We start from the raw sequence: 52,703 nt of genomic DNA on the forward strand, positions 1-52,703 counted from the left end.
TTCATTTTTACTGTACTATTTATCTCTTTTTAGCACAACAACTTCGGTAGACCCCTTTTATCAAGATTTAAAGGCTTAACTGCTCTAAATTCATATTCTAGAAAAAATGGAATACAAGGTTATAGAGCATTAGTAAATCTTGATTTATTGTCAGTATTAATTCGGCGACTTTCTTTTGTCCAAAATATTTATTGTATTGTTACCTGTGAAGATCGATCATATTCCTTTATTAAGGATTGCGAACACGAGCTTGGTTTCGTCTTTAACTCTGCCATTATAGAAGGTAAATTAATCATTTGTGCTATCCCACACTTCACGTTAATTGAGCTTTCAGATATTGTGGCTCGTCGTTCAAAAAATAGAATAGATACAAAAGAAAAACTGCAATTAATGTTAAATGGTTTACTTAATAAGTATGCTGGCTCAAAAGAGTTCAAAGTTGCAGAGGAAGCACTTAAATCCCAGAACACGACATCACACCTATCTCACGACATTCATTATTATAAAGCAAAGTTTTTTCCTCGGCTTGTCCGTTCAAATTTAAATATTTGTAGTCAACGTTTGGGAGGAGAAAATCACCAAGTAATTGATTGCTTCTCTGGTAGTGGAACTACTCTTTTAGAAGCATCAATATTAGGTATGATAAGTATTGGAATTGATATTGATCCTTTGTCTACATTGATCGCACAAAGTAAAATTGACATCCTTCAATTTCAAAGTTCGTTTCTTAGTGATGAAGTGTACATTATATTAGATATATTAGAAAATTATAAAGCAAAGCAACTCAGCCTATTTACTAAAAATCAACCTCTATCAATTGTCGATCCTATTATTTTTCCAAGATGGTTAATGAAAAATCGAAAAATGTCTTCAGCAAGAGCCGATGAGCTTATCTCAGAAATTCAAAAAATTAGATCTATTATCGCCATATCTAATCCAGATCTTACAAATTTTTTTAAAGTTCTTTTGTCCGATTCAATAGCAAGAAAGATTAAAATGCGCTTTCTGGGTACTGGTGTTGGCCGATTTTCCCTTTCTTTTACTCAAAAAAGTATTTCTGATAGTTTTAAAGACTCAGCCAAAAAATATATTCGCACTGTGGCGGCTGTTGAATGGCTTAAGGAAACAATTAATCTAACTTTTGTTAAAGCACGCTCTTTCAATGCCGATGCGCGTAATCTTGGGAATAATTTGGGGATTTTTGATATCGTTTTAACTTCTCCTCCATATTTGCCTGCTGCGAGTGGACGCGAAAGCTATGCTAAAGCTAGAATGCCATCATTACTTGCTCTTGGCATGAAAACTCATGAGAATATTGATTTGCTTGTCGATGATTCTATTGGATCAATGGGTCGTGGATACATTGACAATAATTTACTACTCCCTCAAGAAAAAGATGTTGTAAAATGGCTTGAACAAGATCGACTTAGATCGATTAAATCTTATCCAACTGCTCGTTATTTTTTGGATATGCGCGAATCATTGAAGCAGATGTATAGTTATGTGAGGACGGGGGGATATGCAATTATTGTAAGTGGTAAACAAAGTACATTTTATAAGTTTTCAACAAGAGAAATATTATATATTGTTCACTCTGCTGATATTTTAGCTGAGGAAGCTAAGAAAATTGGTTTTGAAGTTACTGATATGTATGACGTGCAGTTACAAAAGGCAAATAAAAATGCTCGCCCTAGATCTTTAGATGATTATTATGAAACCTTAATATATCTCCGAAAATCCTAAAACATAATAGTTTGATGAATTAGCTGTTAAATTGCTACAATTTTCTGTTTTCTATCTTCTCGCTCCATAACTTGACCAATACAAACACTCTGGGAATATCCGGCTGCTTGTAATTGTTGCAAGCAAGAGTTTAAATTCTGAGCAGGAATTGCAGCTAATAATCCTCCAGAAGTTTGCGGATCGAACAATAAAGAATAGAGAGGAGAAGATTGAAATTGTTCTGTACTCTCAATGAATGCAGAAGCACGAACATTTTGCCTGTGGAGAGAGCTAATAATTCCTTGTTGTATTGTCGCGATCGCACCGTCTAAAACTGGAATCGCTTCTAGGTTCAATTCTACGGCAATTGGCGTTCCTTGGACCATTTCCAGTAAATGTCCTGCTAACCCAAACCCTGTTATATCAGTACAAGCACTCACTCCACAGTTTTTAAAAACCCGTGCGGCTGTTTGATTGGAGAGTAACATGGAAGCGATCGCATTTTCAATCCATCTTCCTTTTGCTTGATAACGCATATCCGCAGCAAATAATGTTCCCGTCCCGATCGCTTTGGTTAAGATTAAAACTTCTCCTAGTTTCATACCATTTTTGCGTAAAATTTGTTCTGGATCGATAGTCCCGTTACAAGCTAAACCAAAAGCCAGTTCTCGATCTTCAATCGTATGTCCTCCAACGAGAGAAGTTTCAGCTTCGTCTAATACCAATACTGCTCCAGAAAGAAGTTGATATAAGGTTTCCTCGACTTTATTTGCTGTCCCAAAAGGAATATTGACCATTGCTAAAGCACTCTGTGGAGTTGCTCCCATTGCCAAAAGATCGTTTAAACAATGATGCGTAGTAATTTGACCAAAAATAAAAGGATCGTTAACTAAACTGCGAAAATGATCGAGAGTTTGGACGAGATATTTATTTTCTGGACTGCGAAGAATTGCCGCATCATCAGGCTCGTGTAAGCCAATAACAGTATGAGAATTCTGATTGATTCTCAAGCGGTTTAAGACTCGTTTGAGGGGCGTTGCACCAACCTTTGAACCGCATCCTCCGCAATACATTAGGGGCATATTTTCCGGTAAAATAATTTTATCTCTGCTCTCTCTTGGCTGAGAAGGAGACATGAAAGAAAGTTTATCAAATCGATCCATAAATTCGCGATCGATCCAATCTTTCCAACGCCATAATAAAGGAGATTGCCAACCCCAAAAAGAACGAGATGCGATCGCACTTTTGTCTCCTGTCCCAATTAAAGCTAAATATTGTTGTTGTGGAATAAAAGGTTTTAAAGTTCGCTCGAGAATAATATTGCGTAAATTTTCAGATAAAGGTTTTCCTTGACGGACTGCAAAAACTCCTGCCTTAGGACGAGGATGATTTTTCATCGTGGCAATATCTCCCGTGGCAAAAATATGAGGATGGGAGACAGATTGTAGGGTATCCTCAACTAAAATAAAACCGCGAGAATCGACGGCTAATCCTGATTCTTCGAGCCAAGGTGCTGCTGATGCTTGAGTCGTCCAAAAAATATAATCGCATTCTGTCGTTAAACCAGACTTGCAAATAAGGCGATCGCGTTGAATTTCTGAGACTGTTTCTGATAAATGTAACTGTACGCCACGACTTTTGAGAATTTGCGTTAATCGCTTGCTGACCGAGCGATTATGACCGGTCATTAAACTTTTACCACGATGGAAAAGATGGAATTTAAGATTGTTTAAAGGCAATTGCGATCGCTTAAAAATATTCTCTAATTTTGCTTGAATATTTAACATTAATTCAACGCCTCCTGCACCCCCTCCTACGACGGCTAAAGTATGAGATTGTGAGGGATTTGCTTGAATTTCTTGAATTATCTTTTCCCACTGCTTTAAAAAACGAGGAACGGGTTTAACAGGAATAGCATATTTTGCAGCACCGGGAACAACATTTTTAACAGGAGTGCTACCGATATCAATAGAGAGATAATCAAAGGCAACTGGGGGATGTTTCTGGCAAATAATTTTATTATTTTTTAAATCTAATCCAATGACGCGATCGTGATATAATTGAATATTAGCGAAACGAGAAAGACGCTGTAGATCGATATGGCTTTCATCATAAGAATAAAAACCAGCAATGTGACCCGGTAACATTCCCGAATAGGGGGTATGTAAGGCATCAGAAATTAACGTAATTCTCAATCCCGAGATAGGATTCATTGCCAGTAATTTTAAGGCGATCGCGTGGCTGTGTCCTCCACCAATCAGCACTAAATCAGTTACAATAGGATAATTATCGAGCATTTTTTCTTTTCTGTTAGCTGTCTGCGCTATTCCCTTGTATTCCCGTAGAGAGTAACGAAACCAAGGTATTGCCTCTTATTAATTATGTCATCTTTTCTCGGACACAGTTTAGCTGGAGCTACTATTTTTTTCTGCGATCGCAAACTCGATCGAGATTTATCTGCCAAGAAACGCGATCGCATACTTTGGTTATTCTGGTTAATTATTTTAGCCTGTACTCCCGATTTAGATTATATCGTTCCTTTTTTTCATCCTCGCAATAATCAAGGAATTCGTATTACGCATTCTTTTGCAGGCAGTCTTATTTTACCTTGTCTGACCATTTTAATTCTCTTTTTTACTGTTAAGAAGAAAGACACATTCAAACAATATAGCATTCAAGCCTGCTTTGCAGGATTATCTCATCTTTTACTCGATATTTTAGTTGGTGTGACAGCATTGCCTTTATTTTTTCCTTGGAGTCGGGAAGTTTTTAAACTCCCTTTTGGAATTTTGCCTAGTGCAGGTAAAATATTGCTCACAAACTATTACTTTTATAGAAATCTTTATCTTGAATTGGGTGTGATTATTCCTTTGATCATGGCACTTACTTTATGGATTTGGCGTAAAAGATTCAAAAAACTTATCTTTTTATTACCAATATTTTTATTGATTTCTTTGCGTTTTATGATTATATCTTTTAACTTACCGCGTTAGCATAAAGTTTTGCAATAGGCATGTTTTTTCTAGTTCTAGTCTTAAGCGTTATAATCTGTAGTCTGTGTTTTGAGAAGCTGTATGATAACTGATAACTGATAACTGATAACTGTAAAAAAATGGGTGCGTTACGCTTCGCTAACACACCCTACGAAATATTGAACAATATCACAGAAAAATCAATGAGATTGTTGGTTTAGGTTCGCGAAATTTTATCAGCTTGACTGATAACAATAAGACCGATGACAATAGGAACAACAACAATTAATCCACCAGCAATGAGGCTGAAGAAAAAGTTAGAAAGTGTTGGTGTCATAGTTTTTAAATCCTTTTTTGTAAGTTAAGAACAAGGGGAAATTGACAAAGAGAATCAATCTGAGCAAATGAATCTGACTGGGAAACGGGATAACCTTTATCCGTTGTTCCGAGCCGAGATGCTCTTTCGGTCTATTGTAAAGGTTTTTGACGCTTTATTGCGCTTTTTATCGTTTTAACCCAGTAATATGGCGTACTGTTGTTCGTCAATACGTCCTGCTTCGTAGAGAGTTTGGGTGATTTCCGAGATTCCTAAGACGGAATGAGCGTTGTAACCCCTCTCTCGCAACCGATCCTTGACTCCTCCCTCATGGTCGATCAAAACGACGATATCTTCCACCACTAACCCCGCAGATTGTAATTTACCGGCCCCTTCGATCGCACTTTTGCCGCTAATCAAGATATCATCAACAACGACAACCTTTTCCCCTTGACGAAATTTCCCCTCGATCGCTTTTCTCGTCCCGTGTGCTTTCGTTTCCTTGCGAGGGAAAATCATCGGGTGATGCAGTCGCAAGGATAACCCGGTTGCAGTGGGAAGGGAACCATAGGGAATACCAGCAATGCGATCGAAAGTGAGGTCTTTAAGGATCTTCTCATAGGCACTGAGAACTTTATGGAACACTTGTGGGCGAGAAATAATCGTGCGGAGGTCGATATAATAGGAAAAAGTAGCCCCCGATGCCTGCACGTAGTCCCCAAAAAGGATACAGCCAATATCGAAGAGTTGCAAAATTAAATCTTGTTGGGGATGTTTGTCTAACAAACACACATCAGGCATCCATACCTCACAAGTTGTCCCCGATCTGCTTACCTCCAGAGCAATTAACTCAATTTGATGATTGAGAGATTCAAGGGATTTAACAAGCTCTTCCTCTTCTTGACTTAACCAATCTTGCGGTACGGGTAACAATAATCCTTCTCCATTCTCATTTAATCCCGCTTTGATGAGACTTTCCAGATTTTCCTCTTTCGCCCAAATACTCCGCACCCAGATCGTGCGTTCTGGTGCCAGCGATCGCACGTCTGCCAAGACATCTGGAGAAGTTGTCCCCACTTCTAAGCACAATTGTTCTGGGGTTCCCCATGCCTTTGCTTCCTGCACCACTTGTAGGTAGAGAGGGAAATTTGCGTTAGGGTTGGGGAATTCTTGAATGGGACTTGCGGAAAGGTTGGAAGTGCGACAGAGGATGAAGACGGCGCGATCGGGGTAAACTAAAAAAGGAGCAGCTTGATCCTGTCCAGCGTAAGGGTTGAGGGTGATGGCATCAACTTGCCATTCCTCGAAGGCAGTACGAGCAAAAATGGTGGTAGTATTGAGATCCCCGTGGTTGGCATCGAGGATAATGGGAAGATGAGAGGGGATTTGTGCGAGAATGGTTTCGAGAAGTTCTAAGCCAGAAGCACCAAGGGATTTATAAAAACCAAAACTGAGTTTATACGCACAAATATAATTTTGGGTGTGTTGAATGAGTCTTGTTAACCAGTCCCGAAAAGCGGCGATGTATTGGGACTTATTCTCTGGGATGCCGTAGCGATCGGGGAGCATTTCTGGGTTAGGATCTAAACCTAAAACTAAAATACTATTATTTTTGGCGATCGCGTTACTCAGTTTGGTAGAAAAGTTCATTCGTTGAATGAGTCAAGATTGAATGAGTTGCGTTACAGTCATGGGAAATTTTGCAAGTGGAAGGCTATTCCATTTTATCATTTTTAAAACAGCAAAAATAGATAGGAGGATTTGCGATCGTTCAACCTGCGATCGCTTGGGATAATCTGCAAGCGTGACAAATTCCTCAAAATGTTCATTGTCGCGATCGAGGTTCAGAATATTTGGCAAAGATTGTCAGTGCAGCACTCAAACAAGAATTAAGTCATATTTCTTATTCCGTACTAAATCTTGCTAATAGTTCCTCCCGAGAGAGTTGTAAGAGAAGAGGTGTAAATTCTTCGGAAGGGATGGATGCGATCGCTTCAACAATTGTCGCAAGTCCTGCGTCTACTTCTCCAAAACGAACTTGGAGAAGGTTGGTAATTAAACGAAGCGTAGCTTGTTTTTCTCCTTGTTGAAGTCCTTGTTGAAGTCCTTGTTGAAGTCCTTCTTCCTTGAATTCTTGGCGAAGTTCTTCTTTGAGTTCTTCATACATTTGTGTTAAGGTCACGATTAACTCCTTATCTTCGCGATCTAAATCTTGTTCTTGGTTTTGTCGTCTGGCTAATAGAGAAATTAGTTCTCTTACCAATTCTATGATATTTCCCCGCAAACGGTTCTCACGAGGTAATGCTTCGAGTTCTTGGACGGCTTTTTGTTGTACTCGTCCTTTTCCCAACAACCGTAACCAGAGTGTTTCTGAATTTTGCGGGAGTTGATGAATGACAATAATTGCCGTTTTAAAACCCGTCCCCAAAAAGTAAATTCCTCGTTCCCAGTTGGGTGTGGATGGGAGAGGATGAAAGCGCTGTAACAGATTCGAGGAAGCTGTCGGGGTGAAAATCCACAGTTTAGGGAGTCCCTCGTCATTGAGAAAGTTTTTGTTTCGTTTGGCTTCTCGTTCTAAGTCGGCATGAACTGCAAACAGTTTCATAAGACAAGCACGAATATCTCCCGGGGTGACCGGGTTACGAAAAGGTTCAAACAAAGCAGGAGTTGTGGTCAATCGTCCCAATAAACCTAACTTTTTTCGTTCTTCTATGCTAGAAGAAAAAGGAGTAAAGAAAAGATCGATTTGACGCGCTTCTGAGTGAATTTCTTTACTGGTTTCCACTTTTCCAAGAGGAGACAGAAGTTCGCTGAGATATTGTTTGGCGAATTGGTCATGGATAAATCTCGTCACGGGATGAGAGCTTGGCAAAGAACAAAAGTATTATACCAGAGAGGAGCGATCTCGCTTCGCAAAAATTGAGGGGAATTACTCAAAAACAATTATTTTTCTACTTCAATTTCTGCCTGTAATTTCGCCAACTCTTCCGGAGTCATCTCATCCAAGCGTTTTTGTAAAACCTTATCTTCGTATTCTCGGCGCTGTTGGTGATAGGTCATGTTGTGGGAGAATGCGCGGAAAAAATAAGTTGAAACCCAACCCAATAAACCTCCCACTAAAAGCACCTGACTCCAGATGCCCGCCGAAAAATTATTGAGTCCGGCTCCTCGTAAAATGAGATAAGCAACTCCCCCTGTGAGGAAAATCCCAAACGTAATTGCGATCGCATCAATTCTTCGCATAATCTTTCCTTCTTAAATCGTGCGACGTGAGGGGCGAAAATTCAAAAACGGACTCAACAACAGTAACCCCGGAAAGAAGAAAAATACGCCAAAATACATTAGCGTCCGTTCGATCGAACTGGCTGTATACCAGCGTAAATTCAGGTAAAAGTACATAAACGCCGGTAAAATAACGAGATACAGTGCGCTCAAAGAGAGATACAGGAAGGCAACGAGAAGAGTAGTTTCCATAAATTTTGCTAAGGTGTTGACGATCCCACCGAACAACGCGGCTTGCAATACTTCTGGTTTATCTTACAACCTTTTTGCCCCGTTAGGGAGTAACGAGCCAAGAAGCGATCGCCCATTCCTCAAAATGCCTACTGAAATTTCTCAATTTGCCGATTTCAGCCAAATTCGTTACGCGCAATGTTGGGAAGATGCCGATATTCTCCTCAAGGCACTTGACATTAACGCGAATAGCTGCTGTTTGTCCATTGCCTCGGCTGGAGACAATACCCTCGCTATGCTCTCCAAATCTCCTCAAAAAGCGATCGCGATCGACTTCAACCCCGCACAAATTGCCTGTTTGGAATTGCGCGTGGCTGCTTATCGTACCTTAACCCACTCACAACTCTTAAAACTCATGGGATCTATCTCTGCAATGCCAGAAGAGCGATCGCAACTATACGCCCTCTGTCGTCCCCAACTATCCCCAAAAACCCGCTATTTTTGGGATCGGCGCGATCGCGATATTGCCCGAGGAATTGGCAATAGCGGCAAATTCGAGCGTTATTTAGCCTTATTTCGCCGCTATATCTTACCCCTCATTCACCCGCGCGATCGCATTGCCCAACTTTTCCTCAATGAATCTCCCCGAGAACGAGAAATATTTTATCGCCAACAGTGGAATAATTGGCGCTGGCGCTGCTTATTTCGCCTCTTTTTCTCTCGCTTTCTCTCGGGACAATTGGGACGCGATCGCAACTTTTATCGTTACGTGGAATGCAATATTTCTCAATACTTATTACAAAGAACTGAAAGCGCGATCGTTCATCTGAATCCTAGAGAAAATCCTTATTTACAATGGATTGTTATGGGAGAACATTCTTTGGCTTTACCTTATGCGTTGCGTCCGGAAAACTTCGACGCGATCCGAGATAATTTACATCGTTTGGAATGGCATTGCATGGCACTTGAAGACTTTCTCACGCAGAGGACAGAAAACTGTATTAATTGTTACAACTTAAGCAATATTTTTGAATATATGTCTCCAGAGAATTACGAAAACTTACTCGATCGCATCATTACTCGCAGTCCATCGGGAAGTCGTTTAGCGTATTGGAATTTGTTTGTCAAGCGCCGAGGAGGCGATCGCTTTTCTCAAAAGTTACAACCCCTCTCAAAATTGGCCAATAAACTCTATTTAGAGGATAAAGCCTTCTTTTATCAAGCCTTCGTGATTGAAGAAGTTGTCTAAAAGATGATATTGTTTTCAGCAGATTCCATTCTCTACCGATCGTCGATTCTTAATTGCCCATCACCAATTACCCCTTACCCCTTACCCACAATGAATGAAAATCCCCTCGAGATTCTCATGCCATCTCCCGAAGTTTTGTTAAGTTTTTTGACATTTCCTGTCATTGTTGGAATTGTTACCGTGGAAACCGTTATACGAGAAATACAAGAATCTAGCGCGGCGAGTGAAGAAATCTTTCGCGGCGATCGCCTGCCAATTTTACCCTTTCCCGACCCCAAAGAAATCATCAATAATGAATAAAGCATAACGCTACAAAACTTCAGAGATCGCAAATAACCACCAACAAACAAGAAAAGATTATGAGTTCGCTTCTCCAATCATCCCAGCCAACCGTTCGCGTTCCCTCCACTTCAATGCTGCTGTTACGCCATCGCTTGAAGTTGGTCGAAGATTTGTGGGAATCGGTGTTACGTTCTGAATGCGGTCAAGAGTTAGTTAATTTATTAGGACATTTGCGATCGCTCTGTTCTCCAGAAGGACAAACAACAGATCTCGAGCAATCTGCTGCCCTCGAACTCATCGAAAAACTGGATTTAAATGAAGCCATTCGCGCCGCTCGTGCTTTTGCACTATATTTTCAATTAATCAATATTGTCGAACAACATTACGAACAGCGAGAGCGTCAATTATCCCGCAGTGCTACTTATAAAGCCCAAAGTGAAGCCCTATCCGAATCCCCACAAAATGCGAGGGGAAACAGTGCTGACAATGGCGTTCCGATGGGAGCCAAACAGTTAGAAAAAACTTGGCAAGATGAAAACGAAAGTCCCAAGCCACGAATAGGAACATTTTACTGGTTATTTCCCCATCTTCGCCAGCAAAATATGCCGCCGCGAAAAATTCAACACTTACTGGATAATCTCGATATTCGCCTTGTTTTTACCGCTCACCCAACGGAGATCGTTCGCCATACAATCCGCCGCAAACAGAGACGGATTGCTAATATTTTACACCAATTAGATCGAGCAGAAGAAGCCTATCGCGGTGTGGGTCTGACCACCTCATGGGAAGCAGAAAGTGCCACAGAACAACTTCATGAAGAGATCCGCCTTTGGTGGCGTACCGACGAACTGCACCAGTTTAAACCCACGGTTTTAGATGAAGTCGATTATACCCTTCACTATTTCCAAGAAGTCCTCTTCGATACAGTACCCGAACTTTCCGTGCGCCTCAAACAAGCGCTTAAAAGTGCCTTTCCGAACTTGCGTCCCCCTCACGATCGCTTCTGTTATTTTGGTTCTTGGGTCGGTTCCGATCGCGATGGTAATCCTTCCGTCACCCCAGAAATCACGTGGAAAACCGCTTGCTATCAACGAGATATTGTCTTAGAAAAATACATTCATTCCGTCGATGCGCTGACCAATTTATTGAGTTTATCTTTGCATTGGAGTAATGTCCTGCCGGAATTATTAGACTCTCTAGAACGCGATCGCGCCCATTTGGGAGACGTTTACGATCGCCTCGCCATTCGCTACCGTCAAGAACCCTATCGCCTCAAATTAGCTTATATTCAAAAGCGATTAGAAAACACCCGAGATCGAAATTCTTTACTTTCTAGTGGCGATCCGAGGCAACAACAAATCCTCGAAAAGATCGATCCTAAAACGATTTATCAATCCGGAGAAGAATTTCTCACGGAATTACAACTGATTCAGCGCAATTTAGAGGAAACAGGATTAAATTGTCGAGACTTAGATAAGCTCGTTTGTCAAGTTGAAATTTACGGCTTTCATTTATCTCAATTGGACGTGCGCCAAGACTCTTCTCGTCATTCCGATGCCATTACGGAAATTGCCCAATATATCCAAGCCCTTCCGGAACCTTACGACGATCTTGAAGAAAGCGATCGCCGCCATTGGTTAATTACTGAATTGCCCACCCGCCGTCCTCTCATTCCCGCCGAAGCCCCATTTGCAGAAAAAACCGCCGAAACTATCGAAACTTTTCGCACGATTCAACGCTTGCATAAAGAATTTGGGGCGGAGATTTGCAACACTTATGTCATTAGCATGAGCAATGATGTCAGCGATATTTTAGAAGTGCTTTTGCTGGCACAAGAAGCAGGACTTTACGACCCCGTTACGGGAATTTGCGGGATTAAAATCGTCCCGCTTTTTGAAACTGTAGATGATTTAAAACGAGCGCCGGAAGTCATGCGATCGCTATTTGAATTAGAGTTATATCGGTCAGCATTAGCAGGAGGTTACGAGGCCTTAAGAACTCATAAAGATACCCCTTTAGTAGACGCACCTCATTCTCATATTCCCCATTCTCAGCCTTTACAAGAAATCATGTTGGGCTATTCCGATAGCAACAAAGATTCGGGTTTTCTCAGTAGTAATTGGGAGATTCATAAAGCACAAAAAGCACTGCAAAGTTTAGCCAAAGAATACGGTATCGCCCTGCGATTATTCCACGGTCGCGGCGGTTCCGTCGGACGAGGTGGCGGTCCCGCTTACGAAGCAATTTTAGCGCAACCCAACGCCACGATTAACGGACGGATTAAGATTACCGAACAGGGAGAAGTTTTGGCTTCTAAATATTCTTTACCCGATCTGGCATTGTATCACTTGGAAACCGCTTCGACGGCAGTAATTCAAGCGAGTTTGTTAGGAAGTGGGTTTGATGATATTCAACCGTGGAACGACATTATGGAAGATTTGGCCACGCGATCGCGTCGCGCCTATCGGTCTTTAATTTACGAACAACCCGACTTTATCGATTTCTTTCTTTCCGTCACTCCTATTCCCGAAATCAGTCAATTACAAATTAGTTCTCGTCCGGCGCGACGCAAGAAAGGAAAAAAAGATTTGAGCAGTTTGCGGGCAATTCCTTGGGTATTTAGCTGGACGCAAAGCCGCTTTTTGCTACCCTCTTGGTATGGTGTAGGGACGGCACTGGAAAGTTTTATCGCCGAAGAACCCGAGGAAAATCTTAAATTATTGCGCTATTTTCACGTGAAATGGCCATTCTTTAAAATGGTAACATCTAAAGTGGAAATGACCTTATCAAAAGCAGATTTACGCATGGCGCGGCATTACGTTCACGAACTTTCCCCTCGCGAAGATTTAGAACGATTTGAGGCAGTTCTCGTGCAAATTGAAGCGGAATATTATCGCACGCGGGAGATGATTTTAAGTATTACAGGTCATCAAACTCTGTTAGATAGCGATAAAGATCTTCAGCGATCGGTTCAGTTACGAAATGGCAATATTGTTCCTCTGGGTTTCTTACAGGTAGCATTATTGAAGCGCTTGCGCCAGTATAGCAATGCAACAACTGCCGGACTCATTCACTATCGTTATAGTAAGGAAGAATTATTGCGAGGTGCATTGTTAACCATTAACGGTATTGCTGCAGGAATGCGGAATACTGGCTGATCTTTTCAGTTATCGGTTAAGACTATCGGGTGAGTTAAACTCGCCCGATTTTCGTATTTTAGAGCGCGATCGCGGACAATGAAAGTCGTGGCATAATATGACTAATTTAAGAATTAAGGATGATTGAGAAAGCGATCGCTTACTTCAATTAAAGCACTGCGAATTCCCGGTTCGGTCATTGAATGTCCCGCATCTGAAATAACCATAAATTCGGCTTCCGGCCAAACTTTATGAAGTTCCCAAGCCGTTATCATGGGGCAAACTACGTCATAACGTCCCTGCACGATCTTGGCTGGAATGTGACGAATACGATCGATATGATTTAACAATTGATTCTCCTCAACAAAAAAGCCTTGATTGACAAAATAATGACATTCAATGCGAGCAAAAGAATCGGCAAATCCATCTTCGCTAAATCTTTCTTTGAGATTATCGGAAATGATGAGTTTGCTGGTGCTAGCTTCCCAGACCGACCACGCCTTCGCTGCTTCTTGACGAGTGACGAGATCGTCACTTGTCAAGCGCTGATAATAAGCATTTAATAAATCGTTATGTTCTGCGGGAGGAATGGGTTTGAGGTATTCTTCCCAAGCATCGGGAAAAATATAACTGGCACCTTCTTGATAAAACCAGCGAATCTCTTTTTGACGTAGCAGGAATATACCTCGTAAAATTAATCCCGTACAGCGATCGGGGTGCGTCTGGCTGTAGGCTAAAGAAAGGGTACTACCCCAACTGCCTCCAAAAACAACCCATTTCTCAATCCCTAAATGTTCTCGTAGTTTCTCGATATCCCTGACTAAATCCCAAGTCGTATTTTCCCGCAATTCTGCGTGAGGGGTACTCTGTCCGCAACCACGTTGGTCAAAAATGATAATTCGCCACCCTTGGGGATTAAAATATTGACGATAAATTGTTTCAATTCCTCCACCGGGACCGCCATGAAGAAAAATCACGGGTTTCCCTTGAGGGTTTCCCGATTCTTCATAATGAATCGTATGTAAGTTAGAAACTTTTAATTTACCTTCGTGATAAGGTTCAATGGGAGGATAGAGTTGTCGCATAATGTTAAAATTAGAGGAGAAGTTAGATTAGCATAAAATCGGTATTGTTGTCAGATTTCCGAAACATTGTTTTTGCGATCGCAAAACAACAAAAAAACAATTAAATTATACTGGAGTGAAATTATGGCGAGAATTAATCCTTATACTTTGCGAATGCAAGTAACTCGAATGTTTGAGCAAGGACAATCGATGTTTTGTACTTTAAAAGTCCGCGACTGGCTATTAGAACGTAATGAAGATCCCGACGAATATGAAATTATTTTTCATCAGAAACCCGCACCACCGAGAGCAATTGAAGCGATGACTGTAGAGATTGAACTCAAGCGTAAAGATGGAAAAGAAACCGATTCTTGGTTAGTCGAACAAGTTAATCTTTTTACCTAATTGAACCATATTAAAATGACTGTGACTAAAATAATTACCGATCGCTGATAACTGATAACTGATAACTGAAATGACCTCATCTAATCCTCAAGCTATTCTCTTAGAATTTCTGGAACAAGGAGAATGCGATCGCGCTGCACTCCTCGATGCAATTCGAGCCTTAGAACGGGAAAAATGTAGCATTAAAAATGTATCCAAATTAGATGGAGAATGGCAGTTAATCTGGACGACGGGAACAAAACAATATCAAAAATTGCAGCGTACACAAACGGTCAGTAAAATCCAGAAAACAAAGCAAACGGTTGTGCAAAGAATTGAGAGTGAAGCCAACCAACTTGAGAATGAGGTGATTATCGCGATCGCATCTTTGAATGTAATCGGTTCATTTGCATATATTAACAATAAAATTGAATTTATCTTTACTAAAATTATTGTAAAAGTGGGGATTTTACCCGCGATCGCGATCCCGATGGGAAATTGGGCAAAAGGATGGCTTAAAACAACTTATCTCGATAAAAACTGGCACATTGAGAGAGGCGATCGCGGCGGGATTTCCCTCTATGCTAAAATAAAAAATGAACAATAATTGTAACTTCATTGCTTATTGTTTATTGCTCATTATTCATTGAAATGCAAACCCCTCATAGCGGTTATCATTGGGATGGAATTAGCCGACGCTTTTTTGAAGGTTGGTATTATCGTATTACCTTACCTAAACTCAAGCAAAATTTTGCATTTATGTATTCTTTTGAAGATCCAATCGGAGGAAAATATAGTGGCGGATCGGCACAGATTTTAGGGGTGAATGATGAATATTTATGGCGCAGTTTTCCCAAGGCAAAACTATTTTGGGGAGAAAGCGATCGCTTAGCATTAGGACATTGGCGCAAAACTGATTTAGAGATTTCTCCTCAAGAACTCGCTCCCGCAGAATTCGAGAAAAATATTCAAGAAGGATACCAAGCAACCGATACTCTCAATCAAGGATTTATTCGCGATCCAGCAACACAATTTTACTGTCGCTGGCAATATACCATTAAACCGATTTACGGCTGGGGAAATGCCGATTCTCCCCAACAATCAACCGCCGGTTGGCTGTCTCGTTTCCCTATTTTTGAACCCGGATGGCAAATTTTAATGGCACACGGTTTGGCGACAGGCTGGATCGATTGGAATGAACAAAGATATTATTTTACTGATGCTCCAGCTTACAGTGAAAAAAATTGGGGAAATTCTTTTCCTCAGAAGTGGTTTTGGTTAAACTGTAATGGATTTGAAGAAGATACATATCTTGCTTTAACGGCAGGAGGAGGACGGCGAAAAGTAATGTGGTGGATGGAATCTGTCGGATTAATTGGTATCCACTATCAAGGGAAATTCTATGAGTTTGCGCCTTGGAATTCGCAAATAAAATGGCAGGTCGAACCTTGGGGGAAATGGCAAATGCAGGCGCAAAATGATAGGTTTGAAGTTGAGCTAATTGGCACAACCGATCGCGAAAGAATCCCTCTGAGAGCCCCCACAGAAGAAGGATTGATTTTTTGTTGTTGGGATACCCTGCGAGGCGATTTAAAGCTGGAGTTGCGGCAGCGAAGGGGAGAGGTAATTGTACAAGCAAAAAGTAGAGTTTGTGGATTAGAAATTGGCGGTCAACCTTGGCATGAACCGTGGGAACAATGAACAATAAATATTAGTTGGGCAATATTGAGATAATTCTTTATCGATTCCTTTGTCTGAATTGCGATCGCATCCCTCGAGCATTTAAGATAAAAATCAGAAACTCCATTGTACACCTCAAACTCAAAATGACAGACGCAAAAAACGTACTCGGCACTCCCTTAGAATGTTGCTGTACTTCTCCCATGACAGGATTCTATCGAGATGGATATTGCCATACTGGAGGACAAGATTATGGTTCTCATGTAGTCTGCACCAAAATGACCCCCGCTTTCCTGTCCTTTAGCAAAGCCAGAGGTAATGATCTCACTACTCCCGTACCGATGTATAGTTTCCCCGGACTCAAACCGGGCGATCGCTGGTGTTTATGTGCTGCTCGCTGGCAAGAAGCCTTTGACATCGGTGTGGCCCCCCCCGTGATTCTCTCCGCAACTCATATCAGAGCCTTGGAAGTCATTTCTCTCGAAGATCTCAAAAAACACGCACTGACCTCTGCTTGAAAAAAAAGCGATCGCAATAGATTAATAATCTATAATTAATAATTAATAATTGCTCATTGAAAATGGCTACACTTCAACAGCGGCGATCGCAAAATATTAGCGGTGATTTTTATGTCGATAAAACCTGTATTGATTGCGATACTTGTCGTTGGATGGCTCCGACAGTTTTTAATCGCGCGGAGGAACAATCTGCGGTTTATCATCAGCCAATCGACGAACAAGAACGATTGCAAGCCTTACAAGCATTGCTTGCCTGTCCGACTGCTTCCATCGGTACGGAAAACAAACCCAAAGATATTAAAACAGCACAACAAAGTTTCCCCATTCCTATTTTTGAAAATGTTTATCATTGCGGCTATCATGCCGAAAATTCTTATGGTGCCACCACTTATTTTATTGTCAGACCGGAAGGTAATATCTTAGTAGACTCTCCCCGCTTTTCTCCTCCTTTAGTCAAGCGTTTGGAAGCAATGGGAGGCATTCGCTATTTATATTTAACCCATCGGGATGATGTCGCCGATCATCACAAATTTCAGCAACACTTTCACTGCGATCGCATTCTGCACAAGGATGAGATTAGCAGTAGCACAAAAGAAGTTGAAATTCAACCTGAAGGCAATGAAATATTACAATTAGAATCAGATTTTCTCATTATTCCCGTCCCCGGCCATACGAAAGGGCATACAGTTTTACTGTATCAAAATACTTTTTTATTTAGTGGCGATCATGTTGCGCGATCGCGTCATACCGGAGACTTATATGCCTTTCGTCGCGCTTGTTGGTATTCTTGGCGCGAACAAATTGTCTCAATGGAAAAGTTGGCAAATTATTCCTTTGAGTGGGTGCTTCCCGGTCACGGTCGTCGTTATCATAGCGATCGCGAAACCATGAAACAACAAATGCAAAATTGTATTACTTGGATGAAACAGCAATAGATGAAACAACAATCAAAGAGCCAGAAGTATCAATAACCTCAAAATTATTGAAACCTGAGACAATCAAGAGAAAAATCCTCTCTGTGAACCTCTGTGACTCTGTGGTAAATTTTCTTTTCAAACTGCATATTTTGTATGAGCTTAGAACTTCAAGAGACGATCGCCAAAGCCGCAGAAGCATGCCAACAAAAAGATGCTCACCAATTCGCCGCTCTTTTTACCTCAGAGGGAGAACTGATATTAGCCCGAGGACAAAAAATTAGCGGACGAGAAGCGATCGCTCGAGTCACAGCCGATTATTTTGCCACCTGTAAAGAGATTGACTATACTCACCTGCGATCGCTATTGGAGAAGAAAGATTGGAAAGCAGCCGCGTTGGAAACTCATAACAGGATGCTCGAAGCGCTTGATATTGGTAATTCGCAGGAGGTCGCGAGGGAATCTCTCGATAACTTTCCCTGTAAGGATCTGGGTACGATCGATCGGCTGTGGGTTCGCTATAGTTGCGATCGCTTTGGGTTTTCTGTCCAGAAGAGAATTTGGGTGGAGTGCGGGGGAGGATTGGGACATACGAGCTATTCCAGCACGGTTCGCCCTGAATTTTGCGATCGCGTTGGCTGGAAAAAAGCAGGAGAATGGGCGAAGAGTCAATATAAAATCGTTGCCTCAGAAGGGCATTTTCCGGAGACATGGCGGTTGAATAAAATTTATTAGAATCGTCTCTTTTTTCGCGTGGAAGAGTGCGGTCTTTAGGGCTTTTGCTCTATGACAAGCCTTGATATGAAAAGCGATCGCGTTGGGCAGTGCGATCGCTTTTCTGCGTTTCAATCGGCTCTGTGACGAGCCTTGAGACTCGATATGGCATCCATATCGATTTAATTCAAAACTGCGTTTCAATCGGCTCTGTGACGAGCCTTGAGACTATTCAATCAGATGTTTTTAACAAGCCATTGAACAAAACGAAAGGGAAAGGACAAAACCAGAAAATATCCTCGTATTCTTGAAGATAGCGAGCGGCTTGACGACGATGGCGCTTATTAATTTCTTTCTCAATTGTGGCGGGATAATCCGAGATAACAATGGTTTTCTTGTTGGTTTGCGATCGCTTTTGCTCCAACAACCTTGATATCATTCTTCTCATCTGGCGATCGCGCGATCGCGTCGCAACTTCCATGAAGCGGGATATTCTTGCGAATTGCGTGCGTATCGCGGTTTGGAAACCGAAAGCTCCCAAACCATACAAGGCGTATTGTAGGAATATATCGGTCAATTTGCCCTCAGCGATCGCACCCCCATCAACGCCCTTTCGCAAGCGGGAATTCCCCAGGATGCGATCGTCGCCTTGGGAATCGATACCCCCGAAGAAATTGCTGCCAGATTGCCCCGAGACGAACAAGACGCTCAACACCTCCCCATCGAAGAACTCGGCTTCGCAATGGGAACTTAAGTTCTCTCTCAATCTGTTCTCTTTCAATCGCTTCAAACAAAGCGCGAAAATTTCCCTCACCAAAGCCTCGTGCTTGTTGGCGGCGTTCGATGAGTTCAAAAAAGAAAGTTGGCGCAGAAAAAATAGGTTTAGTGAAAATCTGTAGTAAAAGCGGCTGATTATTTTCTAAAGAGGATTGACAATCAACCAAAACTTTTTCTTGCTCGATTAGATGCCATTCTTGTTCGGATAAAGGCAAATTTTTAAATTGAGAACGAAGCTGGCGATAATAAGTTGACGGAACCTCTAAAAAATGGACTCCCCTCTCTCTTAACTTTGCCGTTGTCGATAAAATTTGTTGGGCTTGTAAAGCAATATGCTGGACTCCCGCCCCCTGATTCTCATTGATAAACTCTTGAATTTGCGAATTGATAGAAGTCGGTTCATTGACCGGAATTTTAATGCCACTATCTGGATGTACCATCACTTGGGAATGCAAACCCGATCGCGCCGTTTGAATATTAAAACTTTGTTGGCATTCAAACCCAAAGATCGACCGATACCAAGCAACGGTTGGGTTTAATTGACCGATTTCTACATTTAAGACAATATGATCGATTTCTGAGAATAATACATCGCGATCGCACAGCCGATTTTCCTGTTCCGCCGTTTCCCATAAAGTGTGAGTAATACCAATATTGCTTTGAATTTGACAGCAGTGCCGATCGCCGCGAGTGTGGAGGGGAACGAGAATTTTACCGCCATATTCTTCAATTCGCCTGAAGACTGCTGCCAAATTATCGACAACAAAACCAATATCGACAACACCGGGAGGATGTTTTTGTAAATAAACAGCAACGGGACTGGCATCAGTGAGAGGAGAAGCCAGAGAAAAAACGATCGCGCCACTGCGAAGGATTTCCGTATGAGTATAACTGTTCCTCGAAGCAGCGATCGCGGTAAATCCCATCACCCCGACAAACCACTCCCGCCATTGTTGTGCATCTTCAACATAAAAACAAATTCGCTCGATTTTCATCGGTTCGGCAAACAGCACAGAATAGGATAGGGTTTGTTATTGAGGATAGACGCGATCGCTAAAAATTGGGGATGAATTTCTGGATTGAGTGGGTTATTGCAACATTTTTAGGATTTCTCCTGAGTTTACTCTTTATCGAAGTTGGGGAAATTTCTGACGTAACCGCCGTAAGTGGGGCGATTGGAGGCGGTATTATCGGCCTGATGCAGGGATTGGTCTTGTTAGGTCGCGCCAATCGCCTGCGAGAATGGATTTTAGTCAATGCGATCGCTGGAGGCATGATGACGAAATTCGGCTTGGGGGCGATCGGTTGGGTCGCCCCGAGAACGGATTTTGTGGTTGTCCGCTTAACCTACGGCATTGTTTTCGGAGCGATCGCGGGACTGATTTCCGGGATAATGCAAGGGTTTGTCTTGCGAAATACCATTCCTCTTGCCTATTTATGGACGATTTTGAATGCCTTGTGTTGGGGATTTAGTTTAGCCATAGGCTGGACGATCGGGGGCATGGTGCGCTCGCTCACCCATCTCTATCTCGGCGAAGCGATCGGTTTGGGTATCGCTTGGATTTGCTCGAGTGCGATTATGGGGTTTGCGCTGATGAATTTGCTCGATGGGAGCGATCGGTTGAAACAGTGAACAGTTATCAGTTATCCAAGGTGTAATGGAGAAAAATTTCGTTTTCGATCGCTTCCGCACTCAAAAGGCGTAATGATTTGGGCGATCGCAACGAAAAGCCCGTTCCGCCAACAACCATCGGGGCATCCTTGCCACCCAGCAGTAAAGGGCAAACCGTCAGCCAAAATTCATGAATTAAACCTTCAGCGAGTAAAGCCCCCACTAATTCTCCTCCCCCTAAAATAGCCACGCGGTGCAATCCTAATTGATAAAGGTGCTGAAAAGTCGATCGCCAATGATTCCTTGTTTCAACTGCAATAATGCGATCGAAATGATGACCCTTCTGCCATTGTTTCGCCCCAGCAACCGAAGTGAGCAACCATCGGGGAATGGGTTGCTCGAAAAAACGCCATTGGGGATCGAGAGTGCCAGAGAGAGAACAAACAAGATGGATGGGTTGGAGGGGTTTACTGTCCTCTCGTCGTTGTTGTAGGAGTTGGCGATCGCGAATGGGGAGAGTCGTGCGATAAGCCTGTAATGTCCTTCGACCCAACAAAACCCCATCGACGGCAGCAATTTGCCGTTCTAAATGCGCCCGATCGACCTTCGAGCCAAAACGTGCCGGCGATCCTTGGCGATCGGAGATTTTGCCATCCGCCGTTGTTGCTAAAATTACCGTTGCGTGAGGAAAGTTCACAAGTTCCTTCACAACTTTCCCTATTTCCGCATTTCTACTCACAGAGAAAATTCCTCGAGTCCGTAATTCTTCTCAATTGCAGTGCATTTCGACTGCTTCTTTACAGTAAATTTATGGAAATCCACAAATTCTTTAAAAAAAATCTTGGTTGTGATACTTATCATTGATAATAGTTCCCACTTTTAGTAAAGCCATTTTTCCACGAATGTAGTTTTTTCAACTAAAGAACAGAATAAAGGAGATGATAGAAAGAAGGTGCGACACGACTTGAGAGATCGAGTTGCGATCGCAATCTACCTTTCAATTTAATTTTCCCATATTCTCTCCTTCTCTTGCGATCGCCGAGCAGTTGGAGATTGGCTGCGCTTAAAATAAAAATCATGGCTAAGTCTTTCCGTCGCATTTTACTGTCGCGTTTGTTATTGCTCAGCGTTCCCATTATTGTCTTGGGAGTGAGTACAACTTACCTTGTCACCTATCGAAAGGCTCGTTCTGGGTTACTCGCAACCGCTCGTCAAAATCTTACCGAAAGTGCTGTCAGAAGAGGTAAAGAAATTACCAATTCTATTGCTGCGCTCAAGTCTAATTTGATTGCTGCCAGTCATACTTCTGTTTTAAAAAGCGGCGATCGGACAAAATATCCCGAATTTCTCAAACAATTAAGCAAGCAACTCCCAACTCACATCGAATGCTTGGAACTGGTTGATGCCACAACAAACGAGAGTTTAGAAAACACTTGCGATCGCGAAATTTTAGCAAGTTTTGAGTCGGACTTCTGGCCTCAACAGCAAGAAAATATTCTGCTTCCTCTCCCCCAAGTCAAGATTCAACCCCTATTCCCAGAAACGACTTTGGATGCTCAGACAGACTGCAAGCGAGAGGAAAATTCTAATGCCAATCAATTGAAGCTCCTTGCTAGCGTTCCTGTCTATAACGAAGAAGAACAACTCAGCGCGATTCTAGTAGCGCGATTGGCTATTATCGAGCCCAATATAATAGAACCGGGTTCTCTTTCAGGCAGTACGGCAATTCTTAATCAAGAAGGGCTAATTTTGGCGCATCCTTGTTTAGAACGAGTCGGACTCAAGATCGATCGAGAATCAAGGGAGGATATTGGACGCTTGCAAGGCATTCTTAAAAAAGCACAGGACGGAGATCAAAATTTCATTCACCTTTTTTCTTTTGAGCAAGAAGGAATTGAATTATTGGCAGGGTATACGGGAATCCCTAATCCAATTTCCGAAGAACAAGATCGCGTTTGGGTCGTTTTAACCATGACTCCTTTGCACGATGCTCTTGCTGCACTTGATGATATTCAAAGGGTTTTATTGAGCTTACTATCTAGTCTGACATTGGCATTAATTTTAGGAACAATTCTGGTTATCTTATATGCCTCTCGTGAAATCGCAAAACCCCTCGAACAACTGATCGACTGCATTAAGAAACAAGATCCTTTGCAATCTCAAGAGCCAATTCCCGATAATTTTAAAGTTTACGAATTCAAGCAACTCGCTCGGGAATTTAATGCTACCCTCGCTCATATTAGAGATTATTGCGAAATCTTGAATAGAACTGTAGAAAATGCGAAAAGAAATGCGAGAGAAATGCGCGATGCCAAGGAAAAGTTACAAAGCGCATTAGCATCTGAAAAACTAGCGAAAAAAAATCTAGAAGAAGCACAACAACAACTTCAAGATGCTTTAAAGGCTGAAAAATTAGCAAACGATCGCTTGAGAGAGTTTTTGCGTTGTATGTCCGATCGGTTTCGCACCCCTTTAACTGGATTAATAATGAATCTCGATCTGTTAAGAGATGAAGTTGAAGACGGTACAATCGAAATTGGCCAAGAAAATGAGGAAACTCTCGAAGATGCCTATGTATCAACTAAGAAACTCTATAATAGACATGAGCAAATTGCTCAAATGTTTTCAATTTCAGATGGTAAATTTTTCCCTGAGATTCAACAGGTTGATTTGACCAATATTTTACATGAAATTAGTCAAGAATATAGTCCAAAAATTCGGGACAAAAAACTTGATTTTTATTCTCAAGACTGGAAAAATGAAGAAATTCTTATTTATGCGGATCCTAAACGGTTAAAAGAAATTCTGAAAGCATTAATTAATAATGCAATTTACTATACTCAAACAGGAAGTATTACATTAAATACGCATGTTGAAAGTATTGAGATATCCAAAGAACAAGTTGAAGTGGATAATAAGACCAATGGAAATTCTTTTTTTCCAGCCGGACAAAAAGCCTGTATTATCATTCAAGATACGGGATGTGGAATATCTTCACAACAATTAGAGAAGATCAATAACCCTTGGACAAATCGAATGACTTCAGGATTGTCGATTGTGATTGCTCATATCCTAATGGAAATGATGAACAGCACGATTGTATTTGATAGTGAAGGAGAAAATAAAGGAACAACGGTTTATCTTTGTTTTCCAATTGCGAAAAAGCCCCGCTTGGCACTTGACAAAAATTAACAATTTTTGTTACAAAGTACAAAATATTAGACACATCAGCCTCTCAGCACAAATTCCAGATAGTTTTCCGTGATATAGATCGCTGGTCAATAGACAACCGGATCGCGAGAAATCCTGTTTCATCTCACCCGCACGACGGAGGAAGATCGCTGCAATGTCCAGCCGATCGCGAGATAGTAAACTCGTGAGGAATTGAGAAACAGATTATGAATAAGCGCCCCAACAACCCCATCGCTCGTAGTTTCGCTGCAACTTTAGCCGCTTTAACCTTTGCGACCCCCGCGATCGCTTCCGAGACATTTCAGCCTTCAGAAGTTACACGCAACGCACCCATGACCCTATCTGATGGCGTTCATCTGTACGGAGAGTCGGAAAATCCTAACGAAATGGGTAAATCCTATGCCATTCTCGAAGTTAAAGCCGGACGGGTTACGGGAGCATTTTATCAGCCTCGTTCTTCTTTTGATTGCTTCCGAGGGGAAACCCAAGACGCACAATTGGTATTAAGCATTACGGATAGCTATACGGGAGAAACATTCCCCCATGCGATCGCCATTCAAGATACTTCGTTACTGGCCTCGGTTGGCGATATCACCAATAGTCAACCCAGTTTGCAAGGATTTCATCGTCTTGAGGAAATGAGCGATCGCGATCGCGAACTCCTGCAAACCTGTCAAGCGCAATAAAGGGAAACAAAACAGATGAATTTAAAGGGAAACGATCGCGCTTTACAAGATATTCTGACCCACGCTCAAACGATTGCCGTTGTCGGACATTCAAATCGGCGCGATCGCCCCAGTTATCGCATCGCTCAATTTTTACGACAGAAGGGATATACGGTGTATCCTGTCAACCCCAAAGTTACAGAAATTGATGGTTTTCCTTGTTATGCGTCTTTACAAGCATTACCCGAGGCGATCGATATTGTGAATATTTTTAGACGCTCTGAATTTTTGCCTGAAATTGCCCGTGAGGCGATCGCGATCGGGGCCAAAGTTTTTTGGGCGCAAGCGGGAATTAGCCATCCTGAAGCGGCGAAAAATGCAGAGGAAGCCAACTTACAAGTAGTCATGGATGCTTTATTCTGGTTGAGTTTCAGCGTCTCTTGCCGTAGCAGCAAATCATCCAGCCTCTGGGATGGAGTCACGCGACCCGGATGTATGTTAGATTAACCAAGTTTGAAGGTAAACTTCCCTCGCTTTTGAGGTTATAGCGATCGCATGGGAACAGAAAGTGACTTGCCGTTTTAGGGAAGTGTGTGTCAAAATTGACTTCCATTACGATAAAATTTAAAACCAGTTTAGATATAAGTGTAGCCAAATGTCTCAGCGAGAAAGGGTAGTTGACTTTTTTCAGAAAGTCTGTGACGATCCAGCGATTCAAAATAAACTCAAAGCCCCTTGTCCCGCAAATCGTCAGGGATTTGCTAATGTCGCCAACGAATGCGGCTACGACATTAGCGGTGCAGATATTGATAACTACGTCAGGTTCTATCAATTTTACGAAGAATTTCAACAGGCGATCGATCAACATCAAGCAGGAAAGGCTAAATTGGCAGACTGGCTGAATCGGTGGCAAAAGCACCTCAAGAAATTTGACGACGATCCTCTCGACGATGCCTATGACACCCTGCGGCGTTATATCTAAAGCACGCTTTCTCAGCTTTTGCCTTGGTTATTTCCCTTTGCTGTTCCTTTGTCCCCGTTCTAAGTTAATCTGACCTTTGTATCGATTTGTTAACGAACGGGAGAGCAAAATGGAACGCACTTTCATTATGATTAAACCCGATGGCGTACAGCGCGGTTTCATCGGCGAGATTATCAAGCGATTTGAAGCTAAAGGTTTTACTTTGGCAGGAATGAAGTTAGTTGCCGTATCGAAGGAACTGGCTGAAAAACATTATGACGTTCATAAGGAGCGTCCTTTTTTTGCAGGATTGGTAGAGTTTATTATCTCCAGCCCCGTTGTCGCGATGGTTTGGGAAGGGGAAGGAGTTGTCGCTTCCGCGAGAAAAATTATTGGTGCGACCAATCCTTTAACGTCCGAACCCGGGACAATTCGCGGCGATTATGGTATTGATGTCGGCCGCAATCTCATTCACGGTTCCGATGCGATCGAAACGGCTCAACGGGAGATTGCTTTATGGTTTGCTGAAGATGAGTTGGTTTCTTGGGAGTCTCATACGAAATCTTGGCTCTACGAGAAAAAATAAGTTCGCGGAAGGGGGAGAGAGGGAATTTTCCTCCATCTCCCGTACCCTAAACAAGATCCCATGCTAAGCCCAGAACAACGCAGTAAAATCGATCGCGCCGAGGATTCTTTCTTTTATTCTTTTCCTCGTTTTGTTACCCATGTAGACAAGTATTTTCTGGCACGACTTACCCGCCTCTATCGAGAACGCCTGCAACCTCAGAGCCGCATTTTGGATATGATGAGCAGTTGGGTGTCTCACTTGCCCGAAGAGATAGAATTTGACCATATTGAAGGCCACGGGATGAATGAGGAAGAATTAGCTAAAAATCCTCGCCTCGATCGCTATTTCATTCAAGATCTCAATCAAAATCCCAAATTTCCGCTTCCCGATAATGACTTTGACGCGGTTCTCAATTGCGTTTCCGTTCAATATCTCCAATATCCCGAAGCGGTATTTAGCGAAATTCATCGGGTTCTCAAACCCGGTGGGATTGCTATTATTAGTTTTTCCAATCGGATGTTTTACCAGAAGGCTATTGCTCTCTGGCGAGATGGGACAGAAAACAGCCGCCTCGATCTGGTTAAAAATTATTTTCAATCCGTCTCCGGTTTTAGCGAACCGGAAATCGTCGCCCATCGCTCCGAATTGGGTGGCTTGTTACAAATGTTAGGAATGGGTGGTGCGGGGGATCCATTTTATGCCGCGATCGCTGCTAAACAATGAACAATTATCAATGAACAATTATCAATGAGCGGTGGGCTGATATTGTGAACGTGAAAACGGATTTTTCAGCCACGAAGAACCATGACATTAATTCAAGAAACGGCTTTGGCGATCGGAGAATCTCGATTTGTGGCACAACTTCCTCCTTTGCCCGGTTGGGTTGAGGATATGCTTTCTACAGTCGGAGAAAGTTTAGGAACATCTGTTCTAGATGTCGTTCGTGCCATTCTCATTCTTCTGATCGGCTGGATTGTTGCGATCGTCGTTCGCAGGGTAATTTTGGGACTGTTGAATCGCACGGCGATCGATAACAAAATTGCCGCCTGGGTCACCGGCTCCCAAGAAGGAAGCGATTCGATTCCGATTGAGAAATGGATTGCCGAAATCTTTTATTGGGTGGTCATTCTTTTTACTGTGATTGCCGCATTAGAAGCCTTAAAATTACAAGAGGTTTCTGGACCCATACAATCTTTTCTCGAAGAAGTCACGAAGTTTTTACCGCAAGTCGGTGGGGCGTTAATTTTGGTGGGGCTGGCTTGGTTGTCGGCAACTCTTGTTAAGTTGATTGCGACGCGAGGACTGCGAACGGCACGTCTTGACGAACGCTTGGGGCAGCAGGTTGCAGCAGAGGAACAAACTCACCCGTTTTCCCTGACGGAGACGGTGGGCAATACCCTCTATTGGTTTATCTTGCTCTTGTTTCTGCCTTCTATTCTCAGTACTTTGCAATTGCAGGGGACTCTCGTTCCCGTTCAGGACTTACTCAATCAAATCCTGAAGGCAATTCCGAATATTTTAGCGGGGGTAGCGATCGCTTTTGTCGGTTGGTCGATCGCGCAAGTCATTCGCCGAGTCGTCACTAATTTATTGGTTGCCTCGGGTGCAGATCGCTTGGGTGCTCGTTTTGGCTTGACGGGAGAGGGAGACAACCGCTCTCTCTCGTGGATTTTAGGCACGGTGGTCTATGTTTTGATCTTGATTCCCGTTACTATTTCCGCCCTCAATGCCTTACAAATCGCGGCGATTTCCGAACCCGCGATCGCCATGTTGGAGCAGGTTCTCGGCATTTTACCCCAAGTGTTTACCGCCAGTTTAATTCTCGTTTTGGCCTATTTGGGCGGGAATTATGTCTCGGAATTGGTGACGAGTTTGCTGGTGGGCATTGGCTTTAATAATGTGTTGCAATGGTTGGGTTTGGCGAGTCTGGGAACATCTTCCTCGGATGTTGCGGGAGAATCTCCCACAGAAACCCCCGAAACGCAAATTCCCACTCGCACTCCTTCGGAATTGGCCGGATCGGTGGTATTAATTGCCATTCTGTTGGTTGCGGCTTTGGCGGCGGTGGATATTTTACAAATTCCCGCTCTGACGGAGTTCGTACAGGCCACGATGCAAGTCGGCGGTCAAGTCTTAGTCGCCGTGGTTATCTTTGCGGTGGGCTTGTATTTGGCCAATTTGGCTTTTAATTTGATTGCCAGTTCTGGCAACCGTCAAGCACGGATTGTGGGTCATGCAGCCAGAATTGCTGTCATTGCCCTCGTTTCGGCGATGTCCCTGCGTCAAATCGGGATTGCTAGCGATATTGTCAATTTAGCCTTTGGCTTGTTATTGGGCGGTATTGCTGTGGCGATCGCGATCGCCTTTGGCATGGGCGGCCGAGATATCGCGGCTGAACAAATTCGAGGTTGGCTCGATGAGTTCAAAAAGCATGATTAAAAACTTTTCTAAAGTTCGCTCGCTATAGCTTTAACTGTGGCGATCGCGCAATTTTCAGAATTGATTCCATGCGAGTATTACCCGACCCTTACGGGTAATACTCGCACACTCAAAATGAACATTAGTTTCTGGTATAGGCGACTAAGGAAACTCCCAAAACCACTAAAACTACCCCGGCAATGCGGGTGGGACTGGCTGTATATTTCGTTAAGCCGATCGCACCATAATGATCTAAAAAAATTGCGGCAATCATTTGACCCGCGATCGTTAAGGAGAGAGCAAGGGCTGCTCCAATTTTAGGGGTTGCGAAAATCGTTGACCAAACATAAAACGTTCCTAAACAACCGCCAACCCACATCCACCAAGAGGTTTGACTGAGAGCCGCCGCCGCAGGAAGAGGATATCGCGCTACGAAGCAGATGGCTAAGGAGGCTAACGCTCCGGCCAGATAAGAAATAAAGGTCACTTGCATGGGTTCCCCCACATAGCGTCGCAACAAAGTATTCAAGGCAACTTGAACCGGGAGAACCGCCCCGCCTGCCAGTGCTGCTAAAAGATAGATCGTCCGTCCGTTCATCGTGCAACCTCTTTGTTAATTTAGTTTGAAATCAAGATACTTAACGTCAAGATCATAGCAGTTATCTTGATGTTAAGATAGTTGACATCAAGAATCTGAGTTGAGTAAGTTGATGAAACCGGATGCAGTGGATAAAATTTTGGGACAATGGCGGAGGGAGCGTCCGGAGCTAGATGTCTCGCCAATGGGGGTGATGGGGCGCATAGCAAGGCTTAGCAAGCATCTCGATCGCTCTATTCGAGTAACGGTTTCCGAGTTTGGGTTGAACCTTGGAGAATTCGACGTACTGGCGACCCTGCGGCGATCGGGACATCCTTATCAGCTTTCGCCGACGGACTTATATAAATCGATGATGATTTCCTCCGGCACCATGACCCATCGCCTCGATCGCTTGGAAAAATCCGCACTCATTGAACGAATTCCCGATCCAAGCGATCGCCGAGGGATGCTAATTCAGTTGACAGAGAAGGGCTTCAATCTTATTGAAAAAGCAGTTGAGGCTCATGTGACCAACGGGCATCGCCTTCTTGCTGTTTTAGCGCGATCGGAGCATGTTGTTTTAGCCGATTTGCTCCACAAGCTCTTGATTGCATTTGAGGAATAACGGTTCAATAGTTCGTTTAAGCTAGAATTTGATTGCATTACGATTTTTATGTTCAGAATCATTCCTTTATTGCTCATTTTTGCTCTAGGTACTGCTGGAGTGATTATTTTTGGTTACTATGCCTTAATTGATTGGGATGCTTTGCAACTGGCTTATCTTAACTTCTCCAATCTTGCTGGAAGCTCGCCGGATTTAACAGCTTTATTTACTGCGGAAGCACAGCAGAACATTCATCGTATCAATCTTTTTGCTGATGGGGTTTGGGTACTTCAAAGTGCGATTTTAGGGGCAATTGGCCTGCATGGAATCTGTACTTTACCTCGAAAAACAAGAAATTTTTAAAGGTGTTCTTACTTTCGCGAAACAGACGGCTTGACATGCTGTCTTCGCGATCGCAGCAATTGTGCCGATCGTCTCGATAAAGTTTTGTATCAAAATATACAGAAAATTGTTCCGATATTCCAAAATGGGAATTGTTAGCAATTGATGATATTAGGAGCAAGTGTTATGGCGATCGCACTCTTCCCGCAAACTGCCAATTCCCTCAAGTGGCAATCGGAATCCTGTCAATATATTCCGCAAAATGATACCCGAGTCTTAGAAAGCGGCGATTGGGTGTCTTTATTTGCTTTGCCGTCGGAATACGCCCATCACGAAGCATTGTTATTGTGTCAAATCGATGGCGATCGCTGGGTAACGTGGATTCCCGATTGCGGTGAGGTCGAACTTTGTTTGCGCCAGTTTTGTCCTCGAATTGCTTAAGGTGAGGTAGAGAGAAGGGTGTGACCGAAGAAATACAAGAGGATCGCAGTTTGGATCGTGGCGTTTGGATTCCTTTGCTGCTTGCTTATCCCAATGCAGAGATCCCAAATTGGTTAAATGATGCTGTTACCAATAATCAATGGGAAGCATGATTAAATTATCGCGATCGCGCTCTTCATGCTCTCCGCAACCATCCCATGAAGGAGCATTTATTTCCTCTTTTTGTCGCAATGGGTGCGGCAGGAGAAAGCGCAACGGGTAAAGTTTTACATTCAAGTTTTACCTATAGCGTTCTCGGTATGGCAGCTTTTTCAATGAACAATGAACAATAGGTAATTATTTCACTTTTCGATTGTGAGTAATCGTGCTGGTAAAGATTTTTTCTCCAGCTTCAATGTGCAATGTTCCTTGTTTCCAGCCGAGGGAAATGGGAATTCCTTCGGGAAGCGATCGATAGAGTTCAAAATGATTCAATCTCTTATCAATCTCGCTATTTCGTTTAATGATGGGAAGGCGATGGCGATGACTAAGCGATAAAGTATTCCCCAGTATTCCTTTTAATTTTACTTTTCCTGTTGATAAATCTTGCAGATTTAATTTGTTTTTGCGCTTGACATTTCGTTTGAATTGTGCATAGTTGCCGTGTGTTTCGGGTTCGCCAACTTCGAGGGCAAAACCGGCATAGCGATCTCCATTGATTTCGGCTTTTAAGGTCATTTCTGCGCCGTAAGCCTGTTGATATTTTTTATGTTCGATGGTGACTTCAGTATAGTTTGTTAAGCCAATGGGACGCAAGGCTAACCAAGTGCGATCGAGTTGAAAAAACCAAATATCTCCTTCAATTTCTGCCTGTGCTGTTTTGGGAATTTGGAAGAAAAAGGGGGTATTATTTGCCGGACGCAGCCAAATTAAAAGATTGCGAAATTGTGCGATCGCATCTCCTGTTTTTTTACCTTCTTGCGCCCATTTTCCGCCGGTATTAGCGAGGAAAACATCGGAACCGCGATCGGGATTAGAAGCAATGAGTTTAAAGGGAGCAACATCGCCATCGGGAAAGCTCGAAATAATGCTTCCCATTTGATAATGATGTCCGAAAAAAGTCGTTTCCCAATATCCCGGTCGATCTTCTCCTCCTTGTTTCCAATTTTCATAAACGGGTTTGGTTGACAATAATTCTACAGGTTTCTTAAATTGTTTTCTGGCGAGGGCAACGACTGCTTGCGGAGGACGATAAGAACTGGTAATAACATGAAGGGAATCTCGGGCGGGTTTTGGGTTGGGATGGGGAACATCTCCGAAATAAAGCCAAAAGAAACTGGCTGCACCAGACCCATAAACAACATTTGTTCTGTAACTATCGCGTTTATTGGGACCGGCCCAACTTCCGCGATAATATTTCACGGCAGCTGCTGCTGAGAGCCAATCGAGGGCAGCTTTTGCTAATGCTTTCATTTCCGGATCTCGGGCAAAATCATATAAATTGAGATAAGAAGCAAAGGTGTGACCGTGATAAATGGGCGAGTCCCATTCACCCATGCCAATATAATAGAGCGCCCAAACATAACGCTGTATTTTTTGTTTGTAAAGTTGGCGAATTTCTTCATTTCCGGTTTCTTCTGCCATAAGATAAATAGAAATATCTCGCATGGCGCGGAGATTATCGGTATTGCGATCGTCTACCCAGTTTCCCATTTTGCTAATATCCCAGCCGTCTAAGTTGCGATTGCCATGACCATGAATGGGATGGGGACGAGTTAAGGGATCTTGTTCTGTCCACTTTTTCGCACCTGCAAACATCCGTTGTTTATAAGCCGAATCGAGATATTTTTCGAAGAGAAAGTATTTACGAATCTGTCCTTTGAGGGTAAAGGAATAGTAATAGTCTATACCTTCGGTATGTTGATGTCTTTGCGCTTCTACATCTTCTGCTTGTAGGGCTGCAAGTGCTTTTTCGCGATTACCTGCTAAAAAGTCTAACATAGCCAGAGGATAAGCCTGTTTTTCTCGTTCTCCATAGGTCGTCCCATAGTTTTTTCCAGCATAATATTCGATGGCAACTCGGGCGCGTTGTTGAAATTCGGCTTCTAATTCTGGTGTCCAAAGATTGCGATATTTAGTTTCAACTTGAGGAAGAGAAATATCCCATTCTGTTTCTAAATCGACAAGGGAAGGTAATAAGTTTTGGGTTTGTGTAGAGGTTTGTTGGCTGCGATCGCTTTCATTTTCTGAAGGATATACAAAAATATCTTGGCTCGGGGTCGCGCACCCGGTAAAGAGAAGGGTTAAAATTGCAGCAGTTAAGCGCACATTCCGTTTATACTGAAAGATCATCGCTCTTTGTTGTTTGGGTTAGGTGAATTGGTGCGATCGCTTTTTTCTCTTGCCTTTCCTGTTCTCATTATAAAGGTTGAATGAGCAACAGCCACTATAAACTGAAATAAAGTTAATTTTGTATTCAAGTTGAGAGAAATCTGAAAATGAAACTCAAGAAGAAGAAACAATGAGATAGAGTCTGGAAATCTTGTAGTGTATGCGATAGACGAATGTCATCTCATGGGAGGAGATATTGTGGGACAAGTCTGGGGAATATCAGAAAATCGAGTAGAAATTCCGATTGCTAACTATCGAGATAGAAAAACATATTATGAGGCATTAAATTTATTTTAACCTGATTTAGTATTGTTAGAATATCCCGCAGGGAATGGAGAATATACAGTAGATTATCTCAAACATTTGCAATCAATCAATAAAGGGAAAAAGATTTTAATATTTTGGGATGGAGCATCCTATCATAGAGGTCAGATAATGAAAGATTTTTTGAGGATTTTTTGAGTTCCTGTTAGTTTGCGATCGCTAAATATCATGTCCTGACTGAGTTTAGGGATTTTACTTTGATTTTGCTTTTCCCAGAGTGACAAAACAGGGATATAACGAAATAGCTCAAGCCATGCTCGCAATAATGTCAACACTAATGCACTCGTAGATTCTGCCTGCATTATTATGTCTGGCGATCGCGCTATTGCCAACGCCGTCGAAAAACTCTACGATATTTATCTCTGTTCTAGTGGGAAATCTGACAGCAATGAGTCCCATTATTCAATGGTATCCCGGTCATATCGCCAAGGCCGAGCGACAACTGAAAGAAAATCTCAAGCGCGTGGATGTGGTGTTAGAAGTCCTCGATGCGCGGATTCCTTTAGCGACGCAACATCCTCAAGTATCGGAATGGATTCAGCACAAACCTCGCCTCCTGATTCTCAATCGCATGGATATGATTCCCTCGTCACTGCATCACGCTTGGCGCAAGTGGTTTGAGCAACAAGAAGAAAAGCTGTATCTCACGGATGCCAAACAAGGAAAAGGCGTAAATGCGATCGCCAAAGCTGCCCGGGAACTGGAAACAGGAGTCAACCAACGACGGCGCGATCGCGGCATGAAACCTCGTCCTGTCAGAGCCGTCGTTATCGGGTTTCCCAATGTGGGCAAATCTGCCCTGATTAACCGTTTGGTGGGGCGCAAAGCAGTGAAAAGTGCGAGACGTGCGGGGGTGACGCGACAGTTACAATGGGTGCGGATTTCCGAGCAAATCGAGCTTTTGGATGCACCGGGGATTATTCCATGGCGATTGGACAATCAAAAAGATGCCGTCAAATTAGCCATTTGTGAAGATATTGGCGAGGCCTCCTACGAAAATCAGCTTGTTGCTGCAACTTTAGTGAATCTGTTAAAACAAAGAGGCTATAGTGAAATGCTTGCCTCTCGCTACAAACTCGATCCGACGGAGATAACCGGAGAAGAATATATTGATAAAGTCGCCAGCGATCGCTATCGTGGCGATCAAGAAAGATTTGCCGTTCTCCTTTTAAATGATTTTCGTAAAGGGATTATGGGGCAAATTGCACTAGAAATTCCTTCTTTTCCTGTGCTTTGATCGATTGCTTAGTATCATCCTTCTGCTAAGAATAATACTAAGCGATCGCAGGGATCTTTGAGAGTCAGGTATAAAGAAGTAGGTAAAGACCAAATATTTTTTGGTTTATCCGGATCGAGGTAGAAGTTTCCCAAGCCTTCAGTAAATTGGGCAATTTTTTCTAAATGATAGCCGGATGCTTTTAACCAAGGAACAATCTCGCTTTTTACTAGATCTAAAAATTCCTCTCTTACTGTTGTCAATCGCAAAGAATTGAAAAGCGTGACAGCCATTTCTAAGGCTTCTAATACTCCTGTTTCTTGCCCTTGATAATCCCACTTAATATCAAAATCAATTAAATGAACATTTCCTTGGGAATCGATTAATTCGTTATCTCCCCAGCGATCGCCATAAATAATTCCGTGTCGATGGGCTAAATTCATTTCTTTGAGAACTGTAAAAACACTTTCAATCTTTCCTACTTTGACAGATTCGTGTAGTGTTTGTCCTTCAATAAATTCCATGAGAATCCAATCATTATCTGCATGAATCAATTGTGGAACAGGCAAAGAGGCAGCCAAAGCATTTTCCATAAATTGAATTTCTTCAGGAACTGTTCTTAATTTAAAGATTCCACCAACTCCAAATAATCCCATGACTTCATACATATATCTCATATATGCTTCAATTTCCTCAGAAGAAATTTCTCGTCTGGCACGAAAGACATAGCGATCGCTCTTTATATCCACAAATAATGTATGATTTAATGCACCTTCAAAGGTGGTTTTACGCACATTAGCAAATTGTCCTTGAGGAATTTGAGATAAAGCACGATCTAACTTTTTTGCAATTGATTCTGGTAAATCTAACATGGCGCGATCGCGAACAATTTTTTCTGTCATTTTTTGCTGGAATAATTAACTTGATTTTGAACGATTGTCAAAATAATCAAAAAACTCATTCAATATTTCTCCATAGTGAGAAGCAAGAGAGATATCTGCAAACTCCTTGCGATCGAAATAAGCGAGTTTTTGTCCTTCGGTCAGATGAATTTGTGTTAAATCTAAATCAATTTGATGCCAAAAAATATATTCATCACATTCTTCCCAAGAATAGTATTTAAAAAACTCTACTTGCTGGAGATCGAGTTCAATTTCTTCTCGCAATTCTCGGCAAACGGCTTCTGCTGGAGATTCATTTTCATCGATATATCCACCTAAGAATGCCCAGCAATTGGGAGAAGGAATTGAAGGTTTATCATCGCGAAGATAGAGTAGTACTTGTTCTTGACTGTTCAAGAGGATAATGTCCGATCCTTGTGCTTCTCTCATTATAGACTGTGACAAAAACTATGAATGTAGTATAAAACACCAAGGAAAAATCTCCATTAAATTTTTATAATTTTTCAATAATTCCCTCTTGAGTTTAGATAAAATCAGGTTAAGATGAAACCTTACTGTATACCTTTTTTATTGGAGTTTTCTGTAAATCATGCCTATTGATGCTCAACCTTCAGTTATTATAGCCACAGATTTAGACGGAACATTTCTCGGGGGATCGGAACACCAAAAAGCGGAGTTTTATCAGTATATTCAAGAAAATCGCGATCGCCTTCTTCTCGTCTTTGTTACAGGGAGAGAACTTGATATTACTTTTGCACTCTATGATGAACCTGATTTTCCCATTCCCGATTATATTATTGGTGATATTGGAACGACTATTGTAGAAGGAAAAACAGGCGAACCAATTAGAGATTTACAAGATTGGGTGGCAAAAACATGGAATAATTCTAACGGCGCAGTAAAGGAATTGCTAGCTGGAGAACCGGGGATTAGATTACAATCTGTAGTGACAGAATATCGAGTTTCTTATTATTATCAGCCGGATCGCTTGCAGTCTAGTACATTGAATAAAATTGTCAAAGCAGGATATGATTATATTCTTTCGAGCGATCGCTATTTGGATATTATGCCAAAAGGTATCTCTAAGGGGCCGACTTTACTGAAATTTATTGAAACCATGAAGCTAGAGGCAAACAATGTTATTGTTTGTGGCGATACGTTGAACGATCTTTCTCTGTTTGAGACAGGTTTAAAAGGGATTGCTATGGGGAATTCTGAACCTAAGTTAATTGAAAAAATTTGCCACCTAGAGAATGTTTACATGAGTTCTCATCCCGGTGTTATGGCAATTTGGGATGGCTTAAAAGTATATGGAAAAGAGTAAAAATAATGACGATCGCGTTGCTCAAACAAACAAGAAAATTACTGCTATTTTTTCTACAAGAATCTAATCTTACTGAAAGTCAAGAACGAGTTGCCAGCCATCTTAAAGGTTATATGCCGATATTGGAAGGATATCGTGGGATGGCTTGCTTGCTTGTTTTTTTGATGCACTTTTATTCCGATCGCTTCAATCAAAATCAAAGTTTTCTCGGCTCCGTTTACAAACAAATTCTGACAATTGGTTGGTGTGGAGTCGATGCTTTTTTTGTCCTTTCGGGTTTTCTTATTACCGGAATTCTTCTCGATAATAAAAATGATACAAATTATTTTAAAAATTTCTATTCTAGAAGAATTTTGAGGATTTTTCCTCTCTATTATTTTTCTCTCTTTCTCATTTTTTTGCTGTTAAATTCTCTTTTTGTTCAAGATAAAAGTTATCGCTATCTTGAAAGTTTACAGAGTTGGTATTGGTTGTATTTACAAAATTGGGAAGTGACTATTCATGGTCATGCTAGTTTTAATATCTTGTCTCATTTTTGGAGTTTAGCCATCGAGGAACAATTTTATCTCTTTTGGCCATTTATTATCTATTTTATCCCTAAACGTTTTTTAGGAGCAGCAATCGCATTTTTTATTATTATACCAATTCTACTTCGCAATATTTTTTTATTCCAGTACCTTCCTCCAGAATATCTCAATATCCTCTATATGAATACACTTTGTCGGATGGATTCTCTGGCGATAGGAGGTGCGATCGCTTTTCTATTGCGATCGCACGCTTGGCGACTTTTACTTATTTGTTATTGTCGGTTAACATTACTATTAAGTCTGACCAGTTTAGGCGTAATTTTTATTATTCAAGAGAGCTTTAATCCGGTAGATTTACTCATTCAGTCTTTTGGGTATTCTCTACTTGCGATTTTCTTTGCAGCGTTACTGGTTTTATCCCTCAGTCTTGCCAAAGAGCAAACTTTTACTCGAATATTATCTTGGTTTCCTTTGCGTTATTTAGGACGTATTAGTTATAGTTTCTATGTTTATCATTTTCTGATTCTATTCCTATTCCGCGATCCATTCACTCAATATATGCTTAAATTAACTCATTCTTACTGGGTAAGCGAACTTTTATTATTTCTATTTTTTGGCATAATAATTATGGCGATCGCATCTTTAAGTTGGTATATTTTAGAAAAACCAATTTTAACGCTCAAAAAATATTTTCCCACTCGTCAAACTTTGAATAAATTTAATACTCATTTGTCTTAATTTCCATATGAATATAATGCTCAAATTAATGACCTTTAATCTCCGCTACGATCGCCCCGATCCCGGAGTAAAAAATTGGAAAATGAGAAAAGATGCGATCGCAGAGCTCATTCATTCTTATCAACCCGATCTAATCGGGACACAAGAATTAAAACCAAACCAATTATCGGAACTCGAAGAACTTCTCCCCGATTATAATGCAATCGGTGGCGATCGCCGAGGAAATGGAACAGATGAATACTGCACGATTTTTTATCATCCATCGAGAATAAATTGTTTAGAAACGAGAGATTTTTTTCTCAGCGAAACGCCAACAATTGCCGGAAGTATTACACCACATTGGGATAATTATGCTCCTCGTATGGTCACTTGGGGACTCTTTAAACTTGGCAAGTCAGAGCGATCGCTTATTCTACTAAATACCCATTTTGCCCATCTCAGTTATAAGGCGCGAGAATTGAGTGCTGAGTTAATTATTCGTTATTGCGATCGCTTTCCTTTAGAGGGATCTTACTTATTTTTAACTGGGGATTTTAATGCACTTCCTCATAGTCAAGAACGAGAGATATTAAAACAGCCCATAAGCGATCGCATTCAGCTTCAAGATACTCTAGAAAGTTTACCAATGAAAGATCAAAAGACTTTTCATGGATTTACAGGTAAAGCAACCACTGCGATCGATACAATCTATTACGACTGTCGTATAAAGCTCCAAGATGTTGCCATTGATAAGCAGCAATGGCATGGTGTTTTTCCTTCAGATCATTTTCCAATCATTGCTGATTTTATCTTACCTTAAATTTGCTTCTTAGCTTAACAATAACCTAATTGTGTTTTCAATATCCTTTTCATCAAGACCTTGATGAGTAAATTGCTCTGATAATCCCCCACATCCTTTTTTTGTGCTGCCTAAATAGGCATATTTCGGCGTAAAACCTCGTTCTAATAACCAAGACCCAAAATAACTCCCCAATCCTGTGCGGCGATTGAGCGCTTCAACCACTAAAATAAAAGGCGCAGAACCGATTTTAGCCATCATTTCTTCATCAATAATATTCAAGGTCGATTTATTGATTAATCCCACATGAAGTCCCTCTTTTTTTAAATTTTCGATGACATTTAAAGAGCGATAAAGTAACTCACCAAAAGTGACAATGTAGCCTGCATTTCCTTCGCGAATAACTTCATCTTTTCCTGGTATAAAAGTATAATTTTCTCCGTATACTTCTTGATTATCCCCAGTTAACATAGTAGGGACAGGAGAGCGACTGGAGAAGAGAAAACGCAATCCCGGTTGATTAAATATGGTTTTGACACAAGCCTTCATTTGCCCCGAATCTGCGGGATAATAAAGACGAGTATTATCCCCTTCTTCCAAGCCATTATTGGCAAACATAATATTTAAGCCAAAATGACAGGTATTATCTGCAAGATCGTCTACACCAGAATGAGAAAAATTACATAAAACATTGGCATAATTTAAACGTGCCATAGTAATTTCTGAGATACACATTTCCAAAAAGGCACTATAGGTACTAAAAATTCCCTGTTTCCCTGATTCCATACCAAATCCTGCTGCAGCCGAGAAATTTCCCCGCTCCATAATGCCACCGTTATAGAATATTTCGGGATGAGTTTGACTGATTTTATTGAGACCGCAAGACTCTCCTAAATCGCTATCAATACACATTATTTTTGCTTGACGATCGCCATTGCTCATGCTACTTAAAATTTCTGTCACCGTCGCATCAAAAGTATGTCGCGGTTTGCTTCCCGACCCTTTAAAAGTATAAATTCGCTTCTCAGGTTGAGCCTCTTTTAACATTTCAACAGCACCAATATGGCCGCGCTTTTCCAAATAGGCGATCGCGCGATCGCGAGAGAGTGCATCGTGACCGAGAGGAGTTCCTTCAACCCCTTCAATACCCGGACACATGGGGCGATTATTGACCACGGCAACGGGTCCGGAAATCGCGATCGCTTGACAAAGACGTGCATAAAGATCGTCTATATCTTCTCCTTTTCCTGCAAGGACAGTTAAACCATGACCCGAGAGAGTTTTAGCGAGATCGAACTTTAAATATTCTGAAGGATGTCCAGCAATCGTAGAGTTATTGTTATCAACAATAACTTTAATGTTTAAATTATGAGCGACAGCTAAACGCGCTGCTTCCGCATCATTTCCTTCCTGTTGGGAACCATCGGAACCCAAACAAAAAACGGCGCGATCGCGGTTGGCCATGGCTACTCCATTGGCATAAGGCCACAAATGCCCCAACCGTCCCCCGCTAAATTGTACCCCCGGTGTCTCTCCGCGCTCGGGATGACCAAAAAGACCAGCCTGAGCCTCGCGGTAGTGGAGAAGGCGATCGCTGCTCAGATCTCCGCGAAGTACGGCCATGAGATATTGAGTGGCGACACGATGTCCGGCTTCATCAAAGAAAATCGGTACGAAGCGATCGGGTTGTCCGCGAAAGAAACTATCTAAAACGATCGCTTCAGGGACAGTATCATAAGCGCCTCCTGTATGTCCACCTAATCCTTTTGCTTCGCTAAAGGCAGTAAAAAACACGATCGCATCTCGACAAAGTTGAATATTCGCTTTTAGCGCACCTCTCTGTTCATGGGTTAAACTAGAGTGGATTGGATTTAATTTTAATGGTTTGTAAATCTCTAAATCAATAGGGAATTCAATCATTGTCATACTCAAAACATTTCAATTGACCCAGATTATCATTGTTAGAGAAAATCTTGATTTTTTTTATCTTAAAAAAAGATTAAATTAATCCTAGATTTCGTGAACATGGAGAGAAAATGTAAGTATTGTTTCTATTAAGCATTAACTTTGTATCAATGTTATCTCTACTGTCAGAACTTCAAGCAAAAGCTGAGTTAGAACTAAAAGTTTTACAATTCAGACTCAAAAATCTGCACAAACAAAATTTCAAATGTCCAATCTGCGGTTACTATGGGCCTTTTTTTGATGTGTCTTTACCAATCGGAGTAGATGCTGAACATGAAAGATGTATCCGATGTCGAGCTTGGACAAGACATCGCTTACAAAAATTAGTTTTAAATGAAGTCTTTAAGGATTATGATACTTCAAATAAAAGAATATTACATTTTGCCCCAGAGCGTTTTTTTCAGCAAAGTTTCCAAAAGCAATTTCAAGACTATGTGAGTGCTGATATTGCAATGGAAAAGGTAGATGTTCGCTGCGATATGACAAATTTACCCTTTGAAGATGAGAAATTTGATGTTGTTTGTGCTTGTCATGTTCTCGAACATATTAAAGATGATTTCAAAGCAATTTCTGAAATTAGAAGAGTTTTAAAACCTAATGGAATTGCGATATTAGCTATTCCTATTATTGGGAAAAAGACAATAGAGTATCCAGAAACTAATCCTCATGAATGGGAACACGTAAGAGCCCCAGGGGAAGATTATTTTGAGCGATATTCTCAGTTTTTTTCAGTGGTCAAGCAATATCGTTCTACTGATTTTCCTGACATCTACCAACTTTTTATCAATGAGGATAGAAGTTTGTTCCCTAATGATTTATGTCCTTTGCGTCCAACAATTGAAGGAAAAAAACATATTGATTATATTCCTATCTGTTATGTCTAAAATAAAGAGCATGGTGGAGGAAAAACTTACCTTTACATTAAACTCATACCACCATTGACGCAAAGATATTGCCCTGTTACAAAAGAGGATTCTTTACTAGCAAAATAGAGGACAGAATCGGCAATATCTTGAGGAAGTCCAACACGCTTAACTGGAACTCTTGTTGTTTCATAGGTCTCTTTTTTTTGTTGAAAATTGGGTTCGCTAAAATGTCGTTCTACAGGTATCCATCCCGGTGCTACTGTATTAACAGTAATTCCAAAAGGAGCGAGTTCTGTTGCCATACTGCGAGTAAAACCCACTTGTCCTTGTTTTGCCGTTACATAGGCACTAAAATTATTAACCGTGCGAAAACAAACATCACTGCTAATGTTAATAATTCGCCCCCATTTTTGCTGTTTCATCGCTGGCAAACAAGCACGGGTCAGAAGATAGGGACTCTTAATAAACAAGTCAATTGCTGTTTGAAAAGTGTCCCAAGTTTGCTCTTCAAAAGGGATTTGAGGATGATCTCCCCCTGCATTTAAGACAAGGATATCAACTACTCCTAATTGTTGCACGATCGCCTCATACATTCCTTTGATATCTTTCTCGTTGGTCACATCCCCTTGTACCAAAATAGCTTGAATTTCCTGCTGTTCGATTGCAACCAAAGTTTCTTCAGCACGATCGCGATCGCGATGATAATTTAAGGCGACTTTAGCACCGCACTGTCCTAATTTGAGTGCGATCGCTTTTCCCAAACCCGCACTACTTCCCGTGACTAAAGCAATATGACCTTCTAAAGAAAATAAGCTCATTTTTTGGTGATTAACTCTTGAATATTTAGGATTTTTTTAGTATTTGGCGGAGATTTTGTAAACTGATAGTTGTTCCGCGTTGGATATCTTCTGGATTCTCATATTCAACAGCCCAATATCCTTGATAACCAGAATTCAGCAGTTCTTGAATAATGGGCGGCCAATTGATTTCTCCCTCGCCAAAAGCACAAAACTGGGGCGCATTATTAACCCAGCGAACATCTTTCCAATGGCTATAATTTACCCAAGGTAAAATATAGCGCAGTGCCATTAATGGATCGGTTCCTTGGTTGAGAAAATTAGCCGGATCGTAGTTTAATCCTACGGCTGAACTTTTAACACCTTCCATAATTCGAGCAACTCGCTGTCCTGTCGCTGTCGGTCCGCCGTGATTTTCAATAGTAATTTTGATCCCTCTCTCTTCTGCATAATTACCAACAGTTGTAAAAGCACATTGTAGCTGAGGAAATACTTCGGAAGGTGGGCTATCATTGCGATGTTCTCCTGATAGCAATCGCACGAATTTTGCCCTCAACATCTTAGCAGCATCAATAAACCCTCGAACTTTTTGTAATTGTTCTTCAAGTACCGATTTGTCCGGAGTTGCAAAGTTATTTCGTCCAGCTACACAAATAATATCAACTCCAGCTTCTTCTGCCCAATTAGCAATTTTATGAATGGATTCTTCACCACCGCTATCGAGGAGATGTTTAGGTGCATTAGGATGAGCATTCACTTCGACGGCTCGAATATCGAGATTCTTTATCCATTGAAAATAATCTAATATTTCTACTTCTCGCCATCCCCAAGCAGCACAGGCAAATTGAGAGGGCTTAACAGTTATATTTTCGGAAATAGGTTCTGAATTTGACATTGAATAATATCCTTTTATTTTGTTATATTTGAGCAAAATTTTTGATTAATCGCTTGTCCTTTGGTTGCGATTAATTGTGCGATCGTTTCTTCGTAAAGAGAATCGGGAATTGCCAGACCTTTGTATTCTTGATTTCTAAAGGAAAAACAAAGATTGGCCGCATAAACGGGCGATTCTAGCGATCGTGCATATAGATCTGTAATCTCGCGATCGTTTTTCACAATTCCGTGCATGAGAATAGGACTAAATAAACCAATCTGATGAAAAAGAGGAAGATCGACAATCTCATGTAGTTTTGTCAAAAACTTCGTGCTAACACAGAGTTTGGATAATTTCCCGATATTCTTTTGGACAATTGATTGACAAGCATCGATATAAAATTCTAGAAAATGATTGTTGTTTGCGAACATTGTGAATGAGTTTGTGACTTTTTTAGCGCAAAAAATTTCTCCTTTGCCAAAATCAACATTATCTTCTGTATCTAGCCAAACTTCACGACAAACTAAATAATCTGCTGTTGTCTCGACTTTTAAGCGATCGCGCTCGAAAATAATAATATCCGCATCCATCCAAATGGCGCGATCGTATCCTTGTGCGAGAAATTTTTTCGCTAATTCTAATCGAGCTAGATCGGCAACGACATTAATTTTACCTTGAATTTTATCCACATACCAATCGGGAACATAATCAAAAAAATTATCTTCCCTCTGGTAATCAAATCCTTGGTATTCTGCCCAATTTTGAACGGTTTCTAAACAATGTTCGACCCATTTTGGCGTTCGATCGGCTTGGAAAGATTGATAGACAATAGTTTTCACGATGATCCTAAAATCCTATCCTAGAATAAATTTGAAATCCCAAGAAATTTAACTTTTTAATTAGACCATAAAAAGGGCAAAAGACAAAATAATTTTTAATTTTTTTAACTTTTTAACTTCATCTAAGTTTCTTTGACTGTTAAAGAACGAACTGCGGGTATAATTAGAGCGATCGTTTTAGTAGCGAGGAATAAAGAAATCGCCAGCCATAAAAGATGATTGCTCTGAAAATACCATCCGACGATCGCCATTGGCGTAAAGCCAATCACGAGGGAAGTTAGCACTGCATTACGCAGAATATCTCCCCGTGCCAAACCCAAGAAATAGCCTTCAAATAATGTTGCAATTCCCGGTAGACCAAGTAAACAAAAGAGCCAAGGCGTATAAACATGAATATGTTCGGTTAATTCAACGCGATCGGTTAAAAAACCAAAAATAGTCTGTGGAAAAAGCTCGCAGATTGTTGCAAAACCCAAGCAAATTGGCAAACTCGTACTAAGAGAAACTTGCATTAACGGCCAAAATTTTTCTTTTTCTCCTTGACCGAGAAAATTTCCCGTTAAAGTTTCGATCGCATAAGCCATCCCATCAATAAAATACACTGTTACCAATCCCATCTGTAAAATCAAAGTATTATCCACAAAAATAACAGTTCCTAGCGTTGCACTCAGATCATTAAACAAGGTAAATGTAACAATTGAAATAAAAGTTCTTAAAAAGAGATTTATATTAAAAGCAAAAATCTCCTTCAGTGCCATTAGATCGAAAATCTTAGGAAAGATAGTAACAACTTCTTGCCACTGAATTTGCTGGCTGGCAAAAACAAGCGCGATCGCTAACATTAAATACTGGCTAATTGCTTGCGATAATCCCGCTCCTGCACTTCCCCAATGCAAATGAACAATAAATAAATAATCTAAAATAATATTGGCAGCATTGCCGATAATTGATAGTATTAAAACCTTATTATTTTTCTCTCGTCCTAATAACCAGCCAAAGAGAACAAAATTCACTAAAACTGCGGGTGCGCCCCAAACGCGAGTATTATAATATGTCATTCCCGATAGTTTTATCTCTGGAGTTGCGCTTAACAAAGCAAAGCCAATCTCTCGTAATGGCTGTTGAAAAATCACTATGAGTAACCCGATCGCTAAAGCAATAAAGCCATTTCGCAAACCGATCAGCAGCATTTCCTCGCGATCGTCTCGTCCCACCGCTTGTGCTGTCACTCCCGTTGTTGACATACGCAAAAATAACAGCGTAAAATAAATTGAATTAAATAAAATTGAAGCCAGAGCAACTCCAGCTAAAGAGCGAATTTCTTGAAGATGTCCTAAAAATGCGGTACTAATTAAGCCTGCTAAAGGAATAATGAGATTAGAAATAATATTAATCGCAGCCAGACGATAAAAACGAGGGAGAAAATTGTATTTTTCAGGTAACATAAAAATTTTGAAAAGTTTAAGAGCTTTTGGTAGGATAAAGGATTTATTACAGAAATCTGTAATTATTGAGCGATCGCATTTTTTTCCTCTACAATCTCTCTAAAGTTTGGAACACGACTAGAGATTGATGGAAAATCTTCAACAAAATTTAATAAATCGAGAAGGATTAATCAAACTCGCTCGAGAGAATAAAAACCTCTATCAACTGCCTTATCGGGAAACTATTGACTTACCCGACCCTATCTGCTTACAAGAAATTCATGAAAAGGTTAAAGCCAAAGCTGGATATTTTGAATTTACGCAACCTTTTGTAGCCGAAGTTGAAAATGTATACTTAGTCGGTCCTGATGCCATTGGTTTTACCGAAGATGGAAAAATTATCTTAGAAACAGTCTTAAATCGTGCAGATGTTGTCGAAAAGAGTTTGCAAAGAACTCGAGAAGTTGGATTTGATTTAACGGAGATTATCCCCAATCTCATTCATGATCAAGAAATCGAAGAAATTGATTTTGCTTGTTCGTTGATAGATTATTGGAGTTATCTTTATGCTCATTGGCTATTAGAAGCTTTTACGAGATTAGAAGCTCTTGAATATTATTCTCAAAAAACTGGTGAAACACCTCCTCTAATTATTCATAAAAATCCATCGGCTTGGCAAATTCGTTCTTTAGAGCTTATGGGTTATCCTGTCGAAAACTGCCTACAATGGCAGAGCAATATTGTCAAAGTTAAACGCTTAGTCATTTGCTCAAAACGACGAGAAATTGGCAGAACTTCTCCTCAAGCCTGCCATTGGGTGCGAGAGCAAATTTTTAGTCATCTCGATAATGAAGCACCAGTAAATATTCCCCTCACTCCTAATATTTTTATTTCCCGAAGAAAAGCACGTTCTCGACACATTGTCAATGAAAATGAAGTTATTAAAACTTTATCAAAATGGGATTTTGTTCCTTATGTTCTCGAAGATTTTGATTGGCAAGATCAGATCCAACTTTTTAAACAAGCTAAAATTATCATTGCTCCTCATGGTGCTGGCTTAACGAACATGATATTTTCGCCAAAGGGAACAAAAATTCTTGAATTGTTTGGCAGAAAAATAAGTCATATTTTCTATGCTTTAGCAAACGGATTAAACTTGGAATACAGTTGCATTTTTTGCGAACCCCGAGAAGAAAAAATATGGGTAGATTGCCAGCAATTAACTCAACTGCTCGAAAAAATTTAACTTTAACGTATCTTTTCTTTTTTTTACGTTCGATATGACCAGTCAAACACCTTCACCAAAACACTGTTTAGTCACCGGAGCCGCCGGTTTTATCGGCAGTCATTTATGGGTATTTCATGTAGCTGGATTAGATGTTAAAGAATATTCAACCTTGGCAAGAGGCTTTCATTTGGACTCCTGAAGCAATCGATCGAGAAACCAATATTTGGTTTCAATATTTAAGCAACTCATCCTGAACTAAAAGAAAAAATGCAGCTTTATCAACAAACTTTGCGTATTGAAACTCAAGGAAATAAATCTTTATTTGCAATCACCTCTCCCGTGCAAGAAATTGTTACAGAATCTCAAATTAAAACTGGACTTTGTAATATTTTTCTACGTCATACTTCTGCTAGTCTTCTCATTCAAGAACAAGATGCCGTTGCTGATGTAGAGAATTTTTTTAACCAACTCGTCCCTGAAACTAATTCCTATTTACTAGCCGGTGAAGGCTCTGATGACATGCCATCTCACATTCGTTCTGCACTGACTCATACTTCCGAACAAGTTCCTATTAGTGATGGAAGATTAGCGATCGGACGCTTGCAAGATCTCTATATTTGGGAACATCGACAAGCTGGACATTCTCGCGAGTTTATTGTGAGTATAATTGGCATTTAACCACCGATTAAAAATGAGCGAAATTCCCTATATTGATCTAAAAAGTCAGCATAATTCCCTAAAATCCGAACTTCTCACTGCGATCGCAGAAGTTCTCGACCATTCTCAGTTTATTCTCGGTAAAGAAGTCAGCGAATTTGAAGAAAAATTTGCTCAACTGTGTGGAACTCGCTATGCAATTGGAGTCAATTCAGGAACAGATGCATTGATTTTATCTCTCAAAGTTTTAGGAGTAAGTCATGGCGATGAAGTCATTACCGTTCCCAACTCCTTTGTTGCTTCTACAACCTGTATTCGTCTTTTAGGCGCTCGTCCTATTTTTGTCGATGTAGGGGATGATTACAATATCGATCCGACTCAAATTGAGGCAGCAATTACACCCAAAACAAAAGCAATTCTTCCCGTTCATTTAACCGGTCGTCCCTGTAGAATGGACGCGATCGCTGCGATCGCAGAAGCTCATAATCTTCATATTATCGAAGATGCTGCCCAAGCCATTATTGCCGAATATCAAGATAAGCGTGTCGGCTCTTTCGGTGCTTTAGGATGTTTTAGCCTGCATCCCCTCAAAAACTTAAATGCTTGTGGAGATGGGGGTATCATTGTCACAGACGATCCCGATCTTTGCGAACAATTAAAAGTTAAGAGAAACTTGGGCTTGCAAACTCGCGACAATTGTGTTTATTGGTCTCATAATTCCCGTTTAGATACTCTGCAAGCTGCCATTTTACTAACTAAATTGCCTTATTTACAGCAATGGACTCAACAGCGTCGCCAAAATGCTCATTACTATCAAACCTATCTGAAAAATATCCCTCAATTACAAATTCCTCCAGAAAAAGAAGAGGAAAAACCGGTTTATCATACCTTTGTCATTCAAGCCGAAAAACGGGATAAACTTCGGAAGTTTTTGCGCGATCGCGGCATTGGTTCTGCTATTCATTATCCCGTCCCTATCCATCTTACTTCTGCTGCTCGAGAATTAGGTTATCAAAACGGTGATTTTCCTGTTACAGAAGGACAAGCCAAACGCATTCTCAGTTTACCAATTCATCAAGGTTTAACACTTCAAGAACTCGAGAAAATTTGTCAGAGTATTAAATCCTTTTATTCTTAAAAAACCGTTCTTCTTTTTCAAAATCGACAAACTTTTCTAGGGTCATTGGGTTCACTTCCTCTATCGTTTTTCTTTTCAATCGTCCTGCGATTAAAAACTTGGACGCTTTGTCCGCATAAGCCACGATCGCTCCTTGATGATTGCTTCCCATTTCGGCTTTTTGCAAAATAAGAAACGATCGCGCCTTACCCATTCAGGATCGAGAGAGATTTCTCTGTTAATCTAAATGAGAACAACGTGAAACAAGGAGAGTATTTTGGTTGCAATTCGCTGCGGGGATAAAGTTTTTCCCAAGATTGAAGGCATTTTATTTGATAAAGACGGAACATTAGAAGATTCGCGTAACTTTTTGCGAGAATTGGCACAAAAGCGATCGCGCCTCATTGATGCCAAAATTCCGGGCATTGGCGACCCTCTTCTCATGGCCTTTGGACTTCAGGAAAATACCCTCGATCCTACAGGTTTAATGGCCGTCGGCAGTCGCCGAGATAACCAAATTGCAGCAGCAGCTTACGTTGCTGAGACCGGGCGCAGTTGGCACGAAGCCCTCGAAATCGCTGGTTTTGCTTTCGAGGAAGCCAGCAAATATATTCAGCGTACCCCGCAAAATTCCCCTCTCTTTTCTGGAAGTTTACCAGTTTTGCAAACCCTCTCGGCCAAAGGCTTAAAGTTAGGAATCCTCTCGGCAGATTCCACACGAGGAGTCAAAGATTTTATCGATCGCGCCGGACTTTCCCAGTATCTCCAATGGGCGGGCGGTGTAGATCCCAATGGCCCTGGCAAACCCGAGCCTCAGCTTTTCCTCGAAGCTTGTCAGAATTTGGGCAGCCAACCGGAAAGAACGTTAATGGTGGGAGATTCCGCCCTCGATTTTGTCATGGCACGCGATGCAGGTGCGGCGGGAGTTGTGGGAATTTGCTGGGGCAATTCCAGCATTTCTGTACTCAAAAAGGCTGATGTCGGTCTTGCTCATTTGAATGAGTTAGTTATCATTGATGAGGACTAAAAAAATAGGAATGAGGCATGAGGCGCGACGCAAAAACGAGATATCAAACGGGTATTCGCTTGATGCTGGGAGCCGGAGCGATCGCTGTAGCGGGTATTGGCGGTTATGTCGCTTATTGGGTGCTTTTTAACCCCAATGCCCAAGCAATTTCCGTTCCCGCGATCGCCGTAGAGCGCACGGAGGTGGTAAAGTCAGTCCCAGCAGGGGGAATCGTGCGACTGGGCAATCAACAATCTCTCAAAGTCCCCACCTCTGCCGATCGCTCGGCTATTGTCGAACAGATCGAAGTTAGCATCAATAGCCCTATTCAAGAAGGTCAAATTCTCGTCCGTCTCAAAGATCCCGAAGGACAAAGCCAAGTTAACGAACAGCGCTTGCAAATTCAAAAACAGCAACTCGATCTTGAAGCGAAAGAACGTGCCGTCATCCAAGTCGAAACCGAACTCGATCGCGCTCGAACTGAGTTAAGAATTCAACAGCAAAATAATAGCGCCATTCGTACAGCCGAACTCGAACACGATCGCGCCCGAGAAAAAATACAAGAACAACAAATTGAATTAGAAGCCTTACAAGTTGAACTCGAATCCATTCGCGATCTGGTCGAGCGAGGTTATTTAGCAACTAACCAACAAAGAACTCAGGAACAATCCGTGCGACAGTCTGAAGCTGCATTGCGAGATGCAAAAAAGAGCTTACAACAAGCTGAATTTGAACTCAATAATCAACGCCTGACTACGAAAAAAACTTTACAAGCATTAGTCGAAGGAATTCGCATTAAAGAAATTGCTTTAGATAATGCTCATTCTGCCGTCCAAACTGCCAGACGAGACCTCGAAGCAGAACAGCTTAATCTCATCAAAAGCGAACAAAATTTTGAAAAAAATAGTTTAATTCGAGCGACCACAACAGGGCGAGTTTTAGATATTAATGTCAAACCGGGAGAAGTCCTCCAACAAGATAGCATTTTGCTAACCATTGGAGATCCGCGTCGGGAAGAAATTGAAGTTCGTTTGACGACCTTACAAGCCGCTTTGGTGAAACTGAATCGACCAGCAATTGTTTCTGCGATCGGGACGATTTCCGGTTCTTTTTCCGGACAAGTCAAAGAATTGGGACGAGTAGCTTTAGAGAGTTCTAGCACATCTCAATCTCGAGGTTCGCAAAGTACAGTTAAAGCTGTGATTGTTTTGGATACCCCCAGCAAAAAGCTCATTCCGGGAAGCCAAGTCAGCGTCGAAATTATTATCGATCGTGAAGACGATGCGATCGCGCTTCCTCCACAATTCATCCAAGAGCGCGACGGTGAAGAGCCTTATGTTTGGGTACTTTCGGAGTCAAAAAAAGCAGAACGCCGTCCTATTTCCTTAGGCTTAGTTGGTGATACAGTCACAGAAATTAAAACAGGTTTAGAGTCTGGGGAACAAGTCTTCAGCCCTCCTCCCGATCTCATTATTGAAGAAGGTATGAAACTTCTTCCAGTTATCAATGAATAGTTATCAGTTATCAGTGAATCATGGCAAATAACCAATAACCAATAATCAATGACTTTTCTGGATCTATTACAAATGAGTTTGAGTTCGCTACAAAGAAATCGAATGCGAACGATTCTGACAATTTTTGGTATATTTATGGGCGTTATCGCAGTGAATTCAACTTTGCAAATTAAGAGTATTAGCAATACAAAAATCCTCCAGCGCCTGTCCGAACGAGAAGCGCCACATTTGCGTGTTTGGACGCTATATAGCACCTTGAAAGATATCGAATATCTGAAAAAAGAGTTGCAAGGAATTCATTCTATTAGTGCCATTATTCAAAATTGGGAAGCCGAACGCGTAATTTATCGCGATCGCGAAGAAAATATGCGCTTATCTGCCGTTTCCAAAGAATATTTTTCGGCGACAGGAAGACGTATTCTTCCTAACTTAGGGCGTAAATTGCTCGTTGATGATTTTAAAAATTATCGTAATTCTACTATTATTGATACGGTTGGTCGATCGCGTTTATTTGGAGAAAAAAGCCCTATTAATGAAATCGTCTATATTCAGGGAATTCCTTATCGTATTGTGGGCGTGATGGAAAGCAAACAAAAACCCTTTCAAGCTGATGAACCTGTCGCTGAATTTGTGATGCCAATTTCAACGCATATTGCGTTAACTAGCCAACGCCAAATTGAGGAATTTATTATTCGTCCTCACGATCTCGATCGCTTAGAACAACTGAAGCCTCAAATCAAAACAGTATTGCAAACCAAACATCCAGAATTGAAAGAATTTGCCTCGGGCAATTATCCTTACATTTACAGTAATGTCGAAGATATTTTAACAGATCGAGAAATCGCTCGTATGGCGACCAATGGTTTATTAGCAGCAGGTATGATTTCGTTAATTGTGGCAGGGATTGGTATTGCTAATATTACCATTGCTTCGGTTTTAGAAAGAACGCCAGAATTAGGTTTGCGGCGAGCAATTGGAGCGCAGAAAAAACAAATTTTACTGCAAATTCTCCTCGAAGCTATTCTTGTTAGTTCTCTAGGAGGGTTTAGCGCGATCGCTTTGGTGAATGGTATCACTTTCCTCTTAACCCAACAAGAGAGCCTCGCTTTACCCACCTACAAATTTAATACGGAAAATATTCTGGTCTCTTTAAGTGCTGCGATCGCTACCGGAGTCGGCTCGAGTCTCCTCCCCGCTATCCGTGCCAGTCAAGTTGAACCGATTAAAGCACTCCGAGATAACTAATAGTTATGTCTCTCCTGACAATGAATTAAAGGCGATCGTTGTCTATTTTTTCTACTTCCTGTGTTAATTCTTGTCTCATAATTATAAAGTCAAGAATGTCTTTGAATTTGAGTTGCAATTCATAGTTATTGAATACAATAACAGCGATCGATAATGCTCCACAAAGTCCCAAGACGACATAGAGATGAAGCCATTTACCGAAATTAACCATTGCAGACTTTTTTTCAATTGTTTTTTTGTCTAACTCGCGATCGTCCAACAAGCGAATCCAGATTCTTTCATTCAACTTGTCTTGAAGCATCCTGACAAATCGGCCGCGATCGCCTTGGCGAAACTCATGTGATTTCCGTCCAATAATAAACATAAGACATTTCCCTTGAGGGGTGACAAGCAAGCTATAAAGCAGATTGGATAAGGGTTAGAGCGTGCA

At 41.4% G+C, this 52,703-nt stretch carries 61 protein-coding genes and 1 pseudogene; 37 read left to right on the plus strand and 25 right to left on the minus strand.

Going from position 1 to position 52,703, the window contains the following annotated elements; translation table 11 throughout:
- The first annotated feature begins 339 nt into the window (after nucleotides 1–339).
- Entirely contained in the window at nucleotides 340–1,743 is a 1,404-nt protein-coding gene (locus tag AC6RV6_RS22365) for a DNA methyltransferase (protein WP_500243095.1), read from the plus strand.
- 26 nt (nucleotides 1,744–1,769) lie between these two features.
- On the opposite strand, the gene selD is transcribed toward AC6RV6_RS22365, so the two are convergent.
- The gene (gene selD, locus AC6RV6_RS22370; protein ID WP_500243096.1) at nucleotides 1,770–4,019 is read right to left on the minus strand and encodes a selenide, water dikinase SelD; all 2,250 of its coding nucleotides are present in this window, start codon (nucleotides 4,017–4,019) and stop codon (nucleotides 1,770–1,772) included.
- 84 nt (nucleotides 4,020–4,103) lie between these two features.
- On the opposite strand from selD, the gene AC6RV6_RS22375 reads away from it, so the two are divergent.
- Complete coding sequence (locus AC6RV6_RS22375; RefSeq protein ID WP_500243097.1) at nucleotides 4,104–4,715, plus strand: metal-dependent hydrolase; 612 nt, start codon at nucleotides 4,104–4,106, stop codon at nucleotides 4,713–4,715.
- A 196-nt stretch (nucleotides 4,716–4,911) separates the two neighbouring features.
- Here the strand turns inward: AC6RV6_RS22375 and psbX are convergent, their stop codons facing one another.
- The 6 genes from psbX to ndhL all read right to left on the minus strand — a co-directional run bounded on the left by psbX (nucleotide 4,912) and on the right by ndhL (nucleotide 8,484).
- A complete protein-coding gene (gene psbX, locus AC6RV6_RS22380; RefSeq protein WP_500243098.1) occupies nucleotides 4,912–5,031 on the minus strand; it encodes a photosystem II reaction center protein PsbX in 120 nt (39 codons plus the stop codon).
- 174 nt (nucleotides 5,032–5,205) lie between these two features.
- Entirely contained in the window at nucleotides 5,206–6,660 is a 1,455-nt protein-coding gene (locus AC6RV6_RS22385) for a bifunctional orotidine-5'-phosphate decarboxylase/orotate phosphoribosyltransferase (protein ID WP_500243099.1), read from the minus strand.
- A gap of 12 nt (nucleotides 6,661–6,672) precedes the next feature.
- Nucleotides 6,673–6,870 carry a hypothetical protein gene (locus AC6RV6_RS22390; RefSeq protein ID WP_500243100.1) on the minus strand — a complete coding sequence of 66 codons (198 nt, stop codon included), beginning with the start codon at nucleotides 6,868–6,870 and terminating at the stop codon, nucleotides 6,673–6,675.
- A 43-nt stretch (nucleotides 6,871–6,913) separates the two neighbouring features.
- Nucleotides 6,914–7,864, minus strand: a complete 951-nt coding sequence (locus tag AC6RV6_RS22395) for a hypothetical protein (protein ID WP_500243101.1) — start codon at nucleotides 7,862–7,864, stop codon at nucleotides 6,914–6,916.
- A gap of 89 nt (nucleotides 7,865–7,953) precedes the next feature.
- Nucleotides 7,954–8,253 (minus strand): DUF3007 family protein, encoded by a 300-nt coding sequence (locus AC6RV6_RS22400; protein WP_500243102.1) that lies wholly within the window; start codon nucleotides 8,251–8,253, stop codon nucleotides 7,954–7,956.
- A 12-nt stretch (nucleotides 8,254–8,265) separates the two neighbouring features.
- Nucleotides 8,266–8,484: an NAD(P)H-quinone oxidoreductase subunit L gene (gene ndhL / locus AC6RV6_RS22405; protein ID WP_500243103.1), complete on the minus strand. Its 219-nt coding sequence runs from the start codon at nucleotides 8,482–8,484 to the stop codon at nucleotides 8,266–8,268.
- A gap of 13 nt (nucleotides 8,485–8,497) precedes the next feature.
- Here ndhL and AC6RV6_RS22410 point away from each other — a divergent pair, with 13 nt between their 5' ends.
- From AC6RV6_RS22410 to ppc, 3 genes are all read left to right on the plus strand, one after another.
- Nucleotides 8,498–9,712, plus strand: a complete 1,215-nt coding sequence (locus AC6RV6_RS22410; RefSeq protein WP_500243104.1) for a BtaA family protein — start codon at nucleotides 8,498–8,500, stop codon at nucleotides 9,710–9,712.
- Nucleotides 9,713–9,802: 90 nt separating this feature from the next.
- Complete coding sequence (locus tag AC6RV6_RS22415) at nucleotides 9,803–10,012, plus strand: hypothetical protein (RefSeq protein ID WP_500243105.1); 210 nt, start codon at nucleotides 9,803–9,805, stop codon at nucleotides 10,010–10,012.
- Between the two features lie 59 nt (nucleotides 10,013–10,071).
- Nucleotides 10,072–13,152, plus strand: a complete 3,081-nt coding sequence (gene ppc, locus AC6RV6_RS22420) for a phosphoenolpyruvate carboxylase (protein ID WP_500243106.1) — start codon at nucleotides 10,072–10,074, stop codon at nucleotides 13,150–13,152.
- Nucleotides 13,153–13,265: 113 nt separating this feature from the next.
- On the opposite strand, the gene pip is transcribed toward ppc, so the two are convergent.
- On the minus strand, nucleotides 13,266–14,216 hold the full coding sequence (pip, locus tag AC6RV6_RS22425) for a prolyl aminopeptidase (protein ID WP_500243107.1): 951 nt from the start codon (nucleotides 14,214–14,216) through the stop codon (nucleotides 13,266–13,268).
- Between the two features lie 123 nt (nucleotides 14,217–14,339).
- Between pip and AC6RV6_RS22430 the strand changes: the two genes are divergently transcribed.
- The 6 genes from AC6RV6_RS22430 (at nucleotide 14,340) to AC6RV6_RS22455 (ending at nucleotide 18,426) form a co-directional block, all read left to right on the plus strand.
- On the plus strand, nucleotides 14,340–14,600 hold the full coding sequence (locus AC6RV6_RS22430; protein ID WP_500243108.1) for a hypothetical protein: 261 nt from the start codon (nucleotides 14,340–14,342) through the stop codon (nucleotides 14,598–14,600).
- 70 nt (nucleotides 14,601–14,670) lie between these two features.
- Nucleotides 14,671–15,186 (plus strand): PAP/fibrillin family protein, encoded by a 516-nt coding sequence (locus AC6RV6_RS22435; protein WP_500243109.1) that lies wholly within the window; start codon nucleotides 14,671–14,673, stop codon nucleotides 15,184–15,186.
- A 44-nt stretch (nucleotides 15,187–15,230) separates the two neighbouring features.
- Nucleotides 15,231–16,280, plus strand: a complete 1,050-nt coding sequence (locus AC6RV6_RS22440) for a tocopherol cyclase family protein (protein WP_500243110.1) — start codon at nucleotides 15,231–15,233, stop codon at nucleotides 16,278–16,280.
- Between the two features lie 125 nt (nucleotides 16,281–16,405).
- Nucleotides 16,406–16,777: a DUF2237 family protein gene (locus AC6RV6_RS22445; RefSeq protein ID WP_500243111.1), complete on the plus strand. Its 372-nt coding sequence runs from the start codon at nucleotides 16,406–16,408 to the stop codon at nucleotides 16,775–16,777.
- Between the two features lie 62 nt (nucleotides 16,778–16,839).
- A complete protein-coding gene (locus AC6RV6_RS22450) occupies nucleotides 16,840–17,712 on the plus strand; it encodes an MBL fold metallo-hydrolase (RefSeq protein ID WP_500243112.1) in 873 nt (290 codons plus the stop codon).
- Between the two features lie 135 nt (nucleotides 17,713–17,847).
- Nucleotides 17,848–18,426 carry an SgcJ/EcaC family oxidoreductase gene (locus AC6RV6_RS22455; RefSeq protein ID WP_500243113.1) on the plus strand — a complete coding sequence of 193 codons (579 nt, stop codon included), beginning with the start codon at nucleotides 17,848–17,850 and terminating at the stop codon, nucleotides 18,424–18,426.
- Nucleotides 18,427–18,637: 211 nt separating this feature from the next.
- On the opposite strand, the gene AC6RV6_RS22460 is transcribed toward AC6RV6_RS22455, so the two are convergent.
- Complete coding sequence (locus AC6RV6_RS22460; RefSeq protein ID WP_500243114.1) at nucleotides 18,638–19,024, minus strand: hypothetical protein; 387 nt, start codon at nucleotides 19,022–19,024, stop codon at nucleotides 18,638–18,640.
- The gene (hppD, locus tag AC6RV6_RS22465) at nucleotides 19,008–20,177 is read right to left on the minus strand and encodes a 4-hydroxyphenylpyruvate dioxygenase (protein ID WP_500243115.1); all 1,170 of its coding nucleotides are present in this window, start codon (nucleotides 20,175–20,177) and stop codon (nucleotides 19,008–19,010) included. The genes AC6RV6_RS22460 and hppD overlap by 17 nt, the downstream gene beginning before the upstream one ends.
- 71 nt (nucleotides 20,178–20,248) lie before the next feature.
- On the opposite strand from hppD, the gene AC6RV6_RS22470 reads away from it, so the two are divergent.
- Nucleotides 20,249–20,815 carry a hypothetical protein gene (locus AC6RV6_RS22470; RefSeq protein ID WP_500243116.1) on the plus strand — a complete coding sequence of 189 codons (567 nt, stop codon included), beginning with the start codon at nucleotides 20,249–20,251 and terminating at the stop codon, nucleotides 20,813–20,815.
- Between the two features lie 7 nt (nucleotides 20,816–20,822).
- Here the strand turns inward: AC6RV6_RS22470 and AC6RV6_RS22475 are convergent, their stop codons facing one another.
- Complete coding sequence (locus AC6RV6_RS22475) at nucleotides 20,823–21,491, minus strand: RibD family protein (protein WP_500243117.1); 669 nt, start codon at nucleotides 21,489–21,491, stop codon at nucleotides 20,823–20,825.
- Between the two features lie 220 nt (nucleotides 21,492–21,711).
- Nucleotides 21,712–21,873, minus strand: coding sequence for a hypothetical protein (locus AC6RV6_RS22480; protein WP_500243118.1), 162 nt, complete (start codon nucleotides 21,871–21,873; stop codon nucleotides 21,712–21,714).
- Between AC6RV6_RS22480 and AC6RV6_RS22485 the strand changes: the two genes are divergently transcribed.
- The 7 genes from AC6RV6_RS22485 (at nucleotide 21,872) to AC6RV6_RS22515 (ending at nucleotide 28,619) form a co-directional block, all read left to right on the plus strand.
- The gene (locus tag AC6RV6_RS22485) at nucleotides 21,872–23,986 is read left to right on the plus strand and encodes an ATP-binding protein (RefSeq protein WP_500243119.1); all 2,115 of its coding nucleotides are present in this window, start codon (nucleotides 21,872–21,874) and stop codon (nucleotides 23,984–23,986) included. The two genes, AC6RV6_RS22480 and AC6RV6_RS22485, sit on opposite strands and share 2 nt — an antisense overlap.
- A gap of 206 nt (nucleotides 23,987–24,192) precedes the next feature.
- Nucleotides 24,193–24,672, plus strand: coding sequence for a hypothetical protein (locus AC6RV6_RS22490; protein WP_500243120.1), 480 nt, complete (start codon nucleotides 24,193–24,195; stop codon nucleotides 24,670–24,672).
- A gap of 15 nt (nucleotides 24,673–24,687) precedes the next feature.
- Nucleotides 24,688–25,158 (plus strand): CoA-binding protein, encoded by a 471-nt coding sequence (locus tag AC6RV6_RS22495; protein ID WP_500243121.1) that lies wholly within the window; start codon nucleotides 24,688–24,690, stop codon nucleotides 25,156–25,158.
- A 148-nt stretch (nucleotides 25,159–25,306) separates the two neighbouring features.
- Nucleotides 25,307–25,633, plus strand: a complete 327-nt coding sequence (locus tag AC6RV6_RS22500; protein ID WP_500243122.1) for a Nif11-like leader peptide family natural product precursor — start codon at nucleotides 25,307–25,309, stop codon at nucleotides 25,631–25,633.
- A gap of 109 nt (nucleotides 25,634–25,742) precedes the next feature.
- The gene (ndk, locus tag AC6RV6_RS22505) at nucleotides 25,743–26,198 is read left to right on the plus strand and encodes a nucleoside-diphosphate kinase (protein ID WP_500243123.1); all 456 of its coding nucleotides are present in this window, start codon (nucleotides 25,743–25,745) and stop codon (nucleotides 26,196–26,198) included.
- 60 nt (nucleotides 26,199–26,258) lie between these two features.
- A complete protein-coding gene (locus AC6RV6_RS22510; RefSeq protein WP_500243124.1) occupies nucleotides 26,259–26,903 on the plus strand; it encodes a class I SAM-dependent methyltransferase in 645 nt (214 codons plus the stop codon).
- Between the two features lie 81 nt (nucleotides 26,904–26,984).
- Complete coding sequence (locus tag AC6RV6_RS22515; protein WP_500243125.1) at nucleotides 26,985–28,619, plus strand: mechanosensitive ion channel; 1,635 nt, start codon at nucleotides 26,985–26,987, stop codon at nucleotides 28,617–28,619.
- A gap of 121 nt (nucleotides 28,620–28,740) precedes the next feature.
- Here AC6RV6_RS22515 and AC6RV6_RS22520 read toward each other — a convergent pair whose 3' ends face one another.
- Complete coding sequence (locus tag AC6RV6_RS22520; protein ID WP_500243126.1) at nucleotides 28,741–29,196, minus strand: DMT family transporter; 456 nt, start codon at nucleotides 29,194–29,196, stop codon at nucleotides 28,741–28,743.
- 112 nt (nucleotides 29,197–29,308) lie between these two features.
- On the opposite strand from AC6RV6_RS22520, the gene AC6RV6_RS22525 reads away from it, so the two are divergent.
- From AC6RV6_RS22525 to AC6RV6_RS22545, 5 genes are all read left to right on the plus strand, one after another.
- Complete coding sequence (locus AC6RV6_RS22525; RefSeq protein WP_500243127.1) at nucleotides 29,309–29,800, plus strand: MarR family winged helix-turn-helix transcriptional regulator; 492 nt, start codon at nucleotides 29,309–29,311, stop codon at nucleotides 29,798–29,800.
- Between the two features lie 48 nt (nucleotides 29,801–29,848).
- Entirely contained in the window at nucleotides 29,849–30,142 is a 294-nt protein-coding gene (locus AC6RV6_RS22530) for a hypothetical protein (RefSeq protein ID WP_500243128.1), read from the plus strand.
- A 144-nt stretch (nucleotides 30,143–30,286) separates the two neighbouring features.
- On the plus strand, nucleotides 30,287–30,562 hold the full coding sequence (locus AC6RV6_RS22535; protein WP_500243129.1) for a hypothetical protein: 276 nt from the start codon (nucleotides 30,287–30,289) through the stop codon (nucleotides 30,560–30,562).
- Nucleotides 30,563–30,582: 20 nt separating this feature from the next.
- Complete coding sequence (locus tag AC6RV6_RS22540; protein ID WP_500243130.1) at nucleotides 30,583–30,714, plus strand: hypothetical protein; 132 nt, start codon at nucleotides 30,583–30,585, stop codon at nucleotides 30,712–30,714.
- A gap of 45 nt (nucleotides 30,715–30,759) precedes the next feature.
- The gene (locus tag AC6RV6_RS22545) at nucleotides 30,760–30,894 is read left to right on the plus strand and encodes a hypothetical protein (protein WP_500243131.1); all 135 of its coding nucleotides are present in this window, start codon (nucleotides 30,760–30,762) and stop codon (nucleotides 30,892–30,894) included.
- A gap of 4 nt (nucleotides 30,895–30,898) precedes the next feature.
- Here the strand turns inward: AC6RV6_RS22545 and AC6RV6_RS22550 are convergent, their stop codons facing one another.
- A complete protein-coding gene (locus AC6RV6_RS22550; RefSeq protein WP_500243132.1) occupies nucleotides 30,899–32,893 on the minus strand; it encodes a hypothetical protein in 1,995 nt (664 codons plus the stop codon).
- A gap of 171 nt (nucleotides 32,894–33,064) precedes the next feature.
- On the opposite strand from AC6RV6_RS22550, the pseudogene AC6RV6_RS22555 reads away from it, so the two are divergent.
- A pseudogene (locus AC6RV6_RS22555) lies at nucleotides 33,065–33,382 on the plus strand (IS630 family transposase); the annotation flags it as partial.
- On the opposite strand, the gene AC6RV6_RS22560 reads toward AC6RV6_RS22555, so the two are convergent.
- Both AC6RV6_RS22560 and AC6RV6_RS22565 read right to left on the minus strand, forming a co-directional pair.
- The gene (locus AC6RV6_RS22560; RefSeq protein WP_500243155.1) at nucleotides 33,361–33,558 is read right to left on the minus strand and encodes a hypothetical protein; all 198 of its coding nucleotides are present in this window, start codon (nucleotides 33,556–33,558) and stop codon (nucleotides 33,361–33,363) included. The pseudogene AC6RV6_RS22555 and the gene AC6RV6_RS22560 sit on opposite strands and share 22 nt — an antisense overlap.
- Nucleotides 33,503–33,655: a hypothetical protein gene (locus AC6RV6_RS22565; RefSeq protein ID WP_500243133.1), complete on the minus strand. Its 153-nt coding sequence runs from the start codon at nucleotides 33,653–33,655 to the stop codon at nucleotides 33,503–33,505. Before AC6RV6_RS22565 ends, AC6RV6_RS22560 begins: the two co-directional genes overlap by 56 nt.
- Between AC6RV6_RS22565 and ylqF the strand changes: the two genes are divergently transcribed.
- Nucleotides 33,645–34,493 (plus strand): ribosome biogenesis GTPase YlqF, encoded by an 849-nt coding sequence (gene ylqF / locus AC6RV6_RS22570; protein WP_500243134.1) that lies wholly within the window; start codon nucleotides 33,645–33,647, stop codon nucleotides 34,491–34,493. The two genes, AC6RV6_RS22565 and ylqF, sit on opposite strands and share 11 nt — an antisense overlap.
- 14 nt (nucleotides 34,494–34,507) lie before the next feature.
- Here ylqF and AC6RV6_RS22575 read toward each other — a convergent pair whose 3' ends face one another.
- A complete protein-coding gene (locus AC6RV6_RS22575; protein WP_500243135.1) occupies nucleotides 34,508–35,374 on the minus strand; it encodes an RIO1 family regulatory kinase/ATPase domain-containing protein in 867 nt (288 codons plus the stop codon).
- 15 nt (nucleotides 35,375–35,389) lie between these two features.
- On the minus strand, nucleotides 35,390–35,803 hold the full coding sequence (locus AC6RV6_RS22580; protein WP_500243136.1) for an NUDIX hydrolase: 414 nt from the start codon (nucleotides 35,801–35,803) through the stop codon (nucleotides 35,390–35,392).
- A gap of 160 nt (nucleotides 35,804–35,963) precedes the next feature.
- Here AC6RV6_RS22580 and AC6RV6_RS22585 point away from each other — a divergent pair, with 160 nt between their 5' ends.
- From AC6RV6_RS22585 to AC6RV6_RS22595, 3 genes are read left to right on the plus strand one after another with little or no spacing between them, the layout of a single operon-like run.
- Complete coding sequence (locus AC6RV6_RS22585; protein WP_500243137.1) at nucleotides 35,964–36,698, plus strand: HAD-IIB family hydrolase; 735 nt, start codon at nucleotides 35,964–35,966, stop codon at nucleotides 36,696–36,698.
- A 5-nt stretch (nucleotides 36,699–36,703) separates the two neighbouring features.
- Complete coding sequence (locus AC6RV6_RS22590; protein ID WP_500243138.1) at nucleotides 36,704–37,963, plus strand: acyltransferase family protein; 1,260 nt, start codon at nucleotides 36,704–36,706, stop codon at nucleotides 37,961–37,963.
- A 28-nt stretch (nucleotides 37,964–37,991) separates the two neighbouring features.
- Entirely contained in the window at nucleotides 37,992–38,762 is a 771-nt protein-coding gene (locus AC6RV6_RS22595) for an endonuclease/exonuclease/phosphatase family protein (protein WP_500243139.1), read from the plus strand.
- A gap of 9 nt (nucleotides 38,763–38,771) precedes the next feature.
- On the opposite strand, the gene AC6RV6_RS22600 is transcribed toward AC6RV6_RS22595, so the two are convergent.
- Nucleotides 38,772–40,667 (minus strand): thiamine pyrophosphate-binding protein, encoded by a 1,896-nt coding sequence (locus tag AC6RV6_RS22600; protein ID WP_500243140.1) that lies wholly within the window; start codon nucleotides 40,665–40,667, stop codon nucleotides 38,772–38,774.
- A 149-nt stretch (nucleotides 40,668–40,816) separates the two neighbouring features.
- Here AC6RV6_RS22600 and AC6RV6_RS22605 point away from each other — a divergent pair, with 149 nt between their 5' ends.
- Nucleotides 40,817–41,590, plus strand: a complete 774-nt coding sequence (locus AC6RV6_RS22605; RefSeq protein ID WP_500243141.1) for a class I SAM-dependent methyltransferase — start codon at nucleotides 40,817–40,819, stop codon at nucleotides 41,588–41,590.
- Nucleotides 41,591–41,622: 32 nt separating this feature from the next.
- On the opposite strand, the gene AC6RV6_RS22610 is transcribed toward AC6RV6_RS22605, so the two are convergent.
- The 4 genes from AC6RV6_RS22610 to gntT all read right to left on the minus strand — a co-directional run bounded on the left by AC6RV6_RS22610 (nucleotide 41,623) and on the right by gntT (nucleotide 45,527).
- Nucleotides 41,623–42,390, minus strand: a complete 768-nt coding sequence (locus AC6RV6_RS22610; RefSeq protein ID WP_500243142.1) for an SDR family NAD(P)-dependent oxidoreductase — start codon at nucleotides 42,388–42,390, stop codon at nucleotides 41,623–41,625.
- A gap of 25 nt (nucleotides 42,391–42,415) precedes the next feature.
- The gene (locus tag AC6RV6_RS22615; protein ID WP_500243143.1) at nucleotides 42,416–43,264 is read right to left on the minus strand and encodes a sugar phosphate isomerase/epimerase family protein; all 849 of its coding nucleotides are present in this window, start codon (nucleotides 43,262–43,264) and stop codon (nucleotides 42,416–42,418) included.
- A 14-nt stretch (nucleotides 43,265–43,278) separates the two neighbouring features.
- A complete protein-coding gene (locus tag AC6RV6_RS22620; protein WP_500243144.1) occupies nucleotides 43,279–44,082 on the minus strand; it encodes a hypothetical protein in 804 nt (267 codons plus the stop codon).
- Between the two features lie 122 nt (nucleotides 44,083–44,204).
- Nucleotides 44,205–45,527 (minus strand): guanitoxin biosynthesis MATE family efflux transporter GntT, encoded by a 1,323-nt coding sequence (gntT, locus tag AC6RV6_RS22625; RefSeq protein ID WP_500243145.1) that lies wholly within the window; start codon nucleotides 45,525–45,527, stop codon nucleotides 44,205–44,207.
- A 127-nt stretch (nucleotides 45,528–45,654) separates the two neighbouring features.
- Here gntT and AC6RV6_RS22630 point away from each other — a divergent pair, with 127 nt between their 5' ends.
- The 4 genes from AC6RV6_RS22630 (at nucleotide 45,655) to AC6RV6_RS22645 (ending at nucleotide 48,529) form a co-directional block, all read left to right on the plus strand.
- Nucleotides 45,655–46,752 carry a glycosyltransferase family 61 protein gene (locus tag AC6RV6_RS22630; RefSeq protein WP_500243146.1) on the plus strand — a complete coding sequence of 366 codons (1,098 nt, stop codon included), beginning with the start codon at nucleotides 45,655–45,657 and terminating at the stop codon, nucleotides 46,750–46,752.
- Nucleotides 46,753–46,786: 34 nt separating this feature from the next.
- Nucleotides 46,787–46,933, plus strand: coding sequence for a hypothetical protein (locus AC6RV6_RS22635; protein ID WP_500243147.1), 147 nt, complete (start codon nucleotides 46,787–46,789; stop codon nucleotides 46,931–46,933).
- A 68-nt stretch (nucleotides 46,934–47,001) separates the two neighbouring features.
- Complete coding sequence (locus AC6RV6_RS22640) at nucleotides 47,002–47,412, plus strand: secondary thiamine-phosphate synthase enzyme YjbQ (protein WP_500243148.1); 411 nt, start codon at nucleotides 47,002–47,004, stop codon at nucleotides 47,410–47,412.
- Between the two features lie 13 nt (nucleotides 47,413–47,425).
- A complete protein-coding gene (locus AC6RV6_RS22645) occupies nucleotides 47,426–48,529 on the plus strand; it encodes a DegT/DnrJ/EryC1/StrS family aminotransferase (RefSeq protein WP_500243149.1) in 1,104 nt (367 codons plus the stop codon).
- On the opposite strand, the gene AC6RV6_RS22650 is transcribed toward AC6RV6_RS22645, so the two are convergent.
- Entirely contained in the window at nucleotides 48,510–48,722 is a 213-nt protein-coding gene (locus AC6RV6_RS22650; RefSeq protein WP_500243150.1) for a hypothetical protein, read from the minus strand. The genes AC6RV6_RS22645 and AC6RV6_RS22650 overlap by 20 nt on opposite strands.
- A 63-nt stretch (nucleotides 48,723–48,785) precedes the next feature.
- On the opposite strand from AC6RV6_RS22650, the gene AC6RV6_RS22655 reads away from it, so the two are divergent.
- From AC6RV6_RS22655 to AC6RV6_RS22665, 3 genes are read left to right on the plus strand one after another with little or no spacing between them, the layout of a single operon-like run.
- On the plus strand, nucleotides 48,786–49,535 hold the full coding sequence (locus tag AC6RV6_RS22655) for an HAD family hydrolase (RefSeq protein ID WP_500243151.1): 750 nt from the start codon (nucleotides 48,786–48,788) through the stop codon (nucleotides 49,533–49,535).
- 17 nt (nucleotides 49,536–49,552) lie between these two features.
- Nucleotides 49,553–51,028, plus strand: a complete 1,476-nt coding sequence (locus tag AC6RV6_RS22660; RefSeq protein ID WP_500243152.1) for an efflux RND transporter periplasmic adaptor subunit — start codon at nucleotides 49,553–49,555, stop codon at nucleotides 51,026–51,028.
- Nucleotides 51,029–51,076: 48 nt separating this feature from the next.
- Nucleotides 51,077–52,273 (plus strand): ABC transporter permease, encoded by a 1,197-nt coding sequence (locus AC6RV6_RS22665; RefSeq protein ID WP_500243153.1) that lies wholly within the window; start codon nucleotides 51,077–51,079, stop codon nucleotides 52,271–52,273.
- A 25-nt stretch (nucleotides 52,274–52,298) separates the two neighbouring features.
- Here the strand turns inward: AC6RV6_RS22665 and AC6RV6_RS22670 are convergent, their stop codons facing one another.
- On the minus strand, nucleotides 52,299–52,637 hold the full coding sequence (locus AC6RV6_RS22670) for a hypothetical protein (protein WP_500243154.1): 339 nt from the start codon (nucleotides 52,635–52,637) through the stop codon (nucleotides 52,299–52,301).
- Nucleotides 52,638–52,703: the final 66 nt, after the last annotated feature.

This window comes from Spirulina sp. LEGE 11439 (assembly GCF_059821285.1).

Bases quoted from the DNA above. Each gene is read 5' to 3' on its own strand.
- selD (WP_500243096.1), bottom strand. From the start codon at position 4,019: ATGCTCGATAATTATCCTATTGTAACTGATTTAGTGCTGATTGGTGGA.
- AC6RV6_RS22375 (WP_500243097.1), top strand. From the start codon at position 4,104: ATGTCATCTTTTCTCGGACACAGTTTAGCTGGAGCTACTATTTTTTTC.
- psbX (WP_500243098.1), bottom strand. From the start codon at position 5,031: ATGACACCAACACTTTCTAACTTTTTCTTCAGCCTCATTGCTGGTGGA.
- AC6RV6_RS22385 (WP_500243099.1), bottom strand. From the start codon at position 6,660: ATGAACTTTTCTACCAAACTGAGTAACGCGATCGCCAAAAATAATAGT.
- AC6RV6_RS22400 (WP_500243102.1), bottom strand. From the start codon at position 8,253: ATGCGAAGAATTGATGCGATCGCAATTACGTTTGGGATTTTCCTCACA.
- ndhL (WP_500243103.1), bottom strand. From the start codon at position 8,484: ATGGAAACTACTCTTCTCGTTGCCTTCCTGTATCTCTCTTTGAGCGCA.
- AC6RV6_RS22415 (WP_500243105.1), top strand. From the start codon at position 9,803: ATGAATGAAAATCCCCTCGAGATTCTCATGCCATCTCCCGAAGTTTTG.
- ppc (WP_500243106.1), top strand. From the start codon at position 10,072: ATGAGTTCGCTTCTCCAATCATCCCAGCCAACCGTTCGCGTTCCCTCC.
- pip (WP_500243107.1), bottom strand. From the start codon at position 14,216: ATGCGACAACTCTATCCTCCCATTGAACCTTATCACGAAGGTAAATTA.
- AC6RV6_RS22430 (WP_500243108.1), top strand. From the start codon at position 14,340: ATGGCGAGAATTAATCCTTATACTTTGCGAATGCAAGTAACTCGAATG.
- AC6RV6_RS22435 (WP_500243109.1), top strand. From the start codon at position 14,671: ATGACCTCATCTAATCCTCAAGCTATTCTCTTAGAATTTCTGGAACAA.
- AC6RV6_RS22440 (WP_500243110.1), top strand. From the start codon at position 15,231: ATGCAAACCCCTCATAGCGGTTATCATTGGGATGGAATTAGCCGACGC.
- AC6RV6_RS22445 (WP_500243111.1), top strand. From the start codon at position 16,406: ATGACAGACGCAAAAAACGTACTCGGCACTCCCTTAGAATGTTGCTGT.
- AC6RV6_RS22450 (WP_500243112.1), top strand. From the start codon at position 16,840: ATGGCTACACTTCAACAGCGGCGATCGCAAAATATTAGCGGTGATTTT.
- AC6RV6_RS22455 (WP_500243113.1), top strand. From the start codon at position 17,848: ATGAGCTTAGAACTTCAAGAGACGATCGCCAAAGCCGCAGAAGCATGC.
- hppD (WP_500243115.1), bottom strand. From the start codon at position 20,177: ATGAAAATCGAGCGAATTTGTTTTTATGTTGAAGATGCACAACAATGG.
- AC6RV6_RS22470 (WP_500243116.1), top strand. From the start codon at position 20,249: ATGAATTTCTGGATTGAGTGGGTTATTGCAACATTTTTAGGATTTCTC.
- AC6RV6_RS22485 (WP_500243119.1), top strand. From the start codon at position 21,872: ATGGCTAAGTCTTTCCGTCGCATTTTACTGTCGCGTTTGTTATTGCTC.
- AC6RV6_RS22480 (WP_500243118.1), bottom strand. From the start codon at position 21,873: ATGATTTTTATTTTAAGCGCAGCCAATCTCCAACTGCTCGGCGATCGC.
- AC6RV6_RS22490 (WP_500243120.1), top strand. From the start codon at position 24,193: ATGAATAAGCGCCCCAACAACCCCATCGCTCGTAGTTTCGCTGCAACT.
- AC6RV6_RS22495 (WP_500243121.1), top strand. From the start codon at position 24,688: ATGAATTTAAAGGGAAACGATCGCGCTTTACAAGATATTCTGACCCAC.
- AC6RV6_RS22500 (WP_500243122.1), top strand. From the start codon at position 25,307: ATGTCTCAGCGAGAAAGGGTAGTTGACTTTTTTCAGAAAGTCTGTGAC.
- ndk (WP_500243123.1), top strand. From the start codon at position 25,743: ATGGAACGCACTTTCATTATGATTAAACCCGATGGCGTACAGCGCGGT.
- AC6RV6_RS22510 (WP_500243124.1), top strand. From the start codon at position 26,259: ATGCTAAGCCCAGAACAACGCAGTAAAATCGATCGCGCCGAGGATTCT.
- AC6RV6_RS22515 (WP_500243125.1), top strand. From the start codon at position 26,985: ATGACATTAATTCAAGAAACGGCTTTGGCGATCGGAGAATCTCGATTT.
- AC6RV6_RS22520 (WP_500243126.1), bottom strand. From the start codon at position 29,196: ATGAACGGACGGACGATCTATCTTTTAGCAGCACTGGCAGGCGGGGCG.
- AC6RV6_RS22525 (WP_500243127.1), top strand. From the start codon at position 29,309: ATGAAACCGGATGCAGTGGATAAAATTTTGGGACAATGGCGGAGGGAG.
- AC6RV6_RS22530 (WP_500243128.1), top strand. From the start codon at position 29,849: ATGTTCAGAATCATTCCTTTATTGCTCATTTTTGCTCTAGGTACTGCT.
- AC6RV6_RS22535 (WP_500243129.1), top strand. From the start codon at position 30,287: ATGATATTAGGAGCAAGTGTTATGGCGATCGCACTCTTCCCGCAAACT.
- AC6RV6_RS22545 (WP_500243131.1), top strand. From the start codon at position 30,760: ATGAAGGAGCATTTATTTCCTCTTTTTGTCGCAATGGGTGCGGCAGGA.
- AC6RV6_RS22550 (WP_500243132.1), bottom strand. From the start codon at position 32,893: ATGATCTTTCAGTATAAACGGAATGTGCGCTTAACTGCTGCAATTTTA.
- AC6RV6_RS22560 (WP_500243155.1), bottom strand. From the start codon at position 33,558: ATGCAGGCAGAATCTACGAGTGCATTAGTGTTGACATTATTGCGAGCA.
- ylqF (WP_500243134.1), top strand. From the start codon at position 33,645: ATGAGTCCCATTATTCAATGGTATCCCGGTCATATCGCCAAGGCCGAG.
- AC6RV6_RS22565 (WP_500243133.1), bottom strand. From the start codon at position 33,655: ATGGGACTCATTGCTGTCAGATTTCCCACTAGAACAGAGATAAATATC.
- AC6RV6_RS22575 (WP_500243135.1), bottom strand. From the start codon at position 35,374: ATGACAGAAAAAATTGTTCGCGATCGCGCCATGTTAGATTTACCAGAA.
- AC6RV6_RS22580 (WP_500243136.1), bottom strand. From the start codon at position 35,803: ATGAGAGAAGCACAAGGATCGGACATTATCCTCTTGAACAGTCAAGAA.
- AC6RV6_RS22585 (WP_500243137.1), top strand. From the start codon at position 35,964: ATGCCTATTGATGCTCAACCTTCAGTTATTATAGCCACAGATTTAGAC.
- AC6RV6_RS22590 (WP_500243138.1), top strand. From the start codon at position 36,704: ATGACGATCGCGTTGCTCAAACAAACAAGAAAATTACTGCTATTTTTT.
- AC6RV6_RS22595 (WP_500243139.1), top strand. From the start codon at position 37,992: ATGACCTTTAATCTCCGCTACGATCGCCCCGATCCCGGAGTAAAAAAT.
- AC6RV6_RS22600 (WP_500243140.1), bottom strand. From the start codon at position 40,667: ATGACAATGATTGAATTCCCTATTGATTTAGAGATTTACAAACCATTA.
- AC6RV6_RS22605 (WP_500243141.1), top strand. From the start codon at position 40,817: ATGTTATCTCTACTGTCAGAACTTCAAGCAAAAGCTGAGTTAGAACTA.
- AC6RV6_RS22610 (WP_500243142.1), bottom strand. From the start codon at position 42,390: ATGAGCTTATTTTCTTTAGAAGGTCATATTGCTTTAGTCACGGGAAGT.
- AC6RV6_RS22615 (WP_500243143.1), bottom strand. From the start codon at position 43,264: ATGTCAAATTCAGAACCTATTTCCGAAAATATAACTGTTAAGCCCTCT.
- gntT (WP_500243145.1), bottom strand. From the start codon at position 45,527: ATGTTACCTGAAAAATACAATTTTCTCCCTCGTTTTTATCGTCTGGCT.
- AC6RV6_RS22630 (WP_500243146.1), top strand. From the start codon at position 45,655: ATGGAAAATCTTCAACAAAATTTAATAAATCGAGAAGGATTAATCAAA.
- AC6RV6_RS22635 (WP_500243147.1), top strand. From the start codon at position 46,787: ATGACCAGTCAAACACCTTCACCAAAACACTGTTTAGTCACCGGAGCC.
- AC6RV6_RS22640 (WP_500243148.1), top strand. From the start codon at position 47,002: ATGCAGCTTTATCAACAAACTTTGCGTATTGAAACTCAAGGAAATAAA.
- AC6RV6_RS22645 (WP_500243149.1), top strand. From the start codon at position 47,426: ATGAGCGAAATTCCCTATATTGATCTAAAAAGTCAGCATAATTCCCTA.
- AC6RV6_RS22650 (WP_500243150.1), bottom strand. From the start codon at position 48,722: ATGGGTAAGGCGCGATCGTTTCTTATTTTGCAAAAAGCCGAAATGGGA.
- AC6RV6_RS22660 (WP_500243152.1), top strand. From the start codon at position 49,553: ATGAGGCGCGACGCAAAAACGAGATATCAAACGGGTATTCGCTTGATG.
- AC6RV6_RS22665 (WP_500243153.1), top strand. From the start codon at position 51,077: ATGACTTTTCTGGATCTATTACAAATGAGTTTGAGTTCGCTACAAAGA.
- AC6RV6_RS22670 (WP_500243154.1), bottom strand. From the start codon at position 52,637: ATGTTTATTATTGGACGGAAATCACATGAGTTTCGCCAAGGCGATCGC.